This window comes from Maribacter litoralis, assembly GCF_003075045.1.
Lineage (GTDB): Bacteria > Bacteroidota > Bacteroidia > Flavobacteriales > Flavobacteriaceae > Maribacter > Maribacter litoralis.
Map to the genome: position 1 here is coordinate 57,672 of NZ_QCZD01000008.1, position 49,321 is coordinate 106,992.

General features: G+C 36.5%; 49 protein-coding genes and 1 riboswitch (1 of these 50 running past the window's edge). Of the genes, 34 read left to right on the forward strand and 15 right to left on the reverse strand.

Annotated elements, in window-relative coordinates:
* The 21 genes from DCS95_RS19350 to DCS95_RS19450 all read left to right on the forward strand — a co-directional run.
* A protein-coding gene (locus DCS95_RS19350; protein WP_116772447.1) for an RrF2 family transcriptional regulator crosses the window boundary here: on the forward strand, nucleotides 1-135 show its end. It extends 276 nt beyond the left edge of the window; the window shows 135 of its 411 coding nt (coding positions 277-411); its start codon lies beyond the left edge, outside the window; it ends in the stop codon at nucleotides 133-135.
* Nucleotides 136-336: 201 nt separating this feature from the next.
* Entirely contained in the window at nucleotides 337-600 is a 264-nt protein-coding gene (locus tag DCS95_RS19355; protein ID WP_116772448.1) for a DUF2061 domain-containing protein, read from the forward strand.
* Nucleotides 601-614: 14 nt separating this feature from the next.
* The gene (locus DCS95_RS19360) at nucleotides 615-1,238 is read left to right on the forward strand and encodes a phosphoadenosine phosphosulfate reductase domain-containing protein (RefSeq protein ID WP_116772449.1); all 624 of its coding nucleotides are present in this window, start codon (nucleotides 615-617) and stop codon (nucleotides 1,236-1,238) included.
* A 47-nt stretch (nucleotides 1,239-1,285) separates the two neighbouring features.
* Nucleotides 1,286-2,236, forward strand: a complete 951-nt coding sequence (gene cysD / locus DCS95_RS19365) for a sulfate adenylyltransferase subunit CysD (RefSeq protein WP_236564425.1) — start codon at nucleotides 1,286-1,288, stop codon at nucleotides 2,234-2,236.
* An 82-nt stretch (nucleotides 2,237-2,318) separates the two neighbouring features.
* The gene (locus tag DCS95_RS19370; RefSeq protein ID WP_116772493.1) at nucleotides 2,319-3,566 is read left to right on the forward strand and encodes a sulfate adenylyltransferase subunit 1; all 1,248 of its coding nucleotides are present in this window, start codon (nucleotides 2,319-2,321) and stop codon (nucleotides 3,564-3,566) included.
* A 111-nt stretch (nucleotides 3,567-3,677) separates the two neighbouring features.
* A complete protein-coding gene (locus DCS95_RS19375; RefSeq protein ID WP_116772450.1) occupies nucleotides 3,678-5,768 on the forward strand; it encodes a HEPN domain-containing protein in 2,091 nt (696 codons plus the stop codon).
* A 1-nt stretch (nucleotide 5,769) separates the two neighbouring features.
* Complete coding sequence (gene cobA, locus DCS95_RS19380; protein WP_116772451.1) at nucleotides 5,770-6,615, forward strand: uroporphyrinogen-III C-methyltransferase; 846 nt, start codon at nucleotides 5,770-5,772, stop codon at nucleotides 6,613-6,615.
* Between the two features lie 150 nt (nucleotides 6,616-6,765).
* Nucleotides 6,766-7,827: an NAD(P)/FAD-dependent oxidoreductase gene (locus DCS95_RS19385; RefSeq protein ID WP_116772452.1), complete on the forward strand. Its 1,062-nt coding sequence runs from the start codon at nucleotides 6,766-6,768 to the stop codon at nucleotides 7,825-7,827.
* A 159-nt stretch (nucleotides 7,828-7,986) separates the two neighbouring features.
* A riboswitch (SAM riboswitch) is annotated at nucleotides 7,987-8,095 on the forward strand.
* A gap of 83 nt (nucleotides 8,096-8,178) precedes the next feature.
* The gene (locus tag DCS95_RS19390) at nucleotides 8,179-9,168 is read left to right on the forward strand and encodes a homocysteine S-methyltransferase family protein (RefSeq protein ID WP_116772494.1); all 990 of its coding nucleotides are present in this window, start codon (nucleotides 8,179-8,181) and stop codon (nucleotides 9,166-9,168) included.
* Between the two features lie 43 nt (nucleotides 9,169-9,211).
* Nucleotides 9,212-9,565, forward strand: a complete 354-nt coding sequence (locus DCS95_RS19395; protein WP_116772453.1) for a four helix bundle protein — start codon at nucleotides 9,212-9,214, stop codon at nucleotides 9,563-9,565.
* A gap of 10 nt (nucleotides 9,566-9,575) precedes the next feature.
* Nucleotides 9,576-12,341, forward strand: coding sequence for a methionine synthase (gene metH, locus DCS95_RS19400; protein WP_116772454.1), 2,766 nt, complete (start codon nucleotides 9,576-9,578; stop codon nucleotides 12,339-12,341).
* Between the two features lie 170 nt (nucleotides 12,342-12,511).
* Complete coding sequence (gene metF / locus DCS95_RS19405) at nucleotides 12,512-13,465, forward strand: methylenetetrahydrofolate reductase [NAD(P)H] (RefSeq protein ID WP_116772455.1); 954 nt, start codon at nucleotides 12,512-12,514, stop codon at nucleotides 13,463-13,465.
* A 108-nt stretch (nucleotides 13,466-13,573) separates the two neighbouring features.
* Nucleotides 13,574-14,671, forward strand: a complete 1,098-nt coding sequence (locus DCS95_RS19410; protein WP_116772456.1) for an acyloxyacyl hydrolase — start codon at nucleotides 13,574-13,576, stop codon at nucleotides 14,669-14,671.
* 4 nt (nucleotides 14,672-14,675) lie between these two features.
* Nucleotides 14,676-15,491 (forward strand): head GIN domain-containing protein, encoded by an 816-nt coding sequence (locus tag DCS95_RS19415; RefSeq protein ID WP_244178501.1) that lies wholly within the window; start codon nucleotides 14,676-14,678, stop codon nucleotides 15,489-15,491.
* The gene (locus tag DCS95_RS19420) at nucleotides 15,488-16,621 is read left to right on the forward strand and encodes a serine hydrolase domain-containing protein (protein ID WP_116772457.1); all 1,134 of its coding nucleotides are present in this window, start codon (nucleotides 15,488-15,490) and stop codon (nucleotides 16,619-16,621) included. The genes DCS95_RS19415 and DCS95_RS19420 overlap by 4 nt, the downstream gene beginning before the upstream one ends.
* Before the next feature lie 72 nt (nucleotides 16,622-16,693).
* The gene (locus DCS95_RS19425; protein WP_116772458.1) at nucleotides 16,694-18,016 is read left to right on the forward strand and encodes a hypothetical protein; all 1,323 of its coding nucleotides are present in this window, start codon (nucleotides 16,694-16,696) and stop codon (nucleotides 18,014-18,016) included.
* A 295-nt stretch (nucleotides 18,017-18,311) separates the two neighbouring features.
* Nucleotides 18,312-19,139: a prephenate dehydratase gene (locus DCS95_RS19430; RefSeq protein WP_116772459.1), complete on the forward strand. Its 828-nt coding sequence runs from the start codon at nucleotides 18,312-18,314 to the stop codon at nucleotides 19,137-19,139.
* Entirely contained in the window at nucleotides 19,136-20,281 is a 1,146-nt protein-coding gene (locus DCS95_RS19435) for a pyridoxal phosphate-dependent aminotransferase (RefSeq protein WP_116772460.1), read from the forward strand. The genes DCS95_RS19430 and DCS95_RS19435 overlap by 4 nt, the downstream gene beginning before the upstream one ends.
* A gap of 4 nt (nucleotides 20,282-20,285) precedes the next feature.
* The gene (locus tag DCS95_RS19440; RefSeq protein WP_116772461.1) at nucleotides 20,286-21,152 is read left to right on the forward strand and encodes a prephenate dehydrogenase; all 867 of its coding nucleotides are present in this window, start codon (nucleotides 20,286-20,288) and stop codon (nucleotides 21,150-21,152) included.
* Between the two features lie 6 nt (nucleotides 21,153-21,158).
* Nucleotides 21,159-22,241 (forward strand): bifunctional 3-deoxy-7-phosphoheptulonate synthase/chorismate mutase type II, encoded by a 1,083-nt coding sequence (locus DCS95_RS19445; RefSeq protein ID WP_116772462.1) that lies wholly within the window; start codon nucleotides 21,159-21,161, stop codon nucleotides 22,239-22,241.
* A 155-nt stretch (nucleotides 22,242-22,396) separates the two neighbouring features.
* Nucleotides 22,397-24,487, forward strand: a complete 2,091-nt coding sequence (locus DCS95_RS19450) for a DUF5723 family protein (protein WP_116772463.1) — start codon at nucleotides 22,397-22,399, stop codon at nucleotides 24,485-24,487.
* Between the two features lie 58 nt (nucleotides 24,488-24,545).
* Here DCS95_RS19450 and DCS95_RS19455 read toward each other — a convergent pair whose 3' ends face one another.
* Nucleotides 24,546-24,986: a hypothetical protein gene (locus DCS95_RS19455; RefSeq protein ID WP_116772464.1), complete on the reverse strand. Its 441-nt coding sequence runs from the start codon at nucleotides 24,984-24,986 to the stop codon at nucleotides 24,546-24,548.
* A gap of 194 nt (nucleotides 24,987-25,180) precedes the next feature.
* Entirely contained in the window at nucleotides 25,181-25,993 is an 813-nt protein-coding gene (locus DCS95_RS19460) for a hypothetical protein (protein WP_116772465.1), read from the reverse strand.
* A 107-nt stretch (nucleotides 25,994-26,100) separates the two neighbouring features.
* Here DCS95_RS19460 and rsgA point away from each other — a divergent pair, with 107 nt between their 5' ends.
* From rsgA to DCS95_RS19510, 10 genes are all read left to right on the forward strand, one after another.
* Complete coding sequence (gene rsgA, locus DCS95_RS19465) at nucleotides 26,101-27,054, forward strand: ribosome small subunit-dependent GTPase A (RefSeq protein WP_116772466.1); 954 nt, start codon at nucleotides 26,101-26,103, stop codon at nucleotides 27,052-27,054.
* Nucleotides 27,051-27,503: a D-aminoacyl-tRNA deacylase gene (dtd, locus tag DCS95_RS19470; RefSeq protein ID WP_116772467.1), complete on the forward strand. Its 453-nt coding sequence runs from the start codon at nucleotides 27,051-27,053 to the stop codon at nucleotides 27,501-27,503. Before rsgA ends, dtd begins: the two co-directional genes overlap by 4 nt.
* Entirely contained in the window at nucleotides 27,503-27,829 is a 327-nt protein-coding gene (locus tag DCS95_RS19475) for a nucleotide pyrophosphohydrolase (protein WP_116772468.1), read from the forward strand. The genes dtd and DCS95_RS19475 overlap by 1 nt, the downstream gene beginning before the upstream one ends.
* A 37-nt stretch (nucleotides 27,830-27,866) precedes the next feature.
* Nucleotides 27,867-29,096: a 3-phosphoshikimate 1-carboxyvinyltransferase gene (locus tag DCS95_RS19480; RefSeq protein WP_116772469.1), complete on the forward strand. Its 1,230-nt coding sequence runs from the start codon at nucleotides 27,867-27,869 to the stop codon at nucleotides 29,094-29,096.
* A 79-nt stretch (nucleotides 29,097-29,175) separates the two neighbouring features.
* Nucleotides 29,176-30,225, forward strand: coding sequence for a tRNA preQ1(34) S-adenosylmethionine ribosyltransferase-isomerase QueA (gene queA / locus DCS95_RS19485; RefSeq protein ID WP_116772470.1), 1,050 nt, complete (start codon nucleotides 29,176-29,178; stop codon nucleotides 30,223-30,225).
* Nucleotides 30,226-30,328: 103 nt separating this feature from the next.
* The gene (rlmN, locus tag DCS95_RS19490; RefSeq protein WP_116772471.1) at nucleotides 30,329-31,372 is read left to right on the forward strand and encodes a dual-specificity RNA methyltransferase RlmN; all 1,044 of its coding nucleotides are present in this window, start codon (nucleotides 30,329-30,331) and stop codon (nucleotides 31,370-31,372) included.
* A 483-nt stretch (nucleotides 31,373-31,855) separates the two neighbouring features.
* Nucleotides 31,856-32,833: a polyprenyl synthetase family protein gene (locus tag DCS95_RS19495; RefSeq protein WP_116772472.1), complete on the forward strand. Its 978-nt coding sequence runs from the start codon at nucleotides 31,856-31,858 to the stop codon at nucleotides 32,831-32,833.
* 123 nt (nucleotides 32,834-32,956) lie between these two features.
* Entirely contained in the window at nucleotides 32,957-33,520 is a 564-nt protein-coding gene (locus tag DCS95_RS19500; protein ID WP_116772473.1) for an RNA polymerase sigma factor, read from the forward strand.
* The gene (locus DCS95_RS19505) at nucleotides 33,507-34,253 is read left to right on the forward strand and encodes a hypothetical protein (protein ID WP_116772474.1); all 747 of its coding nucleotides are present in this window, start codon (nucleotides 33,507-33,509) and stop codon (nucleotides 34,251-34,253) included. The genes DCS95_RS19500 and DCS95_RS19505 overlap by 14 nt, the downstream gene beginning before the upstream one ends.
* Nucleotides 34,254-34,341: 88 nt before the next feature.
* The gene (locus DCS95_RS19510; protein WP_116772475.1) at nucleotides 34,342-35,415 is read left to right on the forward strand and encodes a porin family protein; all 1,074 of its coding nucleotides are present in this window, start codon (nucleotides 34,342-34,344) and stop codon (nucleotides 35,413-35,415) included.
* Nucleotides 35,416-35,473: 58 nt separating this feature from the next.
* Here the strand turns inward: DCS95_RS19510 and DCS95_RS19515 are convergent, their stop codons facing one another.
* Complete coding sequence (locus DCS95_RS19515) at nucleotides 35,474-35,716, reverse strand: zinc-ribbon domain-containing protein (RefSeq protein ID WP_116772476.1); 243 nt, start codon at nucleotides 35,714-35,716, stop codon at nucleotides 35,474-35,476.
* A 362-nt stretch (nucleotides 35,717-36,078) separates the two neighbouring features.
* Here DCS95_RS19515 and dnaG point away from each other — a divergent pair, with 362 nt between their 5' ends.
* The gene (gene dnaG / locus DCS95_RS19520) at nucleotides 36,079-38,064 is read left to right on the forward strand and encodes a DNA primase (protein ID WP_116772477.1); all 1,986 of its coding nucleotides are present in this window, start codon (nucleotides 36,079-36,081) and stop codon (nucleotides 38,062-38,064) included.
* A 72-nt stretch (nucleotides 38,065-38,136) separates the two neighbouring features.
* Here dnaG and DCS95_RS19525 read toward each other — a convergent pair whose 3' ends face one another.
* On the reverse strand, nucleotides 38,137-38,766 hold the full coding sequence (locus DCS95_RS19525) for a response regulator (RefSeq protein WP_036156232.1): 630 nt from the start codon (nucleotides 38,764-38,766) through the stop codon (nucleotides 38,137-38,139).
* Between the two features lie 165 nt (nucleotides 38,767-38,931).
* Nucleotides 38,932-39,720: an NAD(+) synthase gene (gene nadE, locus DCS95_RS19530; RefSeq protein ID WP_116772478.1), complete on the reverse strand. Its 789-nt coding sequence runs from the start codon at nucleotides 39,718-39,720 to the stop codon at nucleotides 38,932-38,934.
* Between the two features lie 70 nt (nucleotides 39,721-39,790).
* Between nadE and gldB the strand changes: the two genes are divergently transcribed.
* Nucleotides 39,791-40,768 (forward strand): gliding motility lipoprotein GldB, encoded by a 978-nt coding sequence (gldB, locus tag DCS95_RS19535; RefSeq protein WP_116772479.1) that lies wholly within the window; start codon nucleotides 39,791-39,793, stop codon nucleotides 40,766-40,768.
* Nucleotides 40,769-41,110 carry a gliding motility protein GldC gene (gene gldC, locus DCS95_RS19540; protein ID WP_058105349.1) on the forward strand — a complete coding sequence of 114 codons (342 nt, stop codon included), beginning with the start codon at nucleotides 40,769-40,771 and terminating at the stop codon, nucleotides 41,108-41,110.
* Here the strand turns inward: gldC and DCS95_RS19545 are convergent.
* From DCS95_RS19545 to DCS95_RS19590, 10 genes are all read right to left on the reverse strand, one after another.
* Entirely contained in the window at nucleotides 41,107-41,766 is a 660-nt protein-coding gene (locus tag DCS95_RS19545) for a DUF2306 domain-containing protein (RefSeq protein WP_116772480.1), read from the reverse strand. The two genes, gldC and DCS95_RS19545, sit on opposite strands and share 4 nt — an antisense overlap.
* Nucleotides 41,767-42,004: 238 nt before the next feature.
* Nucleotides 42,005-42,589, reverse strand: coding sequence for a hypothetical protein (locus DCS95_RS19550; protein WP_164674244.1), 585 nt, complete (start codon nucleotides 42,587-42,589; stop codon nucleotides 42,005-42,007).
* Between the two features lie 86 nt (nucleotides 42,590-42,675).
* Complete coding sequence (locus DCS95_RS19555) at nucleotides 42,676-43,311, reverse strand: transglutaminase-like domain-containing protein (RefSeq protein ID WP_116772482.1); 636 nt, start codon at nucleotides 43,309-43,311, stop codon at nucleotides 42,676-42,678.
* A gap of 601 nt (nucleotides 43,312-43,912) precedes the next feature.
* Entirely contained in the window at nucleotides 43,913-44,305 is a 393-nt protein-coding gene (locus DCS95_RS19560) for a group III truncated hemoglobin (protein WP_116772483.1), read from the reverse strand.
* A 9-nt stretch (nucleotides 44,306-44,314) separates the two neighbouring features.
* Nucleotides 44,315-44,659 carry a cupin domain-containing protein gene (locus tag DCS95_RS19565; RefSeq protein WP_116772484.1) on the reverse strand — a complete coding sequence of 115 codons (345 nt, stop codon included), beginning with the start codon at nucleotides 44,657-44,659 and terminating at the stop codon, nucleotides 44,315-44,317.
* A 160-nt stretch (nucleotides 44,660-44,819) separates the two neighbouring features.
* Nucleotides 44,820-45,518: a ZIP family metal transporter gene (locus DCS95_RS19570; protein WP_116772485.1), complete on the reverse strand. Its 699-nt coding sequence runs from the start codon at nucleotides 45,516-45,518 to the stop codon at nucleotides 44,820-44,822.
* 104 nt (nucleotides 45,519-45,622) lie between these two features.
* The gene (locus DCS95_RS19575) at nucleotides 45,623-46,078 is read right to left on the reverse strand and encodes a DUF2750 domain-containing protein (RefSeq protein ID WP_116772486.1); all 456 of its coding nucleotides are present in this window, start codon (nucleotides 46,076-46,078) and stop codon (nucleotides 45,623-45,625) included.
* A 99-nt stretch (nucleotides 46,079-46,177) separates the two neighbouring features.
* On the reverse strand, nucleotides 46,178-47,266 hold the full coding sequence (locus tag DCS95_RS19580) for a type I restriction enzyme HsdR N-terminal domain-containing protein (protein ID WP_116772487.1): 1,089 nt from the start codon (nucleotides 47,264-47,266) through the stop codon (nucleotides 46,178-46,180).
* Between the two features lie 40 nt (nucleotides 47,267-47,306).
* On the reverse strand, nucleotides 47,307-48,038 hold the full coding sequence (locus DCS95_RS19585; protein WP_116772488.1) for a phospholipase D family protein: 732 nt from the start codon (nucleotides 48,036-48,038) through the stop codon (nucleotides 47,307-47,309).
* A 372-nt stretch (nucleotides 48,039-48,410) separates the two neighbouring features.
* Entirely contained in the window at nucleotides 48,411-49,157 is a 747-nt protein-coding gene (locus tag DCS95_RS19590; RefSeq protein WP_164674245.1) for a hypothetical protein, read from the reverse strand.
* Nucleotides 49,158-49,321 lie beyond the last annotated feature (164 nt).

Consider the following 49,321-nt stretch of genomic DNA (forward strand, 5'->3'; position numbering starts at 1 on the left):
AGCCTTAATTTTTATGAAACATGTGATGATTGTCCAGATGAAAATACATGTTCCGTTCATAAACTAATGCTTCAGGTACGTGATAGTGCCTTAGATGTTTATAGAAATAATACATTGAAAGATATTATCTCTTAAGTCGCATAAAATTATTCTATTTCTTTTTTATTGATAATCAATCTATTGCGAAATATGAATTTTTCTCATCCATTTGTTAATAATCTACTAAATCTATAGGGTAATGGAAATTTATCTAGAATTTTGGCGACTACTTTGAAAATATATACTATTTTTGAAAACTCTATTAAATTAGTAGGGTAATAAAAATTACGTAAAAAGATGATTGCAGATCAACTTGTTTTGAATAAGAAAGAGTCTAAAACGACCTATAAGGAAGATAAAACGTCAGAGAAACCGCTACGTAGTATTGCTAAAGCATTTAGTTGGAGAGTAATAGGTACCTTGGATACTTTGGTGATTTCCTATTTGTTAACCGGTAAAATATCACTTGCAGCCTCCATTGCGTCTATAGATTTTGTAACGAAAATGGTATTGTACTTTTTTCACGAAAGAATCTGGAATTTGGTTAAGTGGGGTAAATAGAAAAGAAAAGGATTATGGCATTGACAGAAGCACAAGTTCAACAATTGAACGTTCAATTTAAAGGCATACCACCAGAAGAGATTATTTCTTGGGCAGTAAAACATGCTCAGACTCCTGTTGTAACAACAAATTTTAGACCTTATGAAGTAGCTATTTTACATGCTGTTTCCGGGGTAAGAAAAGATATTCCTGTGATTTGGTGCGATACCGGGTATAATACACCTAAAACGTATAAGCATGCAGAGGAGTTGATCAATAGGTTGAATTTAAACGTTAAATTATATGTGCCTAAGCAAACAACTGCACATAGGGATGCCGTTATGGGTATACCTCAAATAGATGATCCTAGACATGCCGAGTTTACTGAGCAAGTAAAGTTGGAGCCTTTTAAAAGAGCTATGACCGATTTTAAACCTGATGTTTGGTTTACTAACCTTAGAAAAGGGCAGACCGCACATAGGGATAGCTTGGATATTTTAAGTTTAAGTAAAGACGGCGTTTTAAAAGTGAGTCCGTTTTACCATTGGAACGATACGCAGTTAGATACCTATTTAAATAAATATGATCTACCAAATGAGCACAACTATTTTGATCCTACCAAAGTGTTGGCAAATAGGGAATGTGGATTGCACAGTTAATTAGAGGTAGTAGAAAAGAATAAAGATAATTGATCTAAAAAATTAGAATGAGTAATACAAGCACGGAATTGGAGGTAACACCTTCTCTAGACCTTTTAAAAGATACATCTCATATAAACGCCCTTGAAAATGAGGCGATTTATATCATTAGAGAGGTTGCAGCTCAGTTTGAGAAGCCTGTTCTTTTGTTTTCGGGGGGTAAAGACTCGATTACATTGGTACGTTTGGCACAAAAGGCGTTTTGGCCTTCAAAAATTCCCTTCCCATTAATGCATATTGATACCGGTCATAACTTTCCTGAAACAATCGAGTTTAGAGATAGATTGGTAGAAGAGTTGGGTCTTGAATTGATTGTGCGAAATGTACAAGATTCAATTGATCAAGGTAAGGTTAAAGAAGAATCGGGTAGGTATTCAAGTAGAAATAGCTTGCAGACGACGACCTTGTTAGATGCAATCGAAGAGTTTAAGTTCGATGCGTGTATAGGTGGTGCTCGTAGAGATGAAGAAAAGGCACGTGCTAAAGAACGTATTTTCTCTGTTCGTGATGATTTCGGACAGTGGGATGAGCGTAATCAGCGCCCAGAGTTATTCGATATGTTGAACGGACAAATAGAATTGGGTCAGAACGTTAGAGTGTTCCCAATTTCTAACTGGACGGAATTAGATGTTTGGTCTTATATCAAAGAAGAGCAAATCGAAATCCCTTCTATCTATTTCGCACACAAGCGTAAAACATTCTTAAGGGATGGTATGATCTGGTCTGCAGAAGATGGCATCGTATTTAGGGAAGAAGATGAGGTTGTAGAAGAAAGATTGGTGCGTTTCCGTACCGTGGGTGATATGTCTTGTACGGCAGCCGTACTTTCAGATGCAGAAACTATTGATAAAGTAGTAGAGGAAATTAGGGATTCATCCATTTCCGAGCGTGGCGCACGTATTGACGACAAGCGTTCAGAAGCGGCAATGGAGAAAAGAAAACAACAAGGATATTTTTAATCTGGTTGATAGTTGTTAGTTGTTCGTTGATAGTAGATCACGAATAAAACTAACAACCAACAACCGACAACGAACAACGAAATTGGAAGTACTAAAAATAGCAACAGCAGGTAGTGTAGATGACGGTAAAAGTACCTTGATCGGTAGAATATTGTATGATACAAAGTCACTTACCAGCGATAAATTAGAGGCAATAGAAAAGACCAGTAAGCAAAAGGGATATGATTATTTAGATTTCTCTTTGGCAACAGATGGTCTGGTAGCGGAGCGTGAGCAAGGTATTACGATCGATGTTGCCCATATCTATTTCTCTACGGCAAAGAAAAGTTACATTATAGCAGATACACCTGGGCATGTAGAATATACCCGTAACATGGTTACAGGTGCATCTACATCTCAAGCCGCGATCATTTTAATCGATGCGCGTAAAGGGGTAATCGAGCAGACCAACAGACACTTTTTTATCAATAACCTATTGCGCATAAAAGATGTGGTGGTAGCTATTAATAAAATGGATTTGGTAGACTATTCCGAGGAAACGTACAATGCAATAAAAGCCGATTTTGAGGCATTGATGGCAAAGAGGGATTATCAGGATCAGAAAATCACTTTTATTCCTGTTAGTGCATTAAAAGGAGATAACGTAGTAAACCTATCGGATAAGACACCTTGGTATAAAGGGCAGTCTTTGTTAGAGCATTTTGAGGCGTTGGATAGAAAGGATATTTTCAATGTAGGTACACCACGTTTCCCGGTGCAATATGTTATCCGTCCAAAGACAGATGAGCATCATGACTTTAGAGGGTTTGCAGGTAAAGTATATGGTGGTGAACTTAGCGTAGGTGATGAGGTCGTAGCACTTCCGTCGCAAACACGTTCGAAAATAAAGGATATTTACTTTCATGATAAGAAGTATAGAACCGCATCTAGGCGTTCGTCGGTAACGATTACCTTAGAAGATGAAATCAATTTAAGTCGTGGAGATATGTTAGTGAAGGCTGATGATTTACCAACCGTAGATAAGCAATTTACAGCAACAATCTCTTGGATGGATTCATTGCCATTAGCTGCAGGAAACAAATATATAGTTCAACATGGTGTCAATAAAGTATTGGCGAAAGTTGAGCAGGTACATCATAAAATTGCACCGGATTATTCTGGTATAGATGAGAAAACGGAGTCTTTGGGTATGAATGATATTGCCCAGGTAAGTTTCCGTTTGAACAAACCAATTTTCTATGACCAATTTAAAGATCACAGAACAAACGGTTCATTTATATTGATCGATACAAAATCCAACAGTACTGTAGGTGCAGGATTCATAAGTTAATAGAAACATGTCAATTTTATATTGACTGTTTTTATTAAGTCTATAAAATCTATAGGCAAAATATAGTAATAATTTACATCGGTATTTTTACTGAACATTTAATACTAAGCAATGCAAAGTTTTAGAACAGAAATAGAAAATCAGGTAGTTGAAAAAGATATTCTTGAATTGGAACGTAAAATTCATGAGTTTCACGGTGGTAAACTAGATGAAGAAAAGTTTAGAAGCCTTCGTTTGGCACGTGGTGTTTACGGACAACGTCAAGAAGGTGTTCAAATGATTCGTATAAAGTTGCCTTACGGTAAGGTGACCTCTAAGCAATTGCTTCGTATTTGCGATGTGTCCGATGAGTATTCTACCGGTAGGTTGCATATTACTACGCGTCAAGATATTCAGATTCACTATGTAGATTTGAATAGAACGCCGCAGTTGTGGGCAGAATTGGAAAAGGATGAAATTACGTTAAGGGAAGCTTGTGGTAATACCGTACGTAATGTAACGGCAAGTGAGACTGCAGGTATTGATGTGGACGAACCGTTTGATGTTTCGCCTTACGCACATGCATTGTTTCAATACTTTTTAAGAAACCCTGTGTCTCAAGAAATGGGGAGAAAATTTAAAGTTTCTTTCTCTGCAAGTGATGCTGATACTGGTTTATCGTACATGCATGATTTAGGTTTTATTGCCAAAATTCAAAATGGTGAAATTGGTTTTAAAGTGATGTTAGGTGGCGGATTGGGTTCTCAGCCAAGACATGCAGATGAATTGTACAGCTTCTTACCTGCGGATCAGATAATTCCTTTAATGGAAACGGTAGTTCGTGTTTTTGACCGTTACGGTGAACGTAAAAGTAGGGCTAAGGCAAGAATGAAATTCTTGTTGAAAGATTTAGGTCTTGACGGATTTAAGGAATTATTGGCTGCAGAGAAAACTGCGGTACCATTTGATAGTTTTCCTATTGACCCAGAGGCATACCCAAAGGTAGAAGTATCCGAGTTGGAGGCACCAGCAGTTGAGGTAAGTAATGTAAAGGCATTTGAACAATGGAAATCTACCAACGTAATACCTCAAAAGCAACCAGGCTATGTTGCTTTGGGTATTAAGGTGTTATTGGGTGATTTTTATACGGACAAGGCACGTCTATTGGCAAATCTGGTGCAAAAATATGCTGCAGGTGAACTTAGGTTGTCATTACGTCAAAATATATTGATTCCGTATGTGAAAGAAGAAAGTCTTGCATTTTTCTATACGGAATTGGAAAAGTTAGGTTTTGTTGAGGCTGGTTACAATAAAGCATTGGATATTACGGCTTGCCCAGGTACGGATACCTGTAATTTAGGAATTGCAAGTAGTACGGGTATTGCCGAGGAATTGGAAAGAGTTATAAAAACGGAATATCCTGATTATATCAATAACGATGATGTTGTTATAAAGATCAGCGGTTGTATGAACGCCTGTGGGCAGCACAATATGGCAAATATTGGTTTTCAAGGGATGTCCGTTCGTACAAAAGATAAATTAGTGGCTCCCGCACTGCAGGTACTGTTGGGTGGTAGCAATGATGGAAATGGAAATGGTCGTTTTGCCGATAAAGTGGTGAAAGTACCAAGTAAAAGAGGACCGGAAGCATTGCGTTTGATCTTAAATGATTTTGATACTAACGGAGGAGACTTGTCTTTCCCTGATTATTATGCGGAAAAAGGACAAATGTATTTCTATGATTTCCTTACTCCCCTTTCATCTACAGATGATTTAACGCCAGAAGATTTTATTGACTGGGGTAATACAGAGCGTTATGAAAAAGCTATTGGAGTAGGTGAGTGTGCAGGAGTTGTAATCGATTTAATTGCGACCCTTCTTTTTGAAAGTGAAGAGAAAATACAGAATGCGGAAGAAATGTTCCAGGCGGAAAAATGGTCTGCTAGTATTTATCACGCGTATTCTTCTATGGTGAATTCGGCAAAAGCGATGCTGACTGCAGAAAATACCAAAGTAAATACACATGCAAGTATCATTAAAGATTTTGATGAGAAATTTGTAGCCGATGGTAGAATTGACGTAGCTGGCGGATTTGAAAATATGGTCCTTCAACTAAATCAGAATGAACCAACAAAAGAATTTGCACAATCTTACATAAAAGATGCAAAGGAATTTTTAGAAACTGTTGAGAAATTCAGACAACAAGAATTAGCAGAGGCATAATATGTATACCAATAATTTATCCAATCAAAAAACAATCAATTCAATAGTTGATACTCCCTTAAAGAATAGAGGGAGGTTGACTGTTGTTGGTGCAGGACCCGGTGATGTAGAGCTGATAACGTTAAAGGCGATCAGAACGTTAGAAAGTGCCAATGTGGTTTTGTATGATGCTTTGGTGAACGAAGAGTTGCTGGAATTTGCTAAAAATGCAGAACTCATATTTGTGGGCAAACGCAAAGGCTGTTATGCCTACCAACAAGAGCAGATTAACGAGCTTATTGTCAGTAGGGCAAAATCTGCGGGACATGTGGTGCGCTTAAAAGGCGGAGATCCTTTTGTATTCGGTCGCGGTTCGGAAGAAATGGAATATGCCGCATCTCACGGATTAGAAGTTGCCATGGTGCCTGGTATTTCCTCAAGCCTAAGTGTGCCCGCATATCAAAATATACCGGTGACCAAAAGAGGTTCGTCAGAAAGTTTTTGGGTAATTACCGGTACTACCAAAGAACATAAATTATCTGCCGATGTTGCTCTAGCGGCAAAAAGCAGTGCTACGGTGGTCATTTTAATGGGTATGTCAAAACTCCCTCAAATAGTAGAGTTGTTTAAAGGAGAAGGTAAGGCGGATATGCCGATTGCCATTATTCAAAATGGAACACGTGACAACGAAAAAGTGGGTGTTGCAACTATCGATACTATAGAAGATGTAGTGGAGAAAGAAAAACTATCGAATCCAGCGATTATTATCATTGGCGAAGTAGTTAAACATCGTAATGCACTGGTAGAGGCAGCCAACCGGTATTTAAAGGAGAATGTCAGGTTGAGCGAAGTAGACAGTATTGAGTAAATAGTATTAAGTACAAAGTACTAAGTAAAGAGTACCAGTAAAGGAAAAGTATAGAGACTAAGTGTAATTAAAAAGAAGCTAAAAAGTAGTTGAATGGTATAATGTCAAGTTAGTACTGAATATCAATTACTTTTTACTAAAATGAAGATTATGATTAAAACAGATATGCTCATTATAGGAGCGGGACCAACCGGATTATTCACGGTGTTTGAAGCAGGATTATTAAAGTTAAAGACACATTTAATAGATGCCTTGCCACAACCAGGTGGGCAGTGTTCAGAGATTTATCCTAAGAAACCTATTTATGATATTCCGGCATTTCCAGAAATACTGGCAGGTACTTTGGTAGATAACTTAATGGAGCAGATCAAACCTTTTGAACCAGGATTCACTTTGGGCGAAAGAGCGGAAACTCTTGATAAGTTAGAAGATGGTTCATTTGTGGTAACCACCAATAAAGGAACAAAGCATAATGCCCCTGTTGTAGTTATTGCTGGTGGATTGGGGTCTTTTGAACCAAGAAAACCGCCTATTTCAAATATTGTAAATTTTGAGGATACGGGTGTTTCTTACATGATCAAAGATCCAGAAGTATACCGTGATAAAAAAGTGGTGATTGCAGGTGGTGGAGATTCGGCTTTAGACTGGGCAATATTTTTGACCGATGTAGCCTCTGAGGTGACATTGGTGCATAGAAGGGATGAGTTTAGAGGCGCATTGGATTCTGTTGAAAAAGCATCTGAATTGGCAAAGCTTGGTAAAATTAAATTGATAACTAAAGCTGAGGTAAAAGAGCTTCATGGAGAAAATGAGCTGAAGGCGGTAGTTATTAAACATACCGATAAAGAAAAGGAGGATACCTATTTAGAGGTAGATAATTTCATTCCGTTATTCGGTCTGTCTCCAAAATTAGGTCCTATTGGTGATTGGGGCTTAGAGATTCAGAAAAATGCCATTAAGGTAAATAATGCAAAAGATTACCAAACAAATATACCGGGCGTATATGCTATTGGTGATGTAAACACCTATGAAGGTAAGCTGAAATTGATACTTTCAGGTTTTCATGAAGCAGCGGTAATGTGCCAGTATGCATACCAACAAATCAATCCAGGAAAACGTTTTGTAATGAAATATACAACCGTTGGAGGAGTAGAAGGATTTGATGGCTCCAAAAAAGTGGCAAAGAAAGAAGTTGTGCAAAGTATAGCATAAAGTATATTATTTGGTTAGTACAACCTCCGGATGCTTAGGTGTACGGAGGTTTTTTTTTATGACATTTTTTAAGAATTTCGTTGGCTAAAAAAACCATTGAAATCTTGGTAAAGAGCGGTTAGTGCCGTTACTTTGCAATTCGTTCCTAATTAAATTGAACTGTTATCAAGAAAGGTGGAGGGACTAGACCCTGTGAAACCTTGGCAACCCTTTCCGTAATGGAAAAGAAGGTGCTACATTCTATCCTGTACAAAAGGACAGATAACTAAAGAAAGAACATTTTTTTCCTTCCTTTCCTTACTTGATATCACATATATTTTAAAGCGAACATTGAATTTGTTACAGCGTAAAATGAAGGATATAAAAGAAATTTTAAAAGAGCGTATTTTAATATTGGATGGTGCCATGGGTACTATGCTACAACGCTATAAGTTTACCGAAGAAGATTTTAGGGGAGAGCGCTTTAAAGATTGGGAACACCCATTACAGGGCAATAATGATTTGTTGTCATTAACCCAGCCAGAGGCAATTGCCGACGTTCACCGTAAATATTTTGCAGCAGGAGCAGATATTGTTGAGACCAATACATTCTCGGGCACAACTATTGCCATGGCAGATTATTTTATGGAAGATTTGGTGTATGAGCTCAATTACGAATCGGCACGTATAGCAAAAATGGTAGCCGATGAGTTTACTAAGAAAGAACCGAACAAGCCCAGGTTCGTTGCCGGAAGTATAGGTCCTACCAACAAAACGGCAAGCATGTCGCCAGATGTAAACGATCCAGGTTACAGAGCTATTTCTTTTGATGAATTGCGTATAGCGTATAAGCAACAAGTCGAAGCATTGTTAGATGGTGGTTCGGATATTTTACTGGTAGAAACCATTTTTGATACATTAAACGCAAAAGCGGCTCTATTCGCTATTGAAGAAGTAAAGGAAGAGCGAAATATAGATGTGCCTATCATGGTAAGCGGTACCATTACCGATGCTTCTGGGAGAACATTATCCGGGCAAACGGCTGAAGCATTTTTAATTTCCATTTCTCATATTCCTATTTTATCGGTCGGCTTCAATTGTGCATTGGGAGCGAATCAATTGGTGCCACATTTAGAGGTGCTATCAACCAAAAGTGATCATGCCGTTTCGGCACACCCCAATGCAGGTTTGCCAAATGCCTTTGGAGAATATGATGAAACTCCCGCGCAAATGGCGGAACAAATAAAAGAATACGCAGAAAAAGGTTTAGTAAATATAGTAGGCGGTTGTTGCGGAACCACTCCGGAACATATTACGGCAATAGCTGAGGTTGTGGAAAATTTTGCTCCACGTCAATTTTAGTTGTTGGTTGTCGGTTGTTAGTTGTTGGATAAAAAGTAATAATATGAAAGTCTATACAGAATTAGATGTTTGGAAGGAGTCACGAATTCTTGTTAAGGATATTTATAATTTGACCATATCGTTTCCAAAAGAAGAAACTTACGGACTTACTAATCAACTTAGACGGTGTGCGGTATCTATTCCTTCAAATATAGCTGAAGGATGTGGAAGAAGGACCGCGGCAGACACGATACAGTTTTTACATATTTCAAGAGGGTCGTTATATGAGTTGGAAACTCAACTTTATATAGCCTTAGATTTAAATTATATTGAGAGTAAAGATTTTGAAGCTATTAATAAGAGAATTATTAGCTGCAAGAAATTGATAAATGGATTTATCAATTATTTTAAAAAGTGAAATAGATTAAATGAGCAATAGGTCTAAAATACGAACAACTAACAACCAACAACCAGCAACCAGATATTTGCGACTAAGCGGCTTAGAACCCCTAATCGTAACCCCTGAAACCAACTTCATAAACGTTGGGGAACGAACAAATGTAGCAGGTTCTAAAAAGTTTCTACGTCTTGTAAAAGAAGAGAAGTTTGAGGAAGCATTGGCAGTTGCAAGGGAGCAGGTAGAGAATGGTGCGCAGGTCATTGATATTAATATGGATGATGGTCTGATCGATGGTAAAGAAGCCATGGTCAAGTTTTTGAATCTTGTTATTTCTGAACCGGATATTTCTCGTGTACCTATAATGATAGATAGCTCAAAATGGGAAATCATTGAAGCGGGTCTACAAGTTGTTCAGGGGAAATGTGTGGTGAATTCCATTAGCTTAAAAGAAGGTGAAGAGCAATTTATGCACCATGCCAAGCTGATAAAAAGATATGGTGCCGCTGTAATAGTAATGGCTTTTGATGAAGTTGGACAGGCAGATACTTACGAGCGTAGAATTGAAATTGCAAAGCGTTCTTATGACGTTTTGGTGAACAAAGTCAATTTTGCGCCAGAAGATATAATTTTCGATTTGAATATTTTTCCTGTTGCTACGGGTATGGATGAGCATAAATTAAATGCCATCGATTTTATTGAAGCAACAAGATGGGTGCGTGAAAACCTACCACATGTAAGCGTAAGTGGCGGAGTGAGTAACGTGTCATTTTCATTTAGGGGGAATAACCCTGTGCGTGAAGCAATGCACTCGGTTTTTTTATACCATGCTATAAAAGCAGGTATGAATATGGGGATTGTCAACCCTAGTATGTTAGAGGTTTACGATGATATTCCTAAAGATCTATTGGAGCATGTAGAAGATGTTATTCTAAATAGAAGAGATGATGCAACGGAACGTTTGCTCGATTTTGCGGAATCTGTAGTAGGGAAAACCAAAGAAAGTAAAATTGATTTGTCTTGGCGAGAAGAGCCTTTACAAGAGCGTATTACCCGAGCCTTGGTAAAAGGTATTGATCAGTATATCATTGAGGATGTAGAGGAAGCTAGATTGGCGGCAGATAAACCTATTGAAGTCATTGAAGGGAATCTAATGACCGGTATGAACGTGGTAGGCGATTTATTTGGAAGTGGAAAAATGTTCTTGCCACAAGTGGTAAAATCCGCCCGAGTAATGAAGAAAGCGGTAGCATACTTATTACCCTATATTGAAGAAGAAAAGTTATTGAATCCGCAAATAGGAGATTCCGATAATGCGGGTAAAATATTAATGGCGACCGTAAAGGGCGATGTACATGATATTGGTAAAAATATTGTGGGTGTTGTACTGGCATGTAACAATTATGAGATTGTTGATTTGGGAGTGATGGTACCGCCAGAAAAAATTATTGCTGCCGCCATTGAGCACAATGTGGATATTATTGGACTTAGTGGATTGATTACGCCCTCATTAGATGAAATGGTGCATTTGGCAAAGGAAATGGAACGTAAAGATTTCAAGATTCCCTTGTTGATTGGTGGGGCGACAACAAGTAAGGCACATACGGCGGTAAAAATAGATCCTCAATATAAAGAGGCTGTAGTTCATGTAAATGACGCTTCTAGGGCGGTTACGGTGGTAGGCGATTTGTTGCAGAAAGAAACGGCTACAGGTTATAAGAAAAGTATAAAGGATGATTATGATGTGTTTAGGGAAAAGTTCTTGAACAGGTCATCTAGTAAGACCTATAAGCCCATTTCGGCGGCACGTAGAAATAAGTTTAAAATAGATTGGAAAACTTCAGAAATAGTTAAGCCGAATAAACTGGGTATTCAAGTTATAGAAGATTTAGATTTAAATGTTCTTGTGCCTTATATAGACTGGACCCCGTTTTTTAGAAGTTGGGAACTGCATGGTAAATACCCCGCCATATTGACCGATGAGGTTGTTGGAGAACAAGCAACAGAATTATTCGCAGACGCTCAAGAGATGCTAAATAAGATAATTTCTGAGAAGAAATTAAAGGCAAAAGGTATTTTCGGATTATTCCCTGCAAACTCTATCAACGATGACGATATTTTAGTTGACACAAGCTCAAATCTAGATGAGAAAACTGGGTCGCTGAGCGGAGCCGAAGCGAAAGAGAGCTACACTTTCCGTACGTTACGTCAACAATTGGATCGTAGAGAAGGTGTTGCAGATTATGCATTGGCAGATTTCATTGCCCCTAAGGAATCTGGAAAGCAAGATTATATAGGTTGTTTCTGTGTATCCACAGGTTTTGGTACGGCAGAATTGGCGGAACAGTACGAGAAAGATCTTGATGATTACAATTCTATTATGGTAAAGGCATTGGCAGATCGTTTGGCTGAAGCATTTGCAGAATATTTACATAAAGAGGTAAGAACCCAACATTGGGGTTATGCCTCAAATGAGGATTTGAGCAATGAAGATTTGATCAAAGAATCATATAAAGGTATTCGTCCGGCACCGGGTTATCCTGCTTGTCCTGATCATTTAGAGAAATTGACCATTTGGGAAATACTGAAGGTTAAGGAGACTATTGGGGTGGAATTAACGGATAGTTTGGCCATGTGGCCAGCGGCATCGGTAAGTGGCTATTATTTTGGAAATCCTGAAGCACGTTATTTCGGACTTGGTAAAATAAAGGAAGATCAGGTAAAGGATTTTGCCAATCGTAAGGGAATGTCGTTCGAAGAAGCTGAGAAATGGCTGGCGCCAAATATAGTAGACTAGTGCGTTAGGGATCGAAGCGGCATCTTTTTCTATTTGAATGGTATTCTCTGATGTTCAAAGACAGGATAAATAGAAAAAATATAGCGTAAAGCCCGCCCGAACGCCCAAAGAATAAAATTAGAAACGAAACCTATTAAGGATGTACTCATAATTAGAGTAAAAAATTGAAAATGAAAGTAACAGACCATATTACCAACGCACAGGGAAAAACACTTTTTTCTTTCGAAATTGTACCGCCGGTTAAAGGGCGAAATATTCAGGAATTGTATAATAATATTGATCCGTTAATGGAATTTAATCCTCCGTTTATTGATGTAACGACATCGCGTGAGGAAACTATTTATATTAAAAAAGAGGGGCTTTTAGATAAGAAGACCACCCGAATGAGACCAGGTACGGTGGGTATTTGCGCTTCTATTCAACATAAATATAACGTTGACACGGTGCCCCATGTTTTATGTGGTGGTTTTACTAAGGAGGAAACTGAATATATGCTGGTAGATTGTCATTACTTAGGGATTGAAAATGTAATGGCATTGAGAGGAGATGCACGTAGTGAACAAAAGTATTTTGAACCTACTGATGGCGGGCACCCTTTCGCTATAGATTTGGTAAAACAGATTCAAGATTTAAACTGTGGAAAATATTTGCATGAGACCATAGAAAGCGAGTACTCAAGTGAATTCTGTATTGGTGTTGCGGGTTATCCGGAGAAGCATTTGGAATCTCCGTCTTTACAATCGGATTTAAAGCGATTGAAAGAAAAGGTCGATGCCGGTGCAGATTATGTGGTTACGCAGATGTTCTTTGATAATAAAAAGTATTTTGAGTTTGTTGAAGCTGCAAAGGAAATGGGAATTAACGTGCCTATTATTCCGGGAATAAAACCACTTGCAGTAAAACGACACTTACAGTTATTGCCACAGGTTTTTAGAATTGATTTACCTCAAGATTTAATAGATGCGGTAGATGGTTGCGCAACCAATAAGGACGTACGTAAGGTGGGTATAGAGTGGGCAATACAACAATCTAAAGAACTGAAAGCAGCTGGTGTACCTGTGTTACATTACTATTCTATGGGCAAGTCTGATAATATTAAGGCGATAGCGGAAGCACTTTTTTAAAGGTTTAAAAAGTATTAAGTACAAAGTACTCGTTAATGATAATACTCGTTACTTAATACTTCGTACTTAATACTTCGTACTTAATACTTATAACTATTTTTGCCTTCAATGAATTTCAAATTTCTAACCATTGTAATGCTATCGGTAAGTTTCTGTTTTGCACAAGAAGCTTCTGAGAAAAAAAGATACACGCTTGATGCCAACCAGTTTTATGGTTCCATCATGTTACATAATCCAGATATATCTCATTTAATTACCTCACATCCTGGTGGAGTTATATTGAGCTATAATCGAAAAACCTACGGAACCGAAGCATGGGAGGAGTTATATAATTATCCCGATTTAGGTTTTTCTTTTATTTATCAAAATTCAAATAACAGTACGCTAGGGGATAATTACGGATTGTATGCGCACTATAATTTTTATTTTTTTAGACGCAATATGCAGTTTCGTATAGGTCAGGGTATTTCTTATGCAACCAACCCTTATGACAAAGAAACCAACTTTAGAAACAATGCTTATGGCTCGGACCTTTTAAGTTCAACGTATTTGATGCTGAACTATCATAAAGAGAACATTTTTAAAGGACTGGGTTTTAAGGCAGGTATCTCAATAATCCATTATTCCAACGCTAATTTTAGGGCACCGAATACCTCTACTAATACCTTGGCTTTTAATGCCGGTTTTGTATATGATTTAGATGGAGGTAAGGATATTGAATATGTACACCGCGAAAAAGAAAAAGTAACTGAGCCGTTACGTTACAATTTTGCCTTGAGAGCAGGGGTGAACGAAAGTGATGTTATAGATTCCGGTCAGTATGGCTTTGCTGTACTCTCAGCATATGCCGATAAACGAGTAGGTAGAAAAAGTGCCCTACAATTAGGAACGGATGTATATTTTTCTAATTTTTTGAAAGAATTAATACGGTATCAGAGTATTGCTTTTCCAGAAAATAATGTAGATGCCGATGATGATTATAAAAGGGTGGGGGTCTTTGCGGGTCATGAACTGTTCATTAATGAAATGTCGGTGATCTCTCAATTCGGGTACTACGTGTATTATCCGTTCGATTTTGAAGGGCGCACATATTTACGTGTTGGGTTAAAACGCTATTTTGGAGATAAAGTTTTTGGGGCGGTAACCCTAAAGTCTCACGGCGCAAAGGCAGAAGCGGTAGAATTCGGAATAGGAATACGATTGTAGAAATATGATGTTAGAAAATAGAAAACAGAAAATAGACTTTAAATCGATAGATGGTAGGCAAAGACTTTTGACCTTATCTTCTATGTTAGTTTTGTTGTTCATATGTATTTCTTGCGATTCGGAAAATGCTTCCGATTGTTTTCAGAGTACGGGTGATATAGAACGAGAAGAGGTTATGGTAGCCAATTTTACTGCTATTACCGTATTTGAAAATATCACTTTGGTTATAAAACAAGGAGACACCCAAAAAGTAGAAATAGAAACCGGTGAAAATCTTAGAAATGAGGTTTCAGCTGTTGTAGAAGATGGTCGTTTATTGTTGACCGATACGAACGATTGTAATTATGTACGAGATTATGCTACGACTACCGTATACGTAACAACGCCAAATTTAACTAGTATTCGCAGCAGTACAGGATTTCCTATTCGAAGCAATGGCGTTTTGGCTTTTGAAAGCTTAAGTCTCTTGTCGGAAAGTTTTACGAATCCCGAAGCTGAAACTACGGATGGAGAATTTGATTTGGACTTAGCGGTAGAAACATTGAGTTTAACAGTAAACGGTATTGCTTATTTTAAATTAAGAGGAACAGCCGAAAGCTTTAATGTTAGTATTGCAGCAGGCGATTCTAGAATAGAGGCAGAACAGTTAGTTGCTGAACGGGTAACTATAAATCATAGAGGTTCAAATGATATTTTAGTGAATCCGCAACAAAGTCTTACTGGTGTATTAAGAGGAACGGGAGATCTGCAAAGTTATAACCGACCGGCAACAGTAGAAGTGGAAGAATTGTATAACGGACGATTGATTTTTGTGGAATGAATCCCATTTTAAAATATCTTAAAAATGTATTCGCAACCAAACGGGTGTTGGGTGATGACCCTACTTTAACGGGATTAGTGAAAGCGGATGCCCTTTTGCAAGATATGTTCGCCAGTGACAAATTTCCAGGATTGGCAATTACGGTTTTAAAAGAGGGAAAAACCATTTTTCAAAAAGGCTATGGGTATACCGATATTGATAAAAAACATTATGTAGACCCTAAAAATTCGATATTTAGAATTGCAAGTGTATCAAAACCTATTGCGGCTACTGCACTGGCGCATATGGTTCAGGAAGGAGTAATCTCATTAGACGAATCTTTCTATACCTATTTGCCTAATTATCCCAAGAAAAAGTGGGATTTCACTATTCGCCAATTGGCAAGTCACACCGCAGGTATTCGCGTATATAAAGGCAAGGAATTTGCTTTGAACAAGCCTTTTGGGATAAAGGACAGTTTGTCTATTTTGGAAAATGACCCATTGGTTTTTAAACCAGGTACCGAATACCTGTATAATAGCTTTGATTGGGTAATGATTTCTGCCGCAATGCAAGAAGCAAGCGGAATTCCCTTTGAGGAATATGTCCAAAAAACAGTTTTGAATCCGTTAGGGATGCAGAAAACGTTCTGTCCTGAACGTCATTTGGATACCGATTTAAGAGGAGCTGGTACTGATGTCAATGATATAGCTACATCAAAAGAACAAAATCAGGTAACCACATTTTATACAAGAGGGGTAACGGGGTTTAGAAAGGCTGTTCCCGTTGATAATTTTTACAAGTTGGCAGGTGGTGGTTATCTTTCCACATCAGAAGATGTTGCAAAATTCGGAAAAGCATTTTTAGATAGAAAAGTGGATATCGACGATGCTGTTTTAAATCAATTTTTAACCGCACAACAAGTAAATGGTAATTCTACCTACTACGGTTTAGGTTGGCAGGTGAGTGAAGATGCTAAGGGACGGAAGTTCTTTGGGCATGTAGGCAGTGGTATAGGTGGTTACTCCAATTTTTTTGTGTATCCAAAAGAGCAACTGGTGTTTTCAATTCTTGTAAATAGTACCGACCCCAAAATACAAGAGGACCTAGATGTTGTAATTGACTCTTTTTTTGATGAGGTTGATTCTTAGTGATTTAATGTTTTTTTAGATTTAAAGAAAGAGTATATTAGTCTCACTAACCATTGAGACTACAGTTTACGTATGAGTTTACCTTCAGAATCCACACCAGTTGCAGAGACTAAAAAGAACATTACATGGCTACAACGTCTAAAGGAAGAAAGCTGGGAAGCAGAATTACTAGTTTCTGCAATTGCCATTTTTGGTACGTTTCAGTTATTTGGGTTTATAGAATGGGTGACAAACAAGTTAATAGATTTACTACCCATTGAGCAGCATGCCTTTGGTTATATTATAACTATTATCGGTTTACTTGCAATTAGTGTTTTGGTGTCCATGTTCGTAATTCATTTTATATTACGCGCTTATTGGATAGGATTAGTCGGGCTTAATTCGGTCTTTCCAGATTACAGTGTAGAGGACAGCGCTTACTCTAAAGTTTATACAGAGATGTTTTTAGCAATACTTCCAAAACAAGAGGAAACTATTCAGAAAGTAGATGAGTTATGTAGTGTAATTTTCTCCGTTGCATTTACCATACTCTTGATTTATTCCTATATGTCTTTGTTTCTGAGTGTGTACATGCTGTTTTATAATTTATTATTGGACTATGTGCCGAGTTACATACTTTTAATTCCTCTTTTTCTCATCTTAGGACTTATAGTAATTCAAACGATTTTTGGGATAGTAGGAAATTTAAAAAAGTTCAAAAGCAATGTTGGTATCCAAACATGGATGTTCAAAACTGTAAGATTGGCTTCGATGGTAACTTATGGTCCACTATACAGAAATTTACTTCAAGTAACCATGGTATTTGGAACGAATTTTAAAAAGAAAAAATCCTTAGTATATCTCGTACTGATGTTTTTTGTTTCTGGTATGTTTTTAACTTTTGTTAAAGTCACCGATACAAATATTTTTCATTTGATTTTTCCAAAAGACCATGATGTAGAGTTTATGTATTTGAGCTATTATAGTGATCAAAATTCTGAAGAGTCTTTTTTGCTGACTCCGCAAATACAGTCCGACATAATTGAGGGTGAAACAGTCAAATTATTTATTCCAGTATTTCATCATGAACGTAATTATCAAGGTACTACATGTGGCGAATATCAGAAAGATGATAGTTTGTCAAATGAAGAGAATAGAACTAAGTCGAGGAGGTTCTATCTTGATTGCTATGAAAAGTATCATAAGGTTGCGCTCAATGGCGCTCCCTTAAATATTGATTTTTTAAAGAAAGATCATGCCGTTTCAGAGCAGTTTGGTATCATAGGTTTTATAGATAAAGAGCTGTTTAAGAAGGGCAATAATACTTTAGTGGTCACAAAAACTTTAGGTGATGTAAAAGAGTTTTCATGGTCTATTCCTTTTAATTATCAGCCTAATACCGGTGCTAGTCAATAAATGGACTTATAGGTGAAATTCTAATTTTATTCAATTTTTAACACAAAACCTTCGCATTTTGAGATAGAAATTGAATTTTATAAAAAAATAAAATCCAAAACACCCATTTTTAAATATAATTACTACATTAGCCAAAGATTACAAGAACAATGACAAAACAATATTTCTGGAACGGTTTTTATTTTTACTTCTTTTTTAAAAGAGGTACGGAACTGTTGTAGTATATTTTAAATATAAAATAGAATCTAAGTTCCGATATACGTCGGAACTTTTTTTTTGATTAAAACTGAGTAAAGTGAGTCTGAAAATAGCCATACAAGGAATAAAGGGCAGTAATCACCACCAAGTAGCAAAAGATTGCTTTGGTGATGATATTGAATTAATAGAATGCCTTTCTTTTGATGCTTTGGTAGATAAGTTGTTGTCTAAAGAAGCGGATCAGGGCGTTATGGCTATTGAAAATTCCATTGCAGGTTCCATTATCCCAAATTATGCATTGGTGAATCATAACAACCTACATATAATAGGTGAGTATTACCTGAACATCCATCATAATTTAATGGTGTTGAAAGGGCAGAAAATCGAAGATATTACCGAAGTAAGTTCTCACCCCATGGCATTGTTGCAGTGTAAGGAATATTTTAGGCAATATCCGCACATTAAACTTGTGGAAGATGTTGATACGGCAGAAACGGCAAAGCGTATACAAGAGCAAAAATTAAAGCATGTAGCTGCCATTGCACCAAATGTAGCTGCAGAATTATATGGGTTGGACATCGTAGCGAACGACATACAAACCATACAAAATAATGCTACGCGTTTTATCATTGTAAAAACAAAAAACGATGCGTTGCCCCAGGCAGAAATAAGCAAGGCTTCTTTACGGTTTTTAACCGACCATAAAAGGGGAAGTTTAGCGGCAGTGCTTAATGTTATGAGCGATTGTAGATTGAATTTAACCAAAATACAATCGTTGCCAGTAATAGAAACACCATGGAAATATGCGTTTTTTGTGGATGTTACTTTTGCTGATTATGCAGATTTTACAAAGGCTAAAAGTCTATTGAACATCATGGCAGAGGACTTTAAGATTTTGGGTGAATATAAAAATGTAAGACAATGATACGTACCGCTGAAAGGTTAAATACCGTACAGGAATACTACTTCTCAAAAAAGTTGAGAGAAGTACGCGGTTTAATGGCAGAAGGTAAGCCTATTATAAATATGGGTATTGGCAGCCCTGATCTTACTCCGTCATCAGAAGTATTGAAAGCTATACAGAATTCTGTACACGAAAACGGTGCCCACCAATACCAAAGCTATCAAGGTTTGCCACAATTGAGAACGGCTATCGCAAGTTTCTATAAGAAGAAATTCAGTGTTAATGCTGACCCAAATACCGAGATTTTACCCTTAATGGGTTCAAAGGAGGGTATTATGCATATTAGCCTTGCATTTTTAAATGAAGGCGATGAGGTTTTAATTCCCAACCCCGGTTACCCAACATATACATCGGTTACGAAATTGGTAGGTGCAGTACCTACATATTATGATCTGACCGAAGAAAATGGATGGTTTCCGGATTTAGAAGAACTGGCAAAGCAAGATTTATCTAAAGTAAAGGTTATGTGGTTAAGTTACCCACATATGCCAACTGGTGCTACGGCTACAAAAGAACAGTTTGTAAAGATGGTGGCATTTGCTAAAAAGCATGAAATACTTTTGGTAAATGACAATCCTTATAGTTTTGTCTTAAATGCTGAACCGGCAAGTATATTAAGTATACCTAATGCAAAAGAGGTTTGTTTAGAGCTTAATTCATTGAGCAAAACATTTAACATGGCAGGTTGGCGTGTTGGTTTTGTTTTGGGTGGCGAGGATCATATCAATGCTATTTTAAAGGTGAAAAGTAATATGGATAGCGGCATGTTCTACGGTATACAAAAGGGAGCCATTGCAGCACTTGAAAGTAGTGATGATTGGTATGAAGAATTGACCAAAGTATATGGTGTCCGTAGAGAGTTGATCTATAAGTTGGCAGATTTATTAGGCTGTACGTATGATCGTAAAGCTGTAGGTATGTTCGTTTGGGCAAAATTACCGGAAGGTAGTGCTGCATCAGAAGATTTTATAGATAACATATTGTACAATAAAGATTTATTCATTACACCAGGAACCATATTTGGTAGTAATGGTGAAGGCTATATTCGCTTTTCGCTATGTATTTCAGAAGAAAAAATAAAAGAAGCAATCGCAAGATTTTAGTGTGATGAATGTATTTGTAATAGGTATCGGTTTAATAGGAGGTTCTTTGGCAAAGGATATAAAGTCCGCTTTTGACAATGTTACCGTGTATGGTATAGAATCCAATGCATCAAATTTAGAAGAGGCATTGTCCTTGGGCATTATTGATCAAAAGGCCACCTATAAAGATTTACAATTGGCAGATATGGTCATTGTAAGTATACCGGTAGATGTTATGGTTACCGAGCTTCCGAAAATATTGGATGCCGTTCATGAAGATTGCGTGGTTTTTGATGTGGGTTCAACCAAATCAATGATATGCAAGGTATTGGAGAATCATTCTAAGAGAAGAAACTTTTTGGCGTGTCACCCAATTGCCGGTACAGAGTTTTCTGGTCCGTCAGCGGCAATACATGATTTGTTCAAAGACAAGACCAATATTATTTGTGAGGTAGAGTTAACTGCCTTTAAGCTTCAAGAAAGGGCATTAAAGGTTTTTCAGGCTATAGGTATGCGTATAAGATATATGAATCCTGTTGCTCACGATAAGCACATAGCTTACGTATCTCACTTATCGCACATAAGTTCGTTTATGTTGGGTAAAACGGTGATAGAGAAAGAAAAGAACGAGCGCGATATTTTTGATATGGCGGGTAGTGGATTTGAAAGTACGGTGCGTTTGGCAAAAAGTTCACCAGCTATGTGGACCCCTATTTTCAAACAGAATAAAGAGAATGTAGTAGAAACTTTAGAAGAGTACATACAGAATCTTACGGCGTTTAAAGAATTGCTGCTGAAAGATGATTACGAGGGCATTTATAATGAAATGAATAATACGAATAAGATCAAAGGAATATTAAAAAGAAATACCGTTAAACAAGAAATAGAATAAGTAAAAATGGAAAATTCAAAACAAATGAGAACATGGTTGGATGATTTAAACCTTGACCATCCACTAGTAATAGCAGGGCCATGTAGTGCGGAAACCGAGGAGCAAGTGTTAGGTATAGCACACTCCCTAAAAGATACCGATGTAAATTATTACAGAGCAGGTATTTGGAAACCCCGTACTCGCCCAGGAAATTTTGAAGGTGTAGGAGCTTTGGGGCTTAAATGGCTTCAAAAAGTAAAGGCGGAAACAGGTATGAAAACTGCTACAGAGGTGGCTAACCGTGCACATGTAGAATTAGCTTTAGAACATGATGTAGATTTGTTGTGGATTGGAGCAAGATCAACTGTTAGTCCGTTCATTATGCAAGAATTGGCAGATGCTCTTGAAGGTACTGATAAAATTGTATTGGTGAAGAATCCTGTAAATCCAGATTTAGCTTTATGGTTAGGAGGTATAGAGAGATTGCATACTGCAGGTATTAAAAAGTTAGGGGCAATTCATAGAGGGTTCTCTACGTATGAGAAAACCAAGTATAGAAATATACCCGAATGGCAAATGGCGATCGAGTTTCAGAATAGATTTCCAGACTTACCATTAATTAACGATCCATCGCATATTACAGGTAAGAGAGATATGATATTTGATGTTTCTCAGACCGCTTTAGATCTTAATTTCGACGGACTGATGATCGAAACTCACCATGATCCGGATAATGCTTGGAGTGATGCCGCACAACAGGTTACTCCAGACAAATTGGTTCAGATCATGAGAGACCTTAAAATTAGAAAAGAAAGTGATCCAGAAGCTGAATACAATTCTCAATTAAGTAACCTTAGGGCACAGATTGATGTTATTGATAACCAATTGATCGAGACTCTAGGTAAAAGAATGAAAGTTTCAGATAGTATCGGTGAGCTTAAAAAGCAAAAGAACGTTGCCGTGCTACAATCGAACAGATGGAATCAAATTTTAGGTGCTATGATTCTAGAAGGGGAAAGTAAAGGACTTAGCGAGGAGTTCGTTCTTCGTATGTTCAAGGCCATTCATCAAGAGTCTATTAACCACCAAGAGAAGATAGTAAACGCTTAAGGTTAGCTTAACTTTATAAACATAAAACATCCGTAATATGCGGATGTTTTTTTTATGTCTAATTTTTAATAAGTAAGAAAAATATCACATTTAAGCAATAACCCTAATTGTGAACCGTTAGGGGACTAAAGAACCAATTTAACCAAACAAAAAATATGAAGAAAGTAGTATTAGTTACCATTATGTTGATTGCCTCGGTATCGGTAAAGGCCCAATCTTATTTAGGCTATTTAACAGATAACTACAGTGGTGTTAACAGTGTAATATCTAACCCTGCGAACATTGCTGATTCTCGTTTTAAGACTGATATCAATTTAATAGGTGCAAGTGGTTTTCTTGCTAATGATTATGTAGGTGTCGGGTTTTCAGATTTGGTTTCCAGCGATTTTGAGTATGATGATGACGCTATGTTATCGTTATCCGATAATAATAACTTTTCCGGCAATGTTGATGTTTTAGGCCCGTCATTTATGTTCAATGTCGGTAAAAAATCTTCTATCGCCATTTTTACCAGGGCAAGAAGTTTTGTAACGGGTAATGAATTTAATGGGGAAAGTATAGATGACCTTGATGATAGCATTGATGAAAGTCAAGATTTTTTAGTGAATGAAGGCGATTTCTTTGCAGCCGGTCATGGTTGGGCAGAAGTGGGTATTACATACGCCCAGGAACTAATGAACAAAGAAGAACATTTCTTAAAGGGTGGTCTTACGTTCAAATATTTAAAAGGATTTGGTAACGCATATGTAACAGGTAGAAACGTAACTATAGATTATGATGCCGATGGTGCAACTTTACCAGATAATTCAACTATTGGAACCTTGGAATCTACAGGAGATCTAATTTATGGTAGAGCTGATCAGTATGATGTTGAAGATTATGATTATGAAGTGCCAGATGCAAACGGGTTTGGTTTTGATCTAGGTTTCGTTTATGAGTGGAGACCAGATTATGAAGATTACGTAGTAACTGGTGCTGACGGAGAAAAATCCGTCATGAAGGATAAAAATAAATACAAGCTTAAGTTTGGTTTATCACTTACCGATATTGGTGCTGTAAATTATAAGGGTAGCGTGGTAGATACGTACAATATCAATAATACCATAACCCAAGATGATTATGATAATATTGAAGATTCAGATGACCTTCAAAATTTATATACGTTCACCCAAACTACCGAAGATTTAAAAGCAGGGTTGCCAACAGCGCTTCATTTTAATGCAGATTGGAATATTAAAAATCATTTCTATTTAAATTTTAATACCGATTTGTCAATGCGTTCAGCAGGAGAAAACAATCTAAGAACTGCAAATGTATTTTCGTTGACTCCTCGTTTTGAAAGTAAATGGTTCAGTTTCTATTTACCGGTAAGCAGCTATCAGTATAGTGGCTTGCAGGTTGGGGCAGGTTTACGTGCAGGGCCACTTTACATTGGGTCGGGTTCATTGATTTCTACATTTACAAAAAATGAAATTCAAGGTGCAGATGTGTATGCAGGTTTAAAAGTGCCGGTATATTACGGTCAGCCAAAAGATTCGGACGGTGATGGTATACCAAATAAAGAAGACGGTTGTCCAAAAAAAGCCGGACCTATAGAAAATAACGGTTGCCCTTGGGGAGATACGGACGGAGATTCTGTATTGGATAATGAAGATCAATGCCCAGATGAAGCAGGACCAGTAGAGAACAATGGTTGCCCATGGGTCGATACCGATGGTGATACTTTATTAGATAATGAAGACCAATGTATTGATGTTGCCGGACCGGTAGAAAATAATGGTTGCCCTTGGCCAGATAGTGACGGAGATTCTGTTTTTGATAAAGATGACAAATGTCCAGATGAAATGGGTACGGTAGCCAATGACGGTTGTCCAGAGCCTGTTGTTACTGCTGAGGTTCAAAAATCTTTGAACGAATATGCTAAAACTATTTTGTTCAATACAGGTAAATCAACACTAAAAGATGAGTCTACGCCAGTTTTGGTAGATATTATCGGTATTTTGAATGAATACCCAAATGCCAATTTCACTATTGAAGGACATACCGATAGTATCGGTTCTGTAGCTACCAATCAAAAATTATCAGAGAAAAGAGCTCAGGCGGTATTACAATTTTTGATCGATGGTGGTATTTCGCCGGCTAGATTAACCGCTATAGGTTATGGGGAAAGTAAGCCAATAGCTACCAATATGTATAAAGATGGTAGACAAAAGAATAGACGTGTGGAAATCAATTTAGCACAATAGTCGAAATGATTAAAATAGAAAGCCCGGTTTTTACCGGGCTTTTTTTATGGGTTTTAGTTTATCGTTTAAAGATGTACCGGGTAATGAATATTCCTTGACCGTCAGTATTTCCGGCATCTGCTTCAACACCACTAGTTACAAAAACAAGTTCCCATCCATTTTGTGCCATATCACTTAGTTTAGAAGAAATAAGGGCATCGTTTGCTGCAATGTTTTGAAATCGAATACCTGTTACATTATAAAAATTGAGCAATTTGGTCTCTTCAAAGTCCTTCACTCGAATATCACTGCGTTTAGATTTGTTTCTGGTATTATCATCCTCGGTTTGGGTAGATGAAAACTCTTGGTAATCTCTATCGGCATTGGCATCAATAATTCTGGATCTTCCCAACCCGCTTGGTACAATAGATTCTACACTTGTAATAACCTTAAACTCTTGTGCGGTTATTGCGCTAGAAGCTAAACAAGAGAAAAAGATAAATAAAATGATTTTTTTCATGATGATGGTTTTTTAAAAGATTAAAGTTTGCACAGTGAAAGTAAAAGGTATAATGAAGAAAGCAAAGTAATGCGGTTTATATCAACGTAAAATCACAAAAAACTATGAGAGAAAATCTACAGGAAAACCAGTAGGCAAAAAAAAGTCCCGATACTAAAAGCATCGAGACCAATTATAGAATATGTGTTTTTGTTCTATTGAATAGAGAAATCAAAAACAGATTGGTTTTCTCTTCCTTGAGGAACTTGACCTTGATAAATAAAGCAATACTCACCTGGCTCTAAAGTGTCTGGAGTTACTTTAAACTTGTTGCCTTCAATTTCCTCGATAGCAAAATTAAGAGCGTATTTTGGGTCTATACCGCTGCTGCTGGTAATCCAACTGCTTTTTCCGGTAATAACTTCTCTAAGGTTCTTTTTCTCTTTTACTGTAAGTTTAACCAAAACAAACTCGTTAGGGTTGCTTGCCATTCTAAACCACCAGTTAAAGATACCTGTATCTCCACCTTGGTTGTTTTGCATATTATCAACCTGTGTTACGCTAGGGTCGAAGATGAAAGTGAATTCAGGTTGACTTTGGCGAATAACGTTGTTCGATTGTGTTTTAGGTAATTGTGCCTTTTTCTTAGAGTTGATCAATCCAGAAACTAATTTTTGTGCCACTTGGTTAGAATTAGATCCCGAAAAAACACTTGGTTGAACCAACTTGTCTTCACCATTGGCATCTGTATAATAGATACCGGTTTTAGACATGGTGTTCTGTTTAGACTTGTCCATGATTAAAGACAGTACTTCAGAAGAAACACCTGCATTTTTCATTTGCCCTAAAGCTGTAATAGACGCATCGAACTTAACATCCGATGTATTAATTTTATCGATGATCATGTAATCGTCAAAACCAAGTTCCACCATTTGAATAACAGATTCGTTGGTAATGGTTTCTTGAGCGGCGCCAAATGTAAAAGCTGATAATGCTAAAAATAGCATCGATTTTTTAAGGAATTTCATTTTCGTTGTTTTGGTTATTATCTATTGTTATAGTTCTAAATTCAAATTTATGTTAATTTTTATATTTAAAGCAGTTACTTTGTATAAATGGAAGGATTTTAGGGTAAATGGTAGGAATTGTTTATAAATCTACGGGAAGTTGGTACACTGTTAAAGCGGATAATGGTGAATTTTTTGAATGTAGAATAAAAGGTAAGTTTAGGATCAAGGGTATAAAAAGTACTAACCCTATAGCGGTTGGTGATCAGGTACGCTTTGATATTGAAACTATTGGAGATGATACCATCGGTATTATCAATGAGATTGAAGATCGTAAAAATTATATTATACGCAAGTCTGTGAACCTTTCTAAGCAGACACATATTATCGCCGCCAATTTAGATCAAGTGTTTCTTTTGGTGACTCTTAACAATCCGCCTACATATCCTGTTTTTATAGATCGATTTTTGATTACTGCAGAAGCATATGAAATACCGGTAGTGCTACTTTTTAATAAAGTTGATACCTATGCACCCGAAGAATTGGATGAAATTAAATTTTTGGCAGCGCTGTATCGTAATATTGGGTATACCTGCATAGGTATTTCTGCCGCTACGGGTAAGAATGTAGATAAGGTCAAGGAAATGATGATAGGTAAAACCTCAATGTTTTCCGGTCATTCCGGTGTTGGTAAGTCTACACTGGTAAATGCCCTAGAGCCCAATTTAGATATTAAGACAAAACAAATTTCTCAACAGCACGCACAAGGTCAGCATACCACAACCTTTGCAGAAATGTTCGACCTAAGTTTTGATGCCCGTATCATTGATACACCTGGTATAAAAGGTTTCGGAATTGTAGATATGGAAAAGGAAGAAATAGGAGACTATTTTCCTGAATTTTTTGAATTAAAACAAGATTGCAAATTTAATAATTGTATTCATGTAGATGAACCAAAATGTGCGGTAAAAGATGCATTGGAATCTGGAGATATCGCCTGGAGTAGGTATAATAGTTATTTGCAGATGATTAAAGGAGAAGACGAGAATTATAGGGTAGATATACACGACGATAAAAAATGAGAGTAGTACTACAACGTGTTTCAAAAGCTAGCGTAACGGTAAACGATAAAAAATTAAGTGCCATTGAAGAAGGTTTGTTGATTCTCTTAGGCATTGAAAATGAAGATTCACAAGAAGATATAGATTGGCTTACGAATAAAATTGTCAACATTAGAATATTTAATGATTTAGAAGGAGTGATGAATACCTCACTTTTAGATACTGAAGGAGACGCAATAGTGGTCAGTCAGTTTACTTTGCACGCCAGTACCAAAAAAGGAAATCGACCTTCGTATATTAAGGCGGCAAGACCAGATGTAGCCATTCCTTTATATGAAGCTTTTATTGCCACTTTGGAATCTAAAATGGGCAAAAAAGTAGGTAAGGGGGAATTCGGTGCAGATATGAAAGTAGAGTTGTTAAATGATGGACCTGTTACTATTTTGATAGATACAAAAAATAAAGATTAATGAATATTGAAAACGCACAACTAGAAGTAGATAAATGGATCAAAGAACATGGTGTTCGCTACTTTAATGAGTTGACCAATATGGCACAGCTAACAGAAGAAGTGGGCGAGGTTGCTAGAATTATTGCTAGACGCTATGGTGAGCAGAGTGAAAAAGAGTCTGATAAGAACAAAGATTTGGGCGAAGAATTGGCAGATGTTGTGTTTGTAGTGCTGTGTTTGGCCAATCAAACAGGTGTCGATTTGCAACAAGCTTTTGATAAAAAGTTAGATTTAAAAACAAAGCGCGATCATGACCGTCATCACAACAATAAAAAGTTGAAATAGGCTTATATTTGTCGTTCTATTTTTAAAACGATACGCATTGAAACTTCACTTGACAGGTCCGTCCAATACAAAGCTTAACGATACGATTACAATAACAGGTTCTAAGAGTGAATCTAACCGTAGTTTATTATTGGCTGCATTATTTTCTGATATTAAAATTGAGAACATTTCCAATTCAGATGATGCCCAGGTAATGGCAAAAGGATTGAAAATCTCTGAGGGTACTGTAGATATACACCATGCAGGTACCGCAATGCGTTTTTTAACCGGATACTTTGCCTCTCAAGAAGGAAAAGAAGTAATACTTACCGGTTCTAAAAGAATGACCGAAAGACCTATTGAGATTTTAGTGGATGCCTTAAAAACATTAGGTGCAGAAATCTCTTATGTGCAAGATGAAGGATATCCACCAATAAAAATTAAAGGACAGCGTATTGTAAAAGATAAGGTGAGTCTACCTGCGAATGTGAGTAGTCAGTATATCTCTTCATTATTATTGATTGCGCCAAGTTTAGAAAACGGACTGGAATTAGAGTTGGTCGGTAAAATTACCTCGGTTCCCTATATAAAAATGACCTTGGCACTGTTAGACGAAATCGGTGTGGCAACTTCTTTTGAGGGTAACTTGATTAAAGTTTCTCCAAAGGCAAAAGTAGCGCCAACAACTTTGGTGGTAGAATCTGATTGGAGTTCTGCTTCATATTTCTATGGTATTTGTGCACTTGCAGCACCGGGAACCGAGATTACATTATCGGCATATAAAAAAGAAAGTCTTCAAGGTGATAGCGTACTTACAGATATTTATACCGCATTTGGAGTGGAAACAATTTTTAGTAACAATAGGGTTACTTTAAAAAAGACCGATAAAAAGATAGACGCTAAGAATGAGTTTGATCTGGCAAATGCTCCAGATATTGCTCAAACTATTGCCGTTACTTGTTTTGGTTTAGGGGTTGGCTGTTATTTGACCGGTCTACATACATTAAAAATCAAAGAAACAGATCGTTTAGAGGCTTTAAATACTGAGCTGTCCAAATTAGGAGCAAATATTGCTGTAACCGATAAGACTTTAACGATTGTACCATCCATAGGTATTCTTGAAGATATTGCTATAGATACATACAATGACCACAGAATGGCAATGGCTTTTGCCCCTTTGGCTATGAAAACCACAATAATAATCAATGATGCAGAGGTGGTATCTAAGTCATATCCAGATTTTTGGAACGATCTAAAACAACTAGATTTCGGTATAAAGGAATTATAATTAAGGATTTACTTGACAAGGCCTATCTGCAGATTGTATATTTGCAGCCGCAATTTGCTACATTAAATATAATAGCTACATGAAATTATCAAATTTTAATTTTGAGCTTCCTAAAGAATTATTGGCGGAGCATCCATCTGAAAATAGAGATGAGTCTAAGTTAATGGTGATCCACAGAGATACCGGAAAAATTGAACATAGAATGTTCAAGGACATGATCGACTATTTTGATGAAGGTGATGTAATGGTTCTTAACAACACAAAAGTATTCCCTGCCCGTTTGTACGGTAACAAGGAAAAAACAGGAGCTCGTATTGAGGTTTTTCTTTTACGTGAGTTGAACGAGGAGCAACGTCTTTGGGATGTTCTTGTAGATCCTGCACGTAAAATACGTATTGGTAACAAGCTGTATTTTGGTGATGACGAAACGTTGGTGGCAGAGGTTATAGATAATACAACCTCTAGAGGTAGAACCTTACGTTTTCTTTATGATGGTGCATACTTGGATTTTAGAAGAAAATTAAGGGAGTTGGGTGAAACACCTTTACCAAAGTACATAAAAAGAGATGTAGAACCAGAAGATGAAAATCGTTACCAAACTATATATGCAAAGCATGAAGGTGCCGTGGCGGCCCCAACAGCAGGTTTGCATTTCTCTAAGCATTTGCTAAAGCGTTTAGAAATCAAAGGTGTAGATTTTGCAGAGTTGACTTTACACGTAGGTTTAGGTACATTCAACCCAGTTGAGGTAGAGGATCTTTCTAAGCATAAAATGGATAGTGAAGAAATGTTCATTGATGAAAAAGCTGCTGAGATCGTAAATAATGCCAAAGTTAATAAACGTCGTATCTGTGCAGTAGGTACTACGGCAATGCGTGGTTTGGAGAGTGCGGTATCATCTAAACAAACATTGAATACTTATGAAGGTTGGACCAATAAGTTCATTTTCCCTCCGTACGAATTCAGTATTGCAAATGCCATGATTACTAATTTCCATTTACCAAAATCAACATTATTGATGATGGTATCTGCATTTATGGGGCATGATTTAATGAACAAAGCATATAAAGAAGCAATATTGGAAAGCTATAAGTTCTATTCTTATGGTGATGCCATGTTGATTATATAAGTTGATATATCACCTTATTTAATAAGGAAATTTTTTAAATCCCGCTTTATCCATATGTTGACAAAGCGGGATTTTTATCACCAGTAATACCTACCTTTAATAGATGGAAGAAATAAAGAAAAAAGATATCCGGGCACTAACGAGAGAGCAGCTTAGGGAGTTCTTTGTTTCTAATGGTGACAAAGCTTTTCGTGGTAATCAAGTTTACGAATGGTTATGGCAGAAAGCTGCGTATTCTTTTGATGTGATGACGAATCTGTCAAAAGAAACTAGGGAAATGCTTGAGGCTAATTTTGTCATTAATCACATTAAGGTAGATCAAATGCAGCGTAGTAGCGACGGTACTATAAAAAATGCCGTACGCTTGCATGACGATTTAATCGTGGAGTCCGTCTTGATTCCCACAAAATCAAGGACTACGGCTTGTGTATCAAGTCAAGTTGGGTGTAGTTTAGACTGTAGGTTCTGTGCAACCTCTCGTTTAAAACGAATGCGAAACTTGAATCCCGATGAAATCTATGATCAAGTAGTTGCCATTGACAATGAAAGCCGATTGTATTTTGACAGACCTTTGAGTAACATTGTGTTTATGGGAATGGGTGAGCCTTTAATGAACTATAACAACGTATTAAAGGCAATTGATAAAATCACCTCTTCTGAAGGATTGGGTATGTCACCTAAAAGAATTACGGTTTCTACCTCTGGCGTGCCAAAGTTGATCCGAAAAATGGCAGATGATGAGGTGAAATTTAAATTAGCGGTTTCTTTACATTCTGCAGTTGATGAAATACGTACTTCTATAATGCCTTTTAATGCTAAATTCACATTGAGCGATCTAAGAGATTCGCTGCAATATTGGTATAACAAGACCAAAAGTAGAATTACCTATGAATATGTGGTTTGGGAAGGAATCAATGATACCCAAAAAGATGTCGACGCTTTAGTGGAATTTTGCCGTTTTGCACCATCAAAAGTAAATTTAATAGAGTACAACCCTATTGATGATGGCGAATTCAGACAAGCGTCAAATGCTGCGATTGACCGTTATGTAAATTCTTTGGAGCGTAATAATATAGTAGTAACCGTTCGTCGTTCTAGAGGAAAGGATATTGATGCCGCATGCGGACAGTTAGCGAATAAGTCGTAGTTTAAGTATTAAGTAATGTGAATAAAGTAGTAAGTACGAAGTTTAAAGTTAGAAGAGAGAAAATAGAGTATTTAGAAAATAGACTTATTGCGAAGTGTTGAATTTAGCAAAGCTAAATTGTTGTTGCTATTAGCAAAAGCCAAACTTAAGAAATACGAAATGCTATGTCACGAATACCAAGGTGAAATTGAGAAATAGAGTATTTAGTAAAATGAACTATTAGGGAAATTGCTAATATAATATCTTAGTACTTTATTCACATTACTTATTACTAAAAAACGCGAAGCGTCATAGCCAAAAGCCAAAATCATTTTAGAGCTTGAGCTTGAACTTGAGTTTGAACTTGAGTTTTGAACTTGAACTTGTAATTGATTTTATTTTTTCCAACAACCAACAACCAAATTCCTTTAACACCATTATCTCCTCTCCGGGTACTGTTGTTTCCTAGCTTTTGACTAATTTTATCGTTCTAATAAACCGCAGCTGAAAATAGTATCGCAAATAAAGGAACCTGTCTATCAGGAAATGGAGTTGTTTGAGTCTAAGTTTAGAGATTCGATGAGCTCTAAGGTTGCGCTACTCAATCGCATTACCCACTACATAGTCAATAGAAAAGGGAAGCAAATGCGCCCTATGTTCGTGTTTTTAACAGCAAAATTGTTGAATAATGGCGAGGTAAACGAGCGTACGTATCGTGGAGCTTCGGTTATAGAGTTGATACATACTGCCACATTGGTTCATGATGACGTAGTAGACGAAAGTAACAAACGAAGGGGTTTCTTCTCCATTAATGCCCTATGGAAAAATAAAATTGCAGTTTTAGTAGGCGATTATCTACTGTCTAAAGGTTTGTTGCTGTCCATTGATAATGGGGATTTCGATTTACTTAAAATAATCTCCGTCGCCGTTCGTGAAATGAGCGAAGGCGAATTGTTGCAAATAGAGAAAGCTAGGCGCTTAGATATCACCGAAGAGGTCTATTATGATATTATAAGACAAAAGACCGCTACCTTGATAGCGGCATGTTGTTCTTTGGGTGCATGTTCCGTTAAGCCTGAAAGTATCGATGTGGAAACTTTTAGAAAATTTGGTAAGCTGTGCGGTATGGCATTTCAAATTAAAGATGATCTCTTTGATTATGGAGGCGAAAAAATAGGAAAGCCTACCGGTATAGATATAAAGGAACAAAAGATGACATTGCCATTGATCTATGCCCTTAATAATTGCTCGAAGAAAGAGAAAAGTTGGGTGATCAACTCCATCAAAAACCACAATAAGAATAGAAAGCGGGTAAAAGAAGTGATAGCCTTTGTCAAGGAAAAGGGGGGCTTGGACTATGCCGTTAGCAAAATGCTGCAATACAGAAATGAAGCACTAGAGCTTTTGGATACGTATCCGGATTCTGAATATAAAAGTGCCTTGCAGCTCATGGTAAACTATGTGGTTGATCGAAAAAAGTAAATTTTTACATTTTTAAAACATTGATTTTTAGGTTGTTGAAAAATTATTTTAATTAATTTTATTTCTCAGGCAACTATATTTCCTTCTTCTGCGTCTATGTAAATAGAAGACCAAACCAATATTGTGAAAATTATACCTTTTTATAAAAACGAAAAGCAGCTTATAAAAAAAGCATCATCGGGTAACCGCGATGCGCAAGAGCGTTTGTATAAAAAGCATGCTCCAAAAATGTTGAGTGTCTGTAGACAGTATATTAAGGATATTCATTTTGCAGAAGATGTTATGGTGCAAGGGTTTCTTAAAATGTTCAATAAGTTACATACGTTTAAGTTCGAGGGTAGTTTTGAAGGTTGGTTACGTAGAATAATGATCAGAGAAAGTATTTCTTATTTAAGAAAACAACAGTTTGTGGTTTATGATGATGAGGTATACGAGAAAAATCAGTCCGACGAGATTTCGCAAAGTACAGATTTGGACACCGAGCATATTCAACAATTGATCGATGCTTTGCCACAAGGATATAAAATGGTCTTCGTACTGTATACCGTAGAAGGGTATAAACATAAGGAAATTGCAGAAATGCTATCGATTACCGAGAGCACTTCAAAAACACAATTATTAAAAGCCCGAAAATTGCTTCAAGACCAATTAAGGCAACAAAATATTATAGGGTATGGAAACCGATAAGTTTGAAAAACATATAAAAGCTAAATTTCAAGAGCGGGAAATTCTTCCTTCAGAGAATGCATGGGCAAAAATAGCATCAGAATTAAATGATGATGAATCTAAAAAGAAACCCGTGTATTTATGGATGGGCGTTGCGGCTAGTATAGTAGTATTGCTTGGTGTTGCACTGTTTTACTTTAATGGTAGTGCCGTAAGCAATGAGTTGCCAACTGAAATTGTAGACACGGAAAAGGAAAATAAATTGGAAGATGTTATTATAAAAGAGTCCTTGCCGTTTAAAAGTGAAGAAGAAGTGGTAGAGGTGTCATCAGAATCTAAAACCAGTGTAGAAAAGGTAAAAGTTGAAGAATCTATAGTACCAAAAATACAAGAGTCTAAAGTGCTGGATGATAAAATTGAAGTAGCTGTAAATCAAGTGCCAACTACCGAAACTATTGAGAAATTGGTGCCTGATGAAATTATTGACTCTAAGGTGGCAGCTATTATGGCGCAGGTAAATGTTCTAGAACAAAACAGTACAGTGACCGATGCCGAGGTAGATTCCTTGTTAAAACGGGCGCAAGACGAAATTTTAAGAGAGAAAATATTTAATAAAAATAAATCTGTTGATGCTATGGCTTTGTTGACAGAGGTTGAAGATGAACTTGATCAATCCTTCCGAGACCAAATTTTTGATTCCCTAAAAGCCGGTTTTATTAAAGTGCGTACTGCTGTGGCAGACCGCAATAATTAATCAATCACATATCGTGTTATCCTATATCTCTATAAAATGCTATAGGGACAGGGAGCGGAGTTTATTCATCAAAAAAATCAAAATTAAAATGAGAACAATTACAATGTATTTAATAGTGTTGCTGACACTTTTGTTAACCCAAGGTTTAGTAGCGCAGGAGAGTTATAAAGAGAAGATAGAAACTTTAGAAGAGCAAAAGTTAAGCATCACCAGGCAAGAAAAGGAAGCTTTAAAATTTGAGATTGCAGAGATTGTAAAACAGTTGGAAAATGGGCAAATTACCGAAGAGGAGTCCAATGCATTAAAAATGAAAGCGGCAGAGAAAAGAGCTTTGAATATAGAAGAGCGAATTGCCATTATCGATAATAAAATTTCTCTGCTAGAAAGAAATAACGGTGATGTAAAAGAACTGGATACCTTAAACTATAAGTTTGCTTTTGAATTGGGAATAGGAGATGATGATGACAAACTGTTTGGAATACGTATAAACGAAAATAAATATAGAAAAGAGCCGGTTTATGATAGAAGAACCTATTCTGATATTGTTTTGGCCGTTGGTCTAAATAATACAATTATAGAAGGACAGTCCTTAAATGATTCTCCATATAAAATTGGTGGAAGTAGATTTTTTGAAATGGGATGGCAATGGCGCACCAGGGTGTTTAAGAATACAAACTTTCTACGATTCAATTATGGGTTTTCATTTCAATTTAATGGCTTAAAACCGAAGGATAATCAGTATTTGGTTTCTCTTGAAAACGGACAATCGGAATTACAGGAGTTTGAATATGATTTGGATAAATCGAAATTTAGAATGGATAATTTAGTATTTCCTATGCATTTTGAATTCGGTCCGTCAAAGCTATCTACTACCGATAAAACCATGAGGTATTCATTGCATAATAAATTTAGAGTTGGTTTGGGTGGTTATGCAGGGTTCAATTTAGGAACGCGTCAAAAATTAAAATATACCATTGATGGCGAAAAGGTAAAAGACAAATTAAAGCGTAGTTACAATACCAATGATCTTGTGTATGGTTTAAGTGCCTATGCGGGTGTAGATGGGGTGCTATTGTATGTGAAGTATGATCTTAACCCTATATTTAAAGATGCGGCGGTAGATCAACGTAACATCTCTCTAGGTCTTAGGTTCGATCTTTAATTAAGAAATTCATCAATCAAATTAGCTGTGGTACTTTTAATAGAGTGCTACAGTTTTTTTATTTAGAAAGTTCGGTATTCATTTCTTCGGTAAATTCATTTTCATAATACCCACGTTTGCAATGGCTACATTCTATGGTAGTGTGGCTTGAAATTTTAAAGAGCTTTATCCAGAAGATATGGAAATAGTTTTTTATTGTAATTGCGGTTAAGGAGCCTTTTTGCTGGCAATAAGGGCATGTGCTATGAAAAAGCTTTTTAGTTTCTGGCTTTCCTGGTCTAGTGCCAAAGAATAGAATCATAAGGTTTTATTATTTTTTTTATAAAGCTATTTTACTATTTGTTGTTCGATGTCACTTCGAGTGAATTTTGGAGGTACGAGAAAATTAGTATCGAGAAGCCTCGTGTTCCAAATGGTTTTTTATTTCATTGATTTTTCTAATTAAAATTGTGCCAAACGAAGTTCTTGAACTGGTATTCCAAATACTTTTTGGTATTCCACACAACGGTTAGCTATACTAATTTAATAAAATAGGTAAGCTTTCTTCAGAATTTAAAATGCAAATCTATATTTGATAGCATATGTCAACCGCTTTAATTTTAATACTTTTATAAATTATTTAAAAATAGAATTTCCTTCTTTTGAAGGGATTGAAGAAGGATTATGATTGCAAAAACAACTATAGACCAAGTTTACGAAACTGCTCGTTTAGAGGAGGTTATTGGTGATTTTGTACAATTAAAGAAATCAGGATCTAACTTTAAAGGATTGAGTCCGTTTAGTGATGAACGTACACCAAGTTTTATGGTATCTCCCGTAAAGCAGATCTGGAAAGACTTTAGTAGTGGTAAAGGTGGAAATGTAGTTGCTTTTTTAATGGAACACGAGCATTTTACCTATCCTGAGGCGATTAAATACCTTGCCAAAAAATACAATATTGAAGTAGAGGAGACAGAGCAATCTAGCGAACAAAAAGAACAGGCGAACGAACGTGAGAGCATGTATTTGGTGTCTGAGTTCGCACAAAAGCATTTTAAGGAAATGCTTTGGGAAAGTGAGCTGGGTAAGGCAATTGGTCTCACCTATTTTAAAGAACGTGGATTTACCGATGAGACCATCAAGAAATTTGAATTAGGGTATTGCCTTGATCAGTGGGACGGTTTTACCAAAGCGGCCCTTGATAAAAGTTATAAACTGGAATACCTTCAAAAAACGGGACTCACCATTGTAAAAGAGGATCCCAATAATCCTAATGGAGCTAGAAAATTCGATAGGTTTAAGGGTAGGGTCATGTTTCCTATTCATTCGTTAAGTGGCCGTGTACTTGGTTTTGGAGGACGTATACTAACAAATGATAAAAAGGCTGCCAAATACCTGAACTCCCCTGAAAGTGACATTTACCATAAGAGTAAGGTGTTGTATGGTATTTACTATGCAAAACAAGCGATCGCAAAGGAAGATAATTGCTACTTGGTAGAAGGTTATACCGATGTAATACAGTTTGCACAAAGGGGTATAGAAAACGTGGTTTCCTCAAGTGGTACCGCTTTGACACCAGAGCAGATCAGGCTTATAAATAGACTTACAAAGAACATTACGGTGTTGTTCGATGGTGATGCGGCAGGTTTACGCGCATCGTTACGTGGTATTGACTTGATTTTGGAGCAGGGCATGAATGTACGGGTATGTACATTTCCAGAAGGTGAGGATCCAGATAGTTTTGCCAAGAACAATGAGTTGGATGTTGTAATGGCCTATCTAAATGATAACGCTAAAGATTTTATTCAGTTTAAGGCTTCTCTTCTGGTAAAGGAGGCTGATAATGATCCTATAAAAAGAGCCGATACGGTTAGGGATATCGTAAATAGTATTGCCAAAATCCCCGATCGTATTCAACAAGAGATCTATATACAAGAGTGTGCCCAGATTATGAATATTTCTGAGGCGGTGTTGTATAACACGCTTGCCCAAATTGGGAAAAAAGAGGAGAAGGAAATACAAAAGCAACAGAAAGAAGAGCAGAAAGCCTTTGATGTTGTTCGTAATACCGATATTGAAAAAGAAGAGAAAGTAGACGTACAGTACCTCTTAGAGCGAAAAATCATTGAATCGCTCATGCTATACGGCAATTTTAAAGAGGAGTTTGAAGATTTGGTATTGAAGGAAAATGATGCGGGAGATTTGGTGCTAGAGCCAGAATCTGCTGAAATCAAGGTGTATGAAAAAATATATTTGGATCTTCAAGAAGATGAAATAGAATTGGCAAATGAAGACTTTCGTAAAATGTACAGCAGGCTGATCGAAGCTTTGAACCAAAACGAAGATTTTTCAATTACCGCTTTTGTAAACGGACTAGATCAAGATATGGCAAATCAAATCTCCTCTATTTTGATGGAGGAAGAACGCTATACTTTACATAATTGGGAAAGGAAGGATATTTTTCCAAAAAAGAAAGAAATTGGGGTGTCTCAACTGGTAAGCGAAACAATTTTGACCCTGCGCTGTTACCTGATCAAAAAAAGAATGACTGCATTACAACAAACTACAGAAGAGGCAGGTAAAGATAATAGAGAGGCGCTTGAGGAGATTATGAACTATATTCAGTTGAATAAGTTGTTGAATCAAAAATTGAATAGGGTTTTATCGTAGAAAAAATATTAACGTATAAAAAAAGACCTGCTAACAGCAGGTCTTTTTTTATTTGATTTCAGTTGTAAGAATTTAGTACAATTCCAGGGCTTTTGCCTGTTGTAATAAATCTACCATATTATCAACATTTAATTTTTTCATTAAACGAGCTTTGTAGGTACTAACTGTTTTTTCGTTTAGGTTTAAACCTAAAGCAACTTCTTTGTTGCGCTTACCACTAGCTAAAAGTTTTAATACTTCTATTTCTCTAGTAGATAGTTTTCTAAAGAACCTTCTTGGTTTTTTAGTTCCTTCATCAAAAGCAAGTCTTTGTGCAAGTTCGTTCGTAATGAACATGCTACCTTCGCTTACTTTGGTCACTGCTGCAGTTATATACTCTACACCAGATGATTTGGATAAATATCCAAAAGCACCTGCTCTAATGGCACTTAGGGCGTACACATCTTCAGATTGACCGCTGTACATAAGGACTTTTACGTCCGCGTAATCTTTCTTGATTTTGCGTAATGCCGCTATTCCGTTTATATCCGGAATATCCATTTCTAACATGACCACATCGGGGGTTGTGTCTTTGAGTTTTTCAAACAGTTCTTCGGTAGTAGCTACCTCATCGATCAGTTCAAATCCCTCAGCGGATTCTAGAACCTTCCTAACTCCCATTCTTATGATAGGATGATTGTCCGCTATTAAAACTTTGATCATTAAATTATTTTTTTATAGATTTTAAAACCTATTATTGTCTGAAAAGACAACATGCAATGTAAGGCATAAAATTCTAAATTAGAAGTCAAAGTTGCATTTTTTTATTATTAACGTATAATTTTCAACTTTATTTTCGATTTAATACCTTGATTCTTAGTTGAGTTGTTATTTTAACTCTTTTGGGATCTCACAAACAGGTATCGGTAACATTTTGTGTTGGTTCATAGTATTGAACCTTGTAAAAATTGTATAGACCTCTTTTTGTCTTCCTTCAAAATCTGCAACGGTTTTTCCTTCGTCTTTCATATTCATGGCCCATTCTAACTCAGGGTACGATGCACCTATCTGATCTTCATCTGTTCTATCATCTCCCCATAAACCATCTGTAGGTGCGGCATCTATGATCTCTTGGTTTACACCCAAAGATTTTGCGATGTCATATACTTCGGTCTTCATTAGATCGGCAATAGGGCTAAGGTCAACACCACCATCGCCGTACTTGGTATAAAATCCTACCCCGAAATCTTCCACTTTATTTCCTGTACCTGCTACCAGATAGCGTTCTAGGGCGGCAAAATAATACAAACTGGTCATACGTAGTCTAGCTCTTGTGTTTGCCAAAGACATAAATCTTTCCTCTTCATTTTCAACCGCTGGTAGGGCTGCCACTAAGCTATCGAAAACGGGAGTAAGGTTTACAGGTTGTCTTTTTACATTAGGGAAATTCGTTGTTAACCAATCAATATGTCTTGAGGCGCGATCACTTTGGTTCTCGGCTTGGTGAATGGGCATCTCTAGACAAAGCAGGTCTAAACCCGTTTTTGCGCATAGGGTAGAAGTAACGGCAGAGTCAATTCCGCCAGACACTCCAATGACAAAACCTTTTTGTTTTGCATTAACAGCATAATCTTTTAACCACTTTACAATGTGTTCAATTACCTTTTCAGTTTGCATACCGCTCTAATTATTTAGTAAAATCAATTAACTTTGCCTTAAAAATAAGTTGAACACTGTGAATAATAAAATGTATTGTAAAATACTTGCCAAGGTCAAACCTATTTTTATACTATTATCAGTTTTTGTCATTCTTTCTAGTTGTAATGATAGTGATAAGGTTGCCAAAGAGATTTCGGCGATCCCCATGGATCTTAAAATATCGCGATTTGATCGCGAATTTGCGGCATCGGGTGAGAAAGGTTTGCCGAGCTTACGTAAAATGTATCCATATTTATTTCCGGCGCCAGATAGTGTTTGGATCGCCAAAATGAACGATTCCCTTCAAATAGAACTATTTCAGGAAGTAGGTAACGCCTTTCGTAGTTTTGAGGACGAGGAAGAAGGCTTGGTGCAATTGTTTAAGCACATTAAGTACTATTTCCCGGAATACACGGTGCCAAAAGTGATAACGGTAACAAATGATGTCGATTATAATAACAGGATTATTTTGACCGATAGTTTGTTATTCATTAGCCTTGATAATTATTTAGGTCCTGAGCATAAGTACTATGGTGGTTTTCAGCGTTATATTGCACATACTTTAGATCGTAATTTTTTGGTAAGCGATGTTGCTAGTTCTTTTGCGAAGCAGGTAGTGCCAAGACCAAGAGATCGCTCTTTTCTTGCACGTATGATCTATTTTGGCAAAGAATTATATTTGAAAGATATGATAATGCCAAGTGTAGAAGACCGCAAGAAGATAGGGTACTCGCAAGAAGATCTAGATTGGGCTTTGGCAAATGAAGAGCCGATGTGGAGAAATTTTATTGAAAACGAATACCTGTACAGTACAGATAATAAGTTGAACCAGCGATTTTTAGAACCGGCACCCTTTTCAAAATTTGGACTGGAATTGGATAATGAGTCGCCAGGTAGATTAGGTAGATTTGTAGGTTGGCAAATTGTTCGTGCATTTATGGATAATAATGATGTAGAGTTAAAACAACTTATGACCATGCCTGCAGAAGAGATATTTAAAAAATCAAATTACAAACCCAGAAATTAAATGGCAGATTTACATACTTCAGAGATTACGTTGCGCGTAGGATTAGATGAGAATAGAGTTCCTGAAAAATTAAACTGGTCTGCACAAGACGGTGGCATTGAGAATGAAGAGGCAAAGGCAATGTTGTTGTCCGTTTGGGATAGCAAGAATCAAGAATCTCTAAAGATCGATTTATGGACCAAGGATATGCCCGTAGATGAAATGAAAACTTTCTTTCACCAAACATTGGTTTCTTTGTCAGAAACCTTCTTAAAAGCGACGCAAGACGAGAAAATGACGGCTACCATGAAAGATTTCTGTGACTACTTCGCAGAAAACTTAAATTTAAAAGATCAGGGTTAAACAGTTTTCAACTTCTTTTTACCTTTTGTTTTTTTAATCCAGTAGATAATATAAGCGGTACCGAAAACGGACGGAGTAAGCCATGCCCATAGATTATCTTGGTGCATACCGGCAACTATAAATGCCGTTATGGAAGCTATCAGTGCACCTAACATTCTGCTTAGGTGATTTATGAGCCAAAGTTTTCTGTTTTCTAATGTGGTCTTAAATAGTTTGTAGTCGCCAAAGGTTAAAGAGAGACCGGTTAGACCGAATACTAGAAATAGGATACTGTGAGAATAACCTTGTATAAGTCCTGTAGAACCAAAGACGATCATTAAGAGCGCGCAAATAGCCATAATTGCTGAAACGAGTATATCGGTCAAGTTCGCTTTTGTTTTTTTGGTCGATTTAAATGTGAGTGCCCTATTACCTGCCATAACCATGTAAATCGTAAAAATACCGATCAAGAATAAAAAGGTATTCATATGGTTGGGCATACGTGCTACTACTAGAGAAATAGCAGAGCTTATAATCATTGACCATGAAAACAATTTACCTAATCGTTTATGATGGCGTTGCCCTTTTTTTACAATAATACTTGCTATACCGGTAATAAGACCTACACCGCCAAAAAATGCGTGAATGTAGATGAAGATGCTAATGATGTTTTCCATGGTCGGTCGGTTTTTCGTTACCCAAAGATGGAGTAATTATCGTTATAGAGATAATTATAGTCTCTCAATTGTGGGTTTTGGGTGCTGAGTTGTGGTAAGAAGTACAGAGTACAAAGTTTAAGAGGTCAAAAGAAATAAAATTTAGCGTGAACGGCTTAATACTCCGTACTTAATACTTAGTACAAAAAACGCGCAGCGTTTAAACAACCATCAACGAACAACCATCAACGAACAACTATTACCTATTCTTCCTAGGTTTGCACGTCATACAAAAATCGGAGAGGGCATTGATCTCATCAATCACCTTGTTGTGTTCTTTGAGAAGAAGCTCGGTGTCTTTTCCGAAATCCGTTGCTTTAAAGACTTGGGCGCTTACGGTATTCATTTCTTCCTGTAGCTCATTGAAAATGGGTTGAAATAATTTTGAATCACTAAAAGTACCTTTCTCCTCATATATCTTTTTGCGAATTTTTCTAGCATAAAGTTCTACCAGGTCAAAATCGTAGCGCCCAAATTGCAATAGTTGATTAGCGGTAAGGGAATCCGGAGCCACCAACACGGCAAGGTTTTTTTGAAAAATAGCCTTTACCTTATCATTGAAGTTTTTGGTAAACATGAACGAGACCGAGTTCATATTAAAACTGAAGTCGATTTTTGATCCAGAATAAATAGAATAGGAGGTAAGTTCAGGATTGATTTCCGATTCCGCCGATTGATAGTCGCATAGCTGTAACTCATAATCAGGATTCCACACAAGCGGTTCCTGTGCGAAAGTAGGCATTGATGAAAATGCTATAAAAAGTACGAATAGAATGTTTTTCAATGGTTCTAATTTTGAATCGAAAGTACTATAAAAAGCGATTCATAAAGAAGTTTGTAATGCTATGGAGTATTAAAGTTTGTTAAAACCTATAGCTGAAACTCCGTTTGGTTGTTTCCTGTGTCAAATATGTTAGGGTAGTGTTCACGCGCGTTCTGAGCCATAAAAGCAACGGGTACATCTTCGAAATACCCGTAATCTTCCAAATATTCCATAAACTGGGTGCCATCTTCATTGAATGCTTGTAGCACGGCATCATTTTCACCATCAAAATCCAAAGGGGCAACATTCAGCATTTCGCATAAAGAAGCGTTGAACGTGGGTGAGAGCTTCAGCCATTTGCCATTAATATAGGCATCTACCATACCATGAGGCGTTAACTCGTTAGAACCGAATTTCTCTATCAATCGGTCTACCGCGATATGGTTTTTCACCTTCGCTAAATGAATTCGTGCAGGTATACCCATAGCACGTAAACAAGCAACTAAAATGATCGATTTGTCCACACAGTGCCCTTTAGTGCGTTTTGCAATTTCACTGGCACGGTATTTCTCTTTGTTGAAACTTAGGTTGTAGGGATCGTACCGCCATGTATCTCTCACCTTGGTATAAAGAGCAATAGCTATTTCTTTCTGTGATAGTTCGGTATCTTTAAATTCGGAAATAAACGCTTGTATTTCTTGACTTTCAAAATCAAAAAAGTAAGTGGGGGATAGGTAATCCATAGAATTGAGTATTTGTAGTATACATCGATTTATACGCCAAAGACTAAGGTAAGAAATTTTTATGCGTCAAGGGTAAATCGCCATACGCCCAAAGCTAGTTTGGAGTAAAGAGTATAAAGTACAAAGTACAAAGTAATAAGTACGAGGTGCGAAGTCTAAAGTTAGAAGAGAGAAAATAGAATATAGAGAATAGACTTGTTTTGTCAAAAGCTTGGAATCAGTATTAAGTAATAAGTACAAAGTATTAAGTACGAAGTCTAAAGTTAGAAGAGAGAAAATAGAATATAGAGAATAGACTTGTTTTATCAGAAGCTTAGAATCAGTATTAAGTACAAAGTACAAAGTATTAAGTGAGAATTTTAAAATTGGAAGAGAGAAAATAGAGTATGGAATATAGAGGTAAGAGAATGGACTTATATTGATTGAATCGTATTTAGCTTTGCTAAATTGTTGATATTTAAGTAGCCAATAGCCAATAGCCAATAGCCAATAGCCAATAGCAATTATTCACTATCAAACTATTTCGCTAATACACTGCCAGCTGATACTGCCTACTGATACTGAACACTGCCCACTGATACTGAACACTGCCCACTGAGAACTAATCCCTCGGTCTGTTCTGCCAAATATGAATATACTGCCCTGTTGACATTCTGCGTGCCATTTCTTTAGCTCTGTCTGCCAATTCACCTTCGTAAAGTTCGTCAATGGTTTCGAACCATAGTTGTAGCCATTGCGCAAAGTGATTTTGAGAAACCGTATGGTTGAGATTTTTATCGACCTTAACGTGAGCTTTTGACGGACTCCCTCTAAACGTACGGACACCGAATAGATTCGATTCCCAAAAATCGGTGAGTTTGCTGAGGTGTGCAGTCCATTGCTCTTCGGTAATATGTGCGTTGAAAATGGGTCCAAGCATATCGTGCTGTCTTATTTTATCATAAAACGTATGCACTAACAGGCTTACATCTTCTCTATTTGCAATTTTTGTCATGTGCTATGCTTAAGAATCTGCAACGACTTTTTCTACCCGTTCGGCGGCATCAAGTTTAGAAAGGGTAAGGCGAACAATACTTTCCGATTTCGCTAAAAGGTCATGCGGAATATTGGCTGCTAAGGTAATGATATCTCCTTGTTCTAGAACATGAACAGTACCTTCCACTCCAAAATCTATACTGCCTTTTACTATATGGACTATAATTGGAAATGGCGCTTTGTGTTCTTTCATAAGCTGACCTTTTTTCAATAAGATGCGTATTTCTTTAGAGAACGATGTTTCTAAAAGCACTTGTGTGACAATTTTCTTGTCGTTAAATTCTAAATTTTTGGTGAAAGATATTTTATGCATACCATTGTTTTTACAATAGTAGACAACAACGAATCTCTAAACTATGACACTTCTCAGTGTTTTTTGTAAAAAGCACTTTCTGCGGTTCTGTTTTAGTGGTGTTATGGGGTAATCGGTCTACTGGTTTGTGATAATTAGGAATATAATATGTAATTGACTATTACTCCCCCAGGGTATTTAAATACAGCGCTAAAACTAAACCGATTGCTGTAGCAACACCTGTCCAATACTTATCTTCTTTAAAAGCTTTGGGGAAAACCTCTAAAGCTAGTGATGCGGCAACGGCACCACCGGCAAAACATTTAATGTAATTCAAATACTTGGTAGGTACATCGGCGAGTAAAAAATGACCAAGCAAGGCGGAGGCGGACAGTATAAGGGCGGTACCGATCCAAAGCCATAAAACTTTCTTTTTAGAACCTGCATTTTCCGCCATCTCTTTTGCCCCACCTGCCGCTTCGGGTAAATTCGATAAAAGTATGGATCCAGAAAGCGCAGCGATGGATAATGGACCTGCGCCGATCAATGAAACACCCAATGCCAAATTTTCAGGTATGCCGTCTAAGGTAATGGCAGCAAGTAAACCACCGCCACTTTGAGAGTTCCATTTTTCCTTCACCCAATAATCTAGTGCAGTAAACGTAATGGCACCTACAAATACCGTGGTCAGTGCCATGGGGACGGAGTTATTTTCAAGTGCCGGATAAATAAGTTCCAGCAATGCCGAGACCAATAGCGCACCGCCTGCCAATGCAACCAAAAAACCTTCCAGCCTTTTTGATAAATTTCCGTACAGACCCCACAGTGCACCAATAACAAGTGCTCCGGTTACGATCAGTACAACAATGGCGGTCATCATAATTTGTAACGATAGGTTTAATTAATTTACTAGGTGTTCAGCGCAAATTAGTCACCTGTCGTTAAAATCGATGCTATGATTAAAAGTTTTATTAACTCTAAATACTACCCGTTGGCAATTTTCGCCTGTTCTTCTAAATCGGCAAGGTTTTCAAATTTTTGTAACGGTAGCTCTTTTTTGGTCGCTTTTATTTCATCAACTAAGGCAAGAATTAAATCTAAGGGTTTGGCTTCGTAGCCGAACATTTTTTGGTCAAAGGCAATGCCGGCTATGATTCCGTCATTTTCCATGCCTACACCCCAATTTTCTATAAAATCTACTAATGCTATTTCTGTAATTTGGTAGTTGCTCCAATGGTTTATAGCGCAAGATTTCGCTCTAGCACCTTCTGCCCAAAAACATAATATGTCAACAGGTTTGCCCTGTTCATTTTCATAATGCGCAGAGGCTGAGGTGGCAAACCCGTCATGATTTTGCAGCGCATAAACAATGCCTGTCTCGCAAACCTTTTTTAAAAAGTTCTTGTATCTGTTCGCAATGATATCTGAGCCTTGTGTCATGTGTTGGGTTTGTTGGAAGTAATTTGATTTATAAATGTCTAATGTAGTTTGTACAATTTAAGTAGACAAGTTATTATATTCTTTAGTATACCATTGTAATTAAACCTCTGTAATTTCAAATCCCAATTCTCTTGCTAAATCAACAATATTTTTGATGTTGTCTCGACCCCATTCTGTTGATACAACAAATTGGACTTTATCACTACTTGTTAAAATTTCATTGTCTCCAATAAAATGTCTTTTGTTGCCTTTGTTGGCATACTTTATAAGAACTGATTCAAGTTTGTTTATAACACCTGTTGAACCTTGAAGTTCATCTTTAAATAAATTCTTTAAACTATTAAAATCTCGCGGTTGCTGTAGTAGCGATAGTTTAACTACTTCTAAAACAAATCTATTTTTAGCGAGTCTACGATCCCTATTATTAATGATGTATTTCGTTTTATCGCGCGTACTTATGGATTGAGTTCTTTCTTTAATTAAATCTTGAACTTTATTAGCGACAGGCTTTGTTTTATTTTTTAAGGTGATACTAATAGATATTTCATTTAGAACATTATCTATTAGTTCAGCATCAAATTGGTTTAAAAAATTTTGTTTGATCAATTCTGAAACTTGTGATTGAAATTCGCTAGAAATGATTTTCTGCTGAAGTTTTTTTTGATCAGCCTTTCTGTTTAATTTTTTTAAAGAATTTAAAGTGTATTCTTTTAATCTATAAAGTTGAAAATCCTCTTTTGAGAACAATTCAACAAACTTTTCGCCTCTAAGATTATCTGTGTTAAATTCAATAGTTTCTAATAATACAGGGTCATCATGGTCTGTTAAGTCTCCATCGTAGAAAATTTGAATAACTTGACCAATTAAAATTCCATACTGAAGTTTTAATTGACGCATATAAGAAAAAAGCTGTTGTTGAAAGTTGGTGTTTAGCGGTAAGCTGGGCTGCTTAATTTCAATAACAAATAATTTTTTCTTTTCTGTTGAATTGATAACAAAATCTGGCATTATTCTATTTGAAGCGCCAATTTGAAAAGAAGGTCTAATTTGTATATCTCCCAAAAATTCTTTCCAATCTAGTACTCTTAATGCTTGAATTACATTTTGCTCGAAATCACTTTCACTAATGTCACTCTTTATATTTTCAAATAAGTAAAAGCAGATTTCATTCCATTTTTCGATGTTCATTTTTGGTTGATAATGGTGTATTAGATTAGTTTAAATAGTTTTATTCTACAATGTGTTTCGCAATATCTTCTGGCCAGACAACAAATTTTCCATATTGACCGCTTTTTTCCATTCCTCCAACTTCTTTACCACTTTTTGTTGTAATCCAATCGTCCTCTTTTTTATACATCAGCTTTTTGTCGGTAAACCAGCTATTTATTTTTCTACTACTCAACCCAGTCAATTGAGATAGTTCCTTTGTAGTTAAAAGTTTAGACTTTGAGTTATTTTTTGTTTGAACAATCTCTGAAATTGTTTTTTCAGATTGTCTTTCAATATTTTTGTCAACTTTTTTAACTGAAACCCGAATTTCTTCACTTATTGTTAAAAGTCTTTCCGCTTCTTTTCTAATATCATTATATAATACTTCGTCCGCCTCTTTAGTTACATAAATTCCCATTTCGTCATTATTCTGTTGCGAAAAAGAATATAAGTTCATAGAGGTTACAATAGCTTCTTTTTTGTTTAAATAACATTTTGCGTGAAGTGAATTGCACAGACTAGTCCTAATGCCGATTTGACTTTCAAGCCAATTACTTTCTTCAACTTGAAGTTTGTTTTCCCGGTAAATAATTCGAATATCTTTTTTTTGAATGTGTAAATGTTCTAAATTGTCTTTTACTCTTTTGTGAAACTGAAGATATGGACTTATTAAAATCAATTGGTCTTCTGTATTTTTGATTAATTGTTCTAAATGATATGAAACACCTGTAGTGTCTAAAAATTTTGCCATTACTCGGTTTTTATAATTTTTTTACTACGTTAAATATATGGCAAGTTGGGCAGAAAATAAACGATTAGTTTCGGTTTAGCCACTAGCCAAATCTTTTTATTTTGTTTTAATTTTTTTGTTCTAAAGTCAAATCAAAGGATTTGGCAGACTTAGTTAAAAGCACTAAACTTTGGGTTAAGTACCAAAAACCGTATTAATTTTAGCCATTGTGCCTGTTGCACAACCATAAAATAAGCTTGAAAACCTATTTTTTTAAGTTTATCAAAATCATAATCAGCTGGTTGTTAGATGTTTAATTTTGTTAAACCATCTGAGTAGCATCTATTCATTTTATAAAAGGAGTTGTGCAACGGTTGCCTTTGTTAGCATTAGTTATTTGTTCAATAGTAATTTAAGAAATTCTAGTTCCTTGCCATTTGGTAAGTGTAGTACTGTCATTTCTCCAGATTTTTTTAGCATTGTTTTCTTCAAGTATATAGGTAACTTATGATTTATTGAGTTTACGTAAAACATAAATTGAATACTATTTATTAAAAATACATATCCATTAAGTCCATCATTAAATCGAATTCTTTTAGGTTGTCCAATAAAATTTTTCAGACTATTCTCAGTACGCATAAATGAAGTCATCATTATAGGATATTCATCTTCATTTGGAATCATATTTTCAAATATTATTCTTCTTAAACTTTCTTCGTGGGAATTTCCTAAATCAACGTCTTTAAAAATTTTTTGGTCTGTAATTGATGCTCTCCATAGAATCGAAAGAAGAAAGATTTTAAATTTTCCATAGTCAATATTTTTACAAATAGAATATTCGAATCCATCATTTGGATTCTTGTAATTTTTGCAAATTGGAGCAATTTCAGGGTCGATATTTTTTCCATACATAGAATTCTGAGCATACTTTTCGTATTGCCCCCCAATTATTCCATTATCGCAATCTTCGCAAAGAATGTTTTTGTCAAAAATGCCAGTTTGAATTTTTCTCTGTTTCCTGGTGTTTTTATCTAAGTTGTACGTTACTTCAAGAAATATATTTTTATCATCCTCCTCTTTCATTCCGCTATACATAAAGTCAGGAATGATGTGAGCTTTTATAAGCTTCTTTTCTTTCAAACAAAGACGACATTTATTCATAGTTAATGCTAACGGTCTCGGCTCGTATGTTTGGTTCTTAGTTTGAAGATACTATAATTATATAAATAAGGAGATTGATTAAGCGGTTGAGCTAGATACATTTTTTCGATGATGTCGTTTCATAGATTAACAAATCTTCTCAA

What these genes read in the sequence shown, in the direction of transcription:
- DCS95_RS19355 (WP_116772448.1), top strand. Translation starts at nt 337, where the DNA reads ATGATTGCAGATCAACTTGTTTTGAATAAGAAAGAGTCTAAAACGACC.
- DCS95_RS19360 (WP_116772449.1), top strand. Translation starts at nt 615, where the DNA reads ATGGCATTGACAGAAGCACAAGTTCAACAATTGAACGTTCAATTTAAA.
- cysD (WP_236564425.1), top strand. Translation starts at nt 1,286, where the DNA reads ATGAGTAATACAAGCACGGAATTGGAGGTAACACCTTCTCTAGACCTT.
- DCS95_RS19375 (WP_116772450.1), top strand. Translation starts at nt 3,678, where the DNA reads ATGCAAAGTTTTAGAACAGAAATAGAAAATCAGGTAGTTGAAAAAGAT.
- cobA (WP_116772451.1), top strand. Translation starts at nt 5,770, where the DNA reads ATGTATACCAATAATTTATCCAATCAAAAAACAATCAATTCAATAGTT.
- DCS95_RS19385 (WP_116772452.1), top strand. Translation starts at nt 6,766, where the DNA reads ATGATTAAAACAGATATGCTCATTATAGGAGCGGGACCAACCGGATTA.
- DCS95_RS19390 (WP_116772494.1), top strand. Translation starts at nt 8,179, where the DNA reads ATGAAGGATATAAAAGAAATTTTAAAAGAGCGTATTTTAATATTGGAT.
- DCS95_RS19395 (WP_116772453.1), top strand. Translation starts at nt 9,212, where the DNA reads ATGAAAGTCTATACAGAATTAGATGTTTGGAAGGAGTCACGAATTCTT.
- metH (WP_116772454.1), top strand. Translation starts at nt 9,576, where the DNA reads ATGAGCAATAGGTCTAAAATACGAACAACTAACAACCAACAACCAGCA.
- metF (WP_116772455.1), top strand. Translation starts at nt 12,512, where the DNA reads ATGAAAGTAACAGACCATATTACCAACGCACAGGGAAAAACACTTTTT.
- DCS95_RS19410 (WP_116772456.1), top strand. Translation starts at nt 13,574, where the DNA reads ATGAATTTCAAATTTCTAACCATTGTAATGCTATCGGTAAGTTTCTGT.
- DCS95_RS19415 (WP_244178501.1), top strand. Translation starts at nt 14,676, where the DNA reads ATGATGTTAGAAAATAGAAAACAGAAAATAGACTTTAAATCGATAGAT.
- DCS95_RS19420 (WP_116772457.1), top strand. Translation starts at nt 15,488, where the DNA reads ATGAATCCCATTTTAAAATATCTTAAAAATGTATTCGCAACCAAACGG.
- DCS95_RS19425 (WP_116772458.1), top strand. Translation starts at nt 16,694, where the DNA reads ATGAGTTTACCTTCAGAATCCACACCAGTTGCAGAGACTAAAAAGAAC.
- DCS95_RS19435 (WP_116772460.1), top strand. Translation starts at nt 19,136, where the DNA reads ATGATACGTACCGCTGAAAGGTTAAATACCGTACAGGAATACTACTTC.
- DCS95_RS19440 (WP_116772461.1), top strand. Translation starts at nt 20,286, where the DNA reads ATGAATGTATTTGTAATAGGTATCGGTTTAATAGGAGGTTCTTTGGCA.
- DCS95_RS19445 (WP_116772462.1), top strand. Translation starts at nt 21,159, where the DNA reads ATGGAAAATTCAAAACAAATGAGAACATGGTTGGATGATTTAAACCTT.
- DCS95_RS19450 (WP_116772463.1), top strand. Translation starts at nt 22,397, where the DNA reads ATGAAGAAAGTAGTATTAGTTACCATTATGTTGATTGCCTCGGTATCG.
- DCS95_RS19455 (WP_116772464.1), bottom strand. Translation starts at nt 24,986, where the DNA reads ATGAAAAAAATCATTTTATTTATCTTTTTCTCTTGTTTAGCTTCTAGC.
- DCS95_RS19460 (WP_116772465.1), bottom strand. Translation starts at nt 25,993, where the DNA reads ATGAAATTCCTTAAAAAATCGATGCTATTTTTAGCATTATCAGCTTTT.
- rsgA (WP_116772466.1), top strand. Translation starts at nt 26,101, where the DNA reads ATGGTAGGAATTGTTTATAAATCTACGGGAAGTTGGTACACTGTTAAA.
- dtd (WP_116772467.1), top strand. Translation starts at nt 27,051, where the DNA reads ATGAGAGTAGTACTACAACGTGTTTCAAAAGCTAGCGTAACGGTAAAC.
- DCS95_RS19475 (WP_116772468.1), top strand. Translation starts at nt 27,503, where the DNA reads ATGAATATTGAAAACGCACAACTAGAAGTAGATAAATGGATCAAAGAA.
- queA (WP_116772470.1), top strand. Translation starts at nt 29,176, where the DNA reads ATGAAATTATCAAATTTTAATTTTGAGCTTCCTAAAGAATTATTGGCG.
- rlmN (WP_116772471.1), top strand. Translation starts at nt 30,329, where the DNA reads ATGGAAGAAATAAAGAAAAAAGATATCCGGGCACTAACGAGAGAGCAG.
- DCS95_RS19505 (WP_116772474.1), top strand. Translation starts at nt 33,507, where the DNA reads ATGGAAACCGATAAGTTTGAAAAACATATAAAAGCTAAATTTCAAGAG.
- DCS95_RS19510 (WP_116772475.1), top strand. Translation starts at nt 34,342, where the DNA reads ATGAGAACAATTACAATGTATTTAATAGTGTTGCTGACACTTTTGTTA.
- DCS95_RS19515 (WP_116772476.1), bottom strand. Translation starts at nt 35,716, where the DNA reads ATGATTCTATTCTTTGGCACTAGACCAGGAAAGCCAGAAACTAAAAAG.
- dnaG (WP_116772477.1), top strand. Translation starts at nt 36,079, where the DNA reads ATGATTGCAAAAACAACTATAGACCAAGTTTACGAAACTGCTCGTTTA.
- DCS95_RS19525 (WP_036156232.1), bottom strand. Translation starts at nt 38,766, where the DNA reads ATGATCAAAGTTTTAATAGCGGACAATCATCCTATCATAAGAATGGGA.
- nadE (WP_116772478.1), bottom strand. Translation starts at nt 39,720, where the DNA reads ATGCAAACTGAAAAGGTAATTGAACACATTGTAAAGTGGTTAAAAGAT.
- gldB (WP_116772479.1), top strand. Translation starts at nt 39,791, where the DNA reads ATGTATTGTAAAATACTTGCCAAGGTCAAACCTATTTTTATACTATTA.
- gldC (WP_058105349.1), top strand. Translation starts at nt 40,769, where the DNA reads ATGGCAGATTTACATACTTCAGAGATTACGTTGCGCGTAGGATTAGAT.
- DCS95_RS19545 (WP_116772480.1), bottom strand. Translation starts at nt 41,766, where the DNA reads ATGGAAAACATCATTAGCATCTTCATCTACATTCACGCATTTTTTGGC.
- DCS95_RS19555 (WP_116772482.1), bottom strand. Translation starts at nt 43,311, where the DNA reads ATGGATTACCTATCCCCCACTTACTTTTTTGATTTTGAAAGTCAAGAA.
- DCS95_RS19560 (WP_116772483.1), bottom strand. Translation starts at nt 44,305, where the DNA reads ATGACAAAAATTGCAAATAGAGAAGATGTAAGCCTGTTAGTGCATACG.
- DCS95_RS19565 (WP_116772484.1), bottom strand. Translation starts at nt 44,659, where the DNA reads ATGCATAAAATATCTTTCACCAAAAATTTAGAATTTAACGACAAGAAA.
- DCS95_RS19570 (WP_116772485.1), bottom strand. Translation starts at nt 45,518, where the DNA reads ATGATGACCGCCATTGTTGTACTGATCGTAACCGGAGCACTTGTTATT.
- DCS95_RS19575 (WP_116772486.1), bottom strand. Translation starts at nt 46,078, where the DNA reads ATGACACAAGGCTCAGATATCATTGCGAACAGATACAAGAACTTTTTA.
- DCS95_RS19580 (WP_116772487.1), bottom strand. Translation starts at nt 47,266, where the DNA reads ATGAACATCGAAAAATGGAATGAAATCTGCTTTTACTTATTTGAAAAT.
- DCS95_RS19585 (WP_116772488.1), bottom strand. Translation starts at nt 48,038, where the DNA reads ATGGCAAAATTTTTAGACACTACAGGTGTTTCATATCATTTAGAACAA.